This is a genomic window from Pseudomonas sp. NPDC090233 (assembly GCF_044772285.1).
Taxonomy (GTDB): Bacteria; Pseudomonadota; Gammaproteobacteria; order Pseudomonadales; family Pseudomonadaceae; genus Aquipseudomonas.
The window spans coordinates 619,116-674,731 of sequence record NZ_JBIVYQ010000004.1 but is presented as its reverse complement, the minus strand read 5'-3'; the positions used below and the strand labels follow the sequence as shown (position 1 = coordinate 674,731).

Below are 55,616 nucleotides of genomic sequence, written 5' to 3'. Positions count from 1 at the left end.
AGCAACGGTGATATCCGTGGCGCCCAGCTGGAGGCTGCCTTCGATACCCTGCGCGAACGCGTACCTGAAGCGCGCGGCGCCAGCGACCAGGTGCTGGCCGAAGCCATCCTGGCGCTGTGAAGCGCGTGCGTGCCTGGCTGCTCGGCTGCGCCCTGACGCTGCTCGGCACGCCCGCACTGGCTGACCTGCAGCTCGATCTGCAGGCATCAGGCCTTACCCCGCAACAAGTGCAAGCTTCGCAAGCGCTGCTGGATGAGGCTCTGGCGAAACTCCCGTCGCACTTCAAGCAACAGCTGGACCGGCGTGTGCTGGTCAGCTGGAGCGACAACATGCCGGCCGATGCCTATGGCCAGGCATCCTTGGTCTCGACCCTGGAACTCAACCGCAGCCTGCTGCCCAGCCTGGCTGACGGCAGCGCCGCTCAGCAAAAAACCGACCGGCCGCATGGCACCGTGCGCGAAGAGCTGCTGGCTACCGTCCTTCACGAACTCACCCACATTTACGACCGGGCTCGGCTCTGGCCTAGCGCCGAGCGCTCGATGATCGCCCGCTGCAAGCGCCAGCAGGGCACGCTAGGCAAAATTGGCCAGCTGGAGGAGTGCCGCGGCCAGGCAGAACGCCGCTTCACCTTGAGCGACGACCCGCGTTTTCTCGACCTGGCCGGCTGGCCGCAATACGTCGGCCGCCGTGGCGAGCGCGAACAGCACAACGGCCAGTTCGTCCGCAGCCCCGACAGCTACGAGTTGAGCAGCCCCAAGGAATACCTCGCGGTCAATATGGAGTACTTCCTCCTCGACCCGAGCTACGGCTGCCGCCGACCGGCGCTGAACCAGTACCTGCGTGACCACTTCGGCTGGGCGCCAGAGCAGCAAACCTGCGCCAAGGGCCTGCCATTCCTCAACGCCGGCAGCGACTTCGCCCGCCAGCCGTTGGGCGACATCGACCCCGAACGGGTCTATGAAGTGGATTTCCTGCTGGCCGAAGCCAACCAGAACCTGGTCAGCCGCTGGGGCCACAGCATGCTGCGCCTGGTTATCTGCAAGCCTGGCCGCCCACGCGGGCCAGACTGCCGCCTGGATCTCGACCAGCATCTGGTGCTGTCGTACCGTGCTTTCGTCAACGACGTGCAGTTGTCGAGCTGGGATGGGCTGGTCGGCGCCTACCCGTCCCGGCTGTTCGTGCTGCCGCTGGCCCAGGTGATCGACGAGTACACCAAGACCGAATTGCGCAGCCTGGCGTCGGTGCCGCTGAAACTCAATCGTGACGAAATCGAAAACCTGGTACGCCAGGCTGCCGAGATGCACTGGACGTATGACGGCAACTACTGGTTCTTGTCCAACAACTGTGCCGTTGAGTCGTTGAAACTGCTGCGCAGCGGCACCGCCAACCCACGCCTGAACGACCTCGACAGCATCATGCCCAACGGCTTGCTCGCCGTGCTGGCGGGGAGGGGGCTGGCCGACACCAGCGTACTCGATGACCCACGCGAAGCCTTGCGCCTGGGCTACCGCTTCGACTCCTACCGTGAGCGCTATCAAGCGATGTTCGATGTGCTCAGGAAGCAGCTGCCGGTCAAGCAGGACAAGGTCGAGGACTGGCTGGCCCTGGATGCCGAGCAGCGCCGCAGCTGGTTCGCCCGGGCCGACCTGCGCACCAGCGCCGCCTTGCTGCTGCTGGAACAGGCCAGCCTGCGTCGCCAGTTGCTGCTGGCTCAGGACGAAGTGAAGCAGCGCTACCTGAATGCGGCCGCGCTGAAGGATGGTAGTGTCAGCAAGGCTGACCAGACGCTGAAGCAGATGCTTGCCAACAGTGGCTTCCTCAGCCGCCCGGCGGAGCTGTTGGAGGCCAAGGGCTATGGCCTGCCGCAGCCCGAAGAGCGCAAACACCTGGAGAAGGTCAGCAGTGAGCGGCAGGCACAATTGCTCCGTTTGAGCACAGACTTGGATAAAGAGGTGAGGGCGCTGCTGGAGCCTTCACGGGCCAAAGAAATTGCCGCGGTGGAGGCGAATCTGAAGCAGATTGGTGAGCATTTGCGGGCGCTGCACAAGGCTGCGGGGGGCCTGCAGCTACCCTAGTGTATGCACTGGCCTCTTCGCGGCTGAAGCCGCTCCTACATTTCGTAGGAGCGGCTTCAGCCGCGAGAGGCCAGCAGAACCAGCACAGAACTCAAAGTTTCTCTTCCGCCTCCCCAGGCAAACCCTCATCCAAATGCAGCCAGGGCAACCGGCTGCTGGTCCAGATATGCCGCTGCGCCGGCACCCGCTCCGGATGATCCAGCGTCGCCACCGTCACATCGATGCTGTCCGGGCTGTGCTCGGTAACCAACGCCACATGCGCCCCACACTCCCCACAGAAGTATCGTTTGCAGCTGGCCGGCGCCACATAGCACTGCGGCCTGCCCGCCAGCCACTTGAAGCCCAGACGAGGCAGGGTAAGCCAGGTCACCACCAGCCCGCCACTGACCCGCCGACAGATCGAGCAATGACAATGGGCCACATCCGTCAATTCGCCCTTCAAGCGATAGCGCAAGGCCCCGCAATGGCAGCCTCCCTCGGTTACATCCTGCATCACCTACCTCCCGTCGCCCTTTTACCAGCGAAAGCTGGCTGAAAGCTTACCCCCCTAGGATAGCCGCCACTACCGGCACAAGACCGGTCAGCCAGGGCACCCGGATTTCCGCGCCCGGCCCAATCAACAACAACAATGGTGATTCTGATGTATTCCTGTGCCCGCCTTTTCGCAGTCCCCCTCCGCTTGCTCCCTGCGCAGCGCCCGACGCGCTGACCCGCCCGAATCGACGTTCCTTTCGCCGCGCCACGCCTGGAGTATTGCCATGCTGACCTTCCTCGGCTTTGCCATGGTCATCACCTTCATGTACCTGATCATGACCAAGCGCCTGTCGGCCTTGATCGCACTGATCCTGGTACCGATTCTGTTCGCCCTGTTCGGTGGTTTTTCCGCCGAGATCGGCCCAATGATGCTTCAAGGCATCAGCAAGCTCGCGCCCACCGGCGTGATGCTGATGTTCGCCATCCTCTACTTCGCCCTGATGATCGACTCCGGCTTGTTCGACCCGGCCGTGCGCAAGATCCTCAAGCTGGTGAAGGGCGACCCGCTGAAAGTCTCGGTCGGCACCGCCGTGCTGGCCCTGGTGGTATCGCTCGACGGCGACGGCGCCACCACTTACATGATCTGCTGCGCCGCCATGCTGCCGCTGTACAGCCGCCTGGGCATGAGCCCGCGAATCATGGCCGGCCTGATCATCCTCGCCGGCGGGGTGATGAACATGACTCCGTGGGGCGGGCCGACTGCCCGTGCCGCCAGTGCCCTGCATGTGGACCCGTCGGACATTTTCGTGCCGATGATCCCGGCCATGGTCTTCGGCGTGCTGGCGATCCTGGCCATTGCCTACATGTACGGCAAGCGTGAACGTGCCCGCCTGGGCGAGCTGCACCTGCCGACAGATGACATCGATCACAGCGAAATCAGTGTGTCGCAGTTCCCCGAAGCGCGCCGCCCAAAACTGCTGTGGTTCAACGGTGCGCTGACCGCCGTGCTGATGGTCGCGCTGATCGCCGGCGTGCTGCCACTGCCGGTGCTGTTCATGATCGCCTTCAGTATCGCCATGATCGTCAACTACCCGTGCCTGCAGCAGCAGAAAGACCGTATCGCCGCCCATGCCGGCAGCGTGCTGGCCGTGACCGGGTTGATCTTCGCCGCCGGTATTTTCACCGGCATCCTGTCGGGCACCGGCATGGTCGAAGCCATGTCCAAGAGCCTGCTGGCGGTCATCCCTGAAGCGCTGGGCCCTTACCTTGCGGTGATTACCGCGATCGTGAGCATGCCGTTCACCTTCTTCATGTCCAACGATGCCTTCTACTACGGCGTGCTGCCGGTACTGGCGGAGGCGGCTAGCCACTACGGTATCAGCCCGGTGGAGATGGCCCGCGCGTCGATCGTCGGGCAACCGGTACACCTGCTGAGCCCGCTGGTACCCTCGACCTACCTGCTGGTGGCATTGGCCGGCATCGAATTCGGCGACCACCAGCGCTTCACCCTCAAGTGGGCAGTACTGGTGTGCATGTGCATAATGGCCGCCGCATTGCTGATGGGCATTTTCCCGCTGTTCAGTAGTCTTTAATAAACACGCACCACCGCAAACGCGAAGCGCCCATACTTGGGCGCTTTGCCATTACCGTTCGAAGGAAGACACATGGAATGGCTGACCAGCCCGGAAATCTGGGTTGCCTTTTTCACCCTCACCGCGCTTGAGATCGTGCTCGGTATCGACAACATCATCATGATCTCGATTCTGGTCAGCCGCATGCCCAAGCACATGCAGCCGCGCACCCGGATCTTCGGCCTGGCCCTGGCCATGGTCACCCGCATCATGCTGCTGCTGTCGATCACCTGGGTCATGCGCCTGACCGCCGACCTATTCGTGGTGTTCGGCCAGGGCATCTCGGGGCGCGACCTGATCCTGTTCTTCGGCGGCCTGTTCCTGCTGTGGAAAAGCTCCCAAGAGATCTACCACGGCCTGGAAGGCGAGGACGAAAGCTCCGATGAGCCGAAGGGCGCGGGCGGCAAGTTCCTCTACACCATCATCCAGATCGCCATCATCGACATCGTGTTCTCGCTGGACTCGGTGATCACCGCGGTGGGCATGGTCTCGCACGTGCCTGTGATGATCGCCGCGATCGTCGTCGCTGTGCTGGTGATGATGCTCTGCGCCGGGGCCATCAGCAACTTCATAGACAAGCACCCTTCGCTGAAGATGCTTGCGCTTTCGTTCCTGATCGTCGTAGGTACCGTGCTGATCGCCGAATCCTTCGATGTGCATGTTCCGAAGGGCTACGTCTACTTCGCCATGGCGTTCTCGCTGGCGGTGGAGGCCATCAACATCCGCATGCGCACCGCCCTGGCACGCAAGGATGGCAAGGATCACGACCCGGTGAAACTGCGCAAGGACATTCCGGGTCAGTAAGTACTTGGAGCGCAGCGAGAGGGCCCTTCGGGGCCCTTTTTCATGACCAGGGTTTCATGACAGGCAGGTTTCAAACACCCGCCAGGCATGCCAAGCTGGCGTGAGCTGCGCAAAACAACTACAGCTTGAGTAAGCACTGGATTAAAAACACCCACCCCCAGGCCAGGCTTGCCGCGTCACCCATTGGCTTCGCCGCTGAAGCCCAGAATTAGAAAGGGGGGCTACACCATGTTGACCCTGCTCAACCTGCTCTCCGCCGTGGCTTTGCTGGTGTGGGGCACGCACATCGTCCGTACCGGCATCCTGCGGGTGTTCGGTTCCAACCTGCGCCGCGTCCTCAGCCAGAACATGAACCGCAGGCCGCTGGCGTTCATTGCCGGCATCGTGGTCACCGCCGTGGTGCAGAGCAGCAACGCCACTGCCATGCTTGTCACTTCATTCGTCGGCCAGGGCCTGATGGCCATGACCCCGGCGCTGGCGATCATGCTCGGCGCCGACGTGGGGACCGCGCTGATGGCCAGGGTGCTGACCCTCGACCTGTCGTGGCTGTCGCCGCTGCTGCTGTTTCTCGGGGTGATCTTCTTCCTGTCACGCAAGCAGACGCGCGCTGGTCAGCTGGGCCGCGTTGGCATTGGCCTGGGCCTGATCATCCTGGCGCTGGAGCTGATCGTGCAGGCCGCCACGCCGATCACCCACGCCCAGGGCGTGAAAGTGCTGTTCGCCTCACTGACTGGCGACATCCTGCTCGATGCCTTGGTTGGCGCGCTGTTCGCCATGGTTTCCTATTCCAGCCTGGCGGCGGTTTTGCTCACCGCCACCCTGGCCGGTGCCGAAGTGATCAGTCTGCCGGTGGCGATCGGCCTGGTGGTCGGCGCCAACATCGGCAGCGGGCTTTTGGCGTTCATCAGCACCAGCATGCAGAACGCCGCAGGCCGGCGCGTGGCACTGGGCAGCCTGCTGTACAAGCTGATCGGCCTGCTGCTGATCATTCCCGTGCTGCACCCGCTGGTGGATTGGATGGACTCGCTGAGCTTCAGCCCGCAGGAACTGGTGATCGGCTTCCACCTGCTCTACAACACCCTGCGCTGCCTGATCATGCTGCCCACGGTCAAACTCATGGGCCGGCTGTGCAACAGCCTGCTGCCCGAGCGCGAGAACGGCAACGGCCAGGTGCGCCCGCGCCACCTCGACCCCTCGGCACTCACCACGCCCAGCCTTGCCCTGGCCAACGCCGCCCGCGAAACCCTGCGCCTGGGCGACATCGTCGACAGCCTGCTCGAAGCCATGCTCAATGCCCTGCGCGGCACCCAGACCGCCTTGCCCCAGCAAGTCCGCGCCCTGGGCGAGGATGCCGAAGCGCTGTACAGCGCGATCAAGCTGTACCTGGCGCAGATGACGCGGGAAGACTTGAGCGACCAGGAGAACCGACGCTGGGCGGAAATCATCGAGCTGGCGATCAACCTCAAGCTGGCCGGCGACCTGATCGAACGCATGCTGCGCAAGGTGCAGCAGCAGAAGACCAGCCAGCGCCGGGAATTTTCCCAGGTCGGCCTGGAAGAACTCACCGGCCTGCAGGAGCAGTTGCTGTCCAACCTGCGCCTGGGCCTGTCGGTGTTCCTCAGCGCCGACCCTGAAAGCGCGCACTTGCTCCTACGCGAGAAACGCCGTTTCCGCGCGCAGGAACGCCGCCTGGCCCACGCCCACGTCAGCCGTTTGCAGCGTAAGGTAGTGCAAAGTATGGAGACGAGTTCGCTACACTTGGAGCTGATCGCCGACATGAAGCGGTTGAACTCTTTGTTCTGCAGCAGTGCCTATGTGGTACTGGGCGGCACGGACACCGGCGGGCTGATGCTCGATACGGTACCGGATGAAGCCCGCCAGCCCTGATCTCGCACACTTGGAGACCCAAGCTCGCCCATGCGTTGCCTGATATTCGTTTGCCTGCTGATCTGCAGCCTGACCTCCCACGCCCTGGATCGCTCGCGGGTCGAAGGCTACCTGTTGCCCAATGGCCTGCAGGTGATCCTCAAATCCGGCTATGAACGTGACCACGTGGCGATCCGCCTGGTCGTCGGCGTGGGCCTGGACGACTTCGACTGCCAGCAGAAAGAGCTGCCGCACTTGCTCGAACATTTGCTGTTCAGTGGCATCGACGAAACCGGCGAGGGCGGCCTGGAAGAACGTCTGCAGACCCTGGGCGGCGAATGGAATGCGTACACCAGCAGCGCCGACACCACATTCGTCATCGAAGCCCCGGCGCGCAATCAGCGCAAAGTCCTCGACCTGTTGCTGGCGGTGATCCGCGATACCCGTATCGACGCCAAGGCGCTGGCCACCGCCAAACGCATCATCGAACGCGAAGATGGCGGCCATTACGGCCACCTGCAACGCTGGCTCGACCGCCAGGACATCGGCCACCCGGCCAGCGATCAGCTGGCCACCGAGTTGGGCCTGAAATGCCCGGAGCGCTCCAACCTCGACGACATGACCCTGGAGCAGGTGCAGGCCCTGCGTGATCGCTGGTATGCCGCCAACAACATGACCCTGATCGTGGTCGGTGGCCTCGACCGCCTGCTGCCGGCCTACCTGGACCGCACCTTCGGCGAACTGCCCGCCACCGAGCCGGAGGAGCGGCGCAACCTCGAAAGCATCACCCAGCAAGCCGAGCAACGCCGCGACCTGACGCGCGGGGTACTGGGCGACAGCGTCAAACTGCACTGGCTGTTCATCGAACCGGTACTGGACAACGATCACCAGCCGACCCTCGACCTGCTTTCGCGCTACCTGGACTGGGCCTTGTACGACCAGTTGCGGTTGCGCAACGGCCTGTCCTACGGCCCCTCGGTGCAGCGTGAAAGCTTTGGCGACAGCGGCATGCTGAGCATGAACGCCGACCTTGAGCGCGACGACATCGACAAGGCGGTCAAGGTGATGCAGCACCTGTTCGACCACCTGCGCAAGGAAGGCCTCGATGCCGATACTTTCGCCCGCATCAAGGGCGCCGCCGTTGCCAAGGAGAGCTGGAGCACCCAGGGCAACAGCGCGCTGGCCGACTATTACTGGGGGGCGCTGAACGACTACAACAATGGGCGCTTTGCCAGCCCGACGCGGCAGCTGCGGCAGGTCAGCCTGGAGCAGGCCAACGATGCGTTGAAGGAACTGCTCAAGGATGAGGGGTATCTGCGGATCGAGAAGCCGTTGCTGGGGTATGACGAGTTGTATGGGTTGATTGCGCTGGTGGTGGGCGTGATTCTGGCGGCTGGGTTGCTGAAGTGGAGACGTCGTCCCCCAGAGCGACCCAGTGGTGCTACACGCCAGCGGTGAATCGGCGGTATCCTTGTAGGAGCGGCTTCAGCCGCGATAAGGCCGCCCTTTCACTTCCTGCCAAGCACCCAATGCCCCCAATCCCCCACATCGTCCAGCGCGTCATCGAGCTGCTCAAACGCTACCCCGGCGTCATTGCGCTCGGCGGTTTTCTCTCCGGTATCGGCAGCTTCATTCTGGTCGACCGCCAGGCCAGCCTGGCCAGCTGGGTCGCCATTCTCATGCTGGTCAGCTGGCTCTGGCTGATGTTCGAGAACACCCTCACCGGCCTGTTCGCCCGCACGTTCAAGCGTGAGATCCCACAACCGCTGCTGCGTTACGCGACGCAGATGATCCACCAGGAAAGCCTGTTCTTCGTCCTGCCGTTCTTTTTCATCACCACCACCTGGAACAGCGGCCAGCTGGTGTTCACTGGCCTGCTCGCGGGCGCCGGCCTGGTCTCGATCGTCGACCCTCTGTACTACAAGTGGCTGGCCCCTCGGCGTTGGCTGTTCCTGGCGCTGCACACCCTGACCCTGTTCGCCGCACTGCTGACCGCGCTGCCGATCATTCTCCACCTGACCACCGCGCAAAGCTTCAAGCTGGCGCTGATCGCCGCCATGGTGCTGTCATTCCCAAGCCTGGCCAGCAGCTTCCCGATCAACTCCTGGCGCCGTGGCGTGACGCTGGTGCTGGTGACCCTCGCCGTTGGCGGCGGCGGCTGGCTGCTGCGCTCGTGGGTGCCGCCCGCCACCCTGTGGATGACCGAAGTGGCGGTGAGCACCGAAGTCATCAACCGCCAGCCCGGCGACTCACTGGACGAGATCGCCGCCAGCCGCATCCGCAGTAGCGGTTTGTACGCCTATACCGCGATCAATGCACCGCGCGGCCTCAACGAACGCATCTACCACGTGTGGCAAAAGGACGGTAAGGAAGTTGATCGTATCGCCCTGGATATCCACGGCGGGCGCAAGGAAGGCTACCGCGCCTGGACCCACAAGCAGAATTTCCCGTCCAACCCGGTAGGCAAATGGCAGGTGCGGGTGTTGACCGAGGATGGCCAGGTGATCGGTGTGCTGCGCTTCAAGGTGGTCGACGACGCGGTCGCAAAATAAAGCGCTGCATGCCCTGTGGGAGCGGCTTTAGCCGCGAAGCAAGCGACGCGCTGGATGGCACCGGCTTCGCCGGTGTTCGCGGCTGAAGCCGCTCCCACAGCTGGTGTTTGTTCGATAAGGCACTGCAGGACAGCACATTTTCACCAAACCGCTCCATGCCCGCTGCGCTATGATCAGCCTCTACGCCAGTCAGATGCATGGAGCCTATGACCACGCCCAGCGCCACCCTGGACACCAGCAGCCAACCGGCCTGCCTGCGCATTGCCGGTGACTGGACGCTGCTGCACTACGCCAGCCTCAAGCGCGACAGCGAGCGCCTGCGCACGCAATACGGCGCCGACGCGGTGGCCGACCTCAGCCAATTGGGCCGCCTCGACACCGCCGGCGCCTCCTTGCTGGCAGAGCTGCTCGGCTCCGAACGCCTGTCGCGCTGCACAAACGACCTGCCCGACGCCAGCCGCGCCTTGCTCAAGAACGTCTACTGCTCGGTGCAGGACTACTGCATCCCGGTCAAGGAACCCGAGCGCCATGTGCTGCTCCTGCTGCTGGAGCGCATCGGCCGTGCCGTCAATACGCTTTGGCGAGACACCCTGCAGTTGCTCGGCTTCGTCGGCCTGATCCTCGAAACCCTGCTGCGCCGCGCCCTGCAACCGCACCGCTGGCGGGTTACGCCGGTGGTCTCGCACATCGAGCAGACCGGCCTGGATGCCGCACCGATCGTGGCGCTGCTGACGTTTCTGGTGGGCGCGGTGGTGGCCTTCCTCGGGGCCACGGTACTGGCCGACTTCGGCGCAACGGTGTTCACCGTCGACCTGGTGGCGTTCTCGTTCCTGCGTGAATTCGCGGTGCTGTTGACGGCCATCCTCATGGCTGGCCGCACAGCCAGTGCCTTTACCGCGCAGATCGGCTCGATGAAGGCCAACGAAGAAATCGACGCGATCCGCACCCTGGGGCTGAACCCGATCGAACTGCTGGTGGTACCGCGGGTGCTGGCCCTGCTGATCTCGCTGCCACTGCTAACGTTCGTCGCGATGATCTGCGGCATCGTTGGCGGCGCCGTGGTGTGCGCGCTGACCCTGGATATCTCGCCTGCCATGTTCCTCTCGCTGCTGCAAAGCGACATCGGCGTGCAGCACTTCATCGTCGGCCTGGCCAAGGCCCCGTTCTTCGCCTTCCTGATCGCCGCCATCGGCTGCCTGGAAGGCTTCAAGGTCAGCGGCAGTGCCGAATCGGTCGGCGCGCACACCACTTCAAGCGTGGTCCAGTCGATCTTCGTGGTTATCGTGCTGGATGCGGTGGCGGCGCTGTTCTGCATGGAGATGGGCTGGTGAGTGGCCGGGAAGCGGTGATCGAGGCGCGGGGTATCTGCAACCGCTTCGGCAGCCAGAGCGTGCACGAGAATCTCGACCTCGACCTGTACCGGGGCGAAATCCTCGCCGTGGTCGGTGGCTCCGGCAGCGGCAAGTCGGTACTGCTGCGCAGCATCATCGGCCTGCGACGGCCTAACGAAGGGCAGATCAAGGTGTTCGGCGAGGACCTGGCCGGCCTGCGCGAAGAACAGCGCTCGCTGGTCGAGCGGCGCTTCGGCGTGCTGTTCCAGAAGGGCGCGCTGTTCTCGTCGCTGACCGTTACCGAGAACGTCGCACTGCCATTGATCGAGCATGCAGGCTTGTCGCGCGCCGATGCCGAGCATTTGGCCGGGGTCAAGCTGGCCCTGGCCGGTTTGCCGATATCCGCCGCAGACAAATACCCCTCGTCGCTGTCCGGCGGCATGATCAAGCGCGCGGCGCTGGCCCGTGCGCTGGCCCTGGACCCGGACATCCTGTTCCTCGACGAACCCACCGCCGGCCTCGACCCGATCGGGGCCGCGGCCTTCGACCAATTGATCCTCACTCTGCGCGATGCCCTGGGCCTGAGCGTGTTTCTCATCACCCACGACCTGGACACTCTGTACACCATCACCGACCGCATTGCCGTACTGTCGCAGAAAAAAGTGTTGGTGGCCGGCCCCCTGGCCGAAGTCGAACAGACAGACGACCCGTGGATCCACGAATACTTTCACGGCCCACGCGGGCGCGCGGCCGAGCACGCCGCCACCCGTGCCGGGCAGGAGCGCTGAACAATGGAAACCCGAGCTCATCACGTTCTCATCGGCCTGGTCACCGTGCTGGTGGTGGTCGGCGCCATGCTGTTCGGCCTGTGGCTGACCAAGTCCAGCGTCGACGATGCCTTCAAGGATTACGAAGTGGTCTTCAACGAAGCCGTCTCGGGCCTGTCGCGCGGCAGCCCCGTGCAATACAACGGCATCAAAGTAGGTGACGTGTCCACCCTGCGCCTTGACCCCAAGGATCCACGCCGGGTGTTGGCCCGGGTACGCCTGAGCGGCGACACGCCGGTCAAGGAGGACACCCAGGCCAAGCTGACCCTGGCCGGCGTTACCGGTAACTCGTTCATCCAGCTCAGCGGTGGCACCCCGCAAAGCCCCGAGCTCAAGGGCAAGGACGGCAAACTGCCGGTGATCATCGCCTCGCCGTCGCCAATCTCGCAGCTGCTCAATGACAGCAGCGACCTGGTGACCAACATCAACCTGCTGCTGCACAACGCCAACCAGATGTTCTCGACCAGCAACATCGACCGGCTGAGCAACACCCTGGCTAACCTGGAGCAGACCACCGGCGCGTTCGCCAGCAAGAAGGGCGGTATCTCCGATGCCATCGAGCAGCTGGCCCAGGTCGGCAAGCAGGCCAACGCCACGTTGGCCGAAACCCAGGCACTGATGCGCAACGCCAACGGCCTGCTCGGCACCCAGGGCAAGCAGGCCATCGGCAGCGCCGAGCAGGCCATGCAGTCGCTGGCCGACAGCGCGGCGACCATCAACAGCCTGCTCAACGACAATCGCCAGTCCATCGACGACGGCGCGCAAGGCCTCAATCAGCTGACCCCGGCCATCCGCGAGCTGCGCGAAACGCTCAACTCGCTCAAGGGTATCTCCCGGCGCCTGGAGGCCGACCCGAGCGGCTACCTGCTCGGCCGCGACAACAACAAGGAGTTCCAGCCATGAAACCCTCGCTGCGCCTGCTGGCCCTGGCGGCCGCACTGAGCCTGACCGGCGCCTGCTCGATACTGCCGCAGAGCGAGCCTGTGGATATCTACCGCCTGCCGGTCAACCAGGCCAGCCACAGCGCCACGCCGGTGGACTGGTCGCTGCGTTTGAACAAACCCCTGGCCAGCGAGACCCTGGCCGGGCCGCGCATCGCCGTGATTCCTCAGGGAAATGTGCTCAGCAGCTACAAAGGCGCGCGCTGGAGCGACCCGGTGCCGCTGTTGGTGCGCAACCGCCTGCTCGATGGTTTCCAGCGTGACGGCCGCGTGCAGCGCCTGAGCGCCGACGACAGCAACCTGCAGGCCGACTATGAGCTGGCGGGCGAGCTACAGGCGTTCCAGAGTGAGTATCGGGCCGGCGGCGCAGTGGAAGTGCTGATCCGCTATGACGCGCGGCTAGTGCAGGGGCGCAGCCAGCGTATCCTCGCCAGCAAGCGCTTCGAGGTGCGCCAGCCGCTGGCCGATACGCAGGTATCCGCCGTGGTGGCCGGCTTTGGCGCGGCCAGCGATCAACTGGCCGGGCAGGTGGTGAACTGGACCGTGGCGCAGAGCGCTCAGACTCAGGCGAAGAACCAGTAGCAGACCAGGATCGCCGCGATCACGCCGGACAGCTCGGCCAACAGGGCGCAGCCAACGGCGTGACGCACACGCTGTATACCGACAGCGCCGAAGTAGACCGCCAGCACGTAGAAGGTGGTCTCGGTACTGCCCTGCACGGTGGCGGCGACCAGCGCCGGGAAGCTGTCCACGCCATGGGTCTGCATGGTTTCGATGAGCATGGCCCGCGCCGCACTGCCCGAGAACGGTTTGACCAGCGCGGTCGGCAGGCCCTCGACGAAGCGGGTATCCATGCCCAGCCAGTTCACCGCATGGCGAATGCCGTCCAACGCCAGCTCCAGAGCGCCGGAGGCACGCAGGACGCCCACGGCAACCAGCATCGCCACCAGGTAGGGCAACAGGCTCTTGGCCACGTCGAAACCTTCCTTGGCACCCTCGACAAAGGCCTCGTACACCTTCACCCGCTTCAATGCGCCGATCACCAGGAACAGCATGATCACGCCGAACAGTGTGAGGTTGCCGAGGATCGACGACAGGCTGGCCAGCGCGGCGGCCGACAGGGTACCGAGGAAAGCCATGAAGCCGCCCAGCAGCAGCGCGCCGGGGATCATGTAGGCGAGCACCACCGGGTCCCACAGCCGCAGGCGCTGCATCACCGCCACCGACAGCAGGCCGACCAGGGTCGAGGCGCTGGTGGCCAGCAGAATCGGCAGGAACACCAGGGTCGGGTCGGTCGCGCCTTGCTGGGCGCGGTACATGAAGATGGTCACTGGCAGCAGGGTCAGCGATGAGGCGTTGAGCACCAGAAACAGGATCTGCGCATTGCTCGCCGTGGTGCTGCTGGGGTTGAGCTCCTGCAGCGCGCGCATCGCCTTGAGGCCGATGGGCGTGGCGGCATTGTCCAAACCCAGGCCGTTGGCGGCGAAGTTCATGGTAATCAGCCCCAGCGCCGGGTGACCGGGCGGCACTTCAGGCATCAACCGAGCGAACAGCGGGCCGAGGACTTTGGCCAGCCATTCGACGATGCCGGCCTTTTCAGCGATCTTGAGAAAGCCCAGCCACAGCGTCAGGGTGCCGAACAGCAGGATCATGACCTCCACCGACAGCTTGGCCATGGCGAAGATGCTCTCGACCATCGCGGCGAAGATGCCGGCGTTGCCACCGATCAGCCATTGGGCCAGGGCGGAAACGGCCGCCACCAGGAAAAAGCCGAGCCAAAGGCCGTTGAGCATCCGCGTATACCCCCGTGAAAAATGCCCGAATGATAGCGTATCAGGGCGCCTGGCTGGAGATCCCTCAACTTGCCGATAACCCCGTGGGAGCGGCTTCAGCCGCGAACACCGGCAAAGCCGGTGCAATCCAGCGCGTCGCCTGCTTCGCGGCTAAAGCCGCTCCCACAGACAACAAAAAACCCCGACGAGTCGGGGTTTTTTGTTCAGCAGGTCAGGCTCAGCGCTTGGCGGTTTCGCCAACCACGGCCGCTTGCTTCTTGTCCGCCATCAGCGAGGCGTAGTACTTCTCGCCTTTGGCAGCGTCGTACATGCCTTCCCAACGGGCGATCACCAGGGCCGCCAGGGCGTTGCCGATCACGTTCAGGGCGGTACGCGCCATGTCCATGATGCGGTCGACACCGGCGATGAAGGCCAGGCCTTCCAGCGGGATGCCTACGCTGCCCAGGGTTGCCAGCAGCACCACGAACGATACGCCCGGTACACCGGCAATACCCTTGGAGGTGACCATCAGGGTCAGCACCAGCAGCAGCTGCTGGCTCCAGGACAGGTCGATGCCGTACAGCTGGGCGATGAAGATCGCCGCGATGCTCTGGTACAGGGTCGAGCCGTCGAGGTTGAACGAGTAACCGGTCGGCACCACGAACGAGCAGATCGACTTCGGCGCACCGTACTTTTCCATCTTCTCGATCACGCGCGGCAGCACGGTTTCGGAGCTGGAGGTGGAGTAGGCGAGGATCAGCTCATCTTTCATGATGCGCATGATCTTGATCACCGAGAAGCCGAACAGGCGCGCAACCAGGCCCAGCACCATGAAGGCGAAGAAGGCGATGGCGAAGTACACCAGCAAGACCAGCTTGGCCAGTGGCAGCAGCGAGCTGAAGCCGAAGTTGGCGACGGTCACGGCGATCAGGGCGAACACGCCGATCGGGGCGTAGTTCATGATCATGTGAGTGACCTTGAACATGGTTTCCGACACGCCCTGGAAGGTACGCACCAGCGGCTCGCGCAGGTCGGCCTGCAGGCTCGACAGGCCCAGGCCGAACAGCACCGAGAAGAAGATGATCGGCAGCATTTCACCGCGCATCAGCGCTGCGAAGATGTTCGATGGGATCAGGTTGAGCAGGGTCTCGATGAACGCGTGCTCATGCTGCACTTCCGCAGCGGTTGCCTGGTACTTGGAGATGTCGACGGTACCCAAGGTACTCATGTCGATGCCGGCACCCGGGTGGAACAGGTTGGCCAACACCAGGCCGACGACGATGGCGATGGTGGTCACCACCTCGAAGTAGATGATGGTCTTCAGGCCAATGCTGCCCAGTTTCTTCGCGTCGCCTACCCCGGCGATGCCCACGATCAGCGACGAAATCACGATCGGGACGACGATCATCTTGATCAGGCGAATGAAGATGTCACCGGCGGGTTGGAGGACGTTACTGATCCACCAGGCCTTCTCCGCACTGAAATGGTTCAGTAGCGCGCCGATTGCAACGCCCAGGACCAGACCGATGACGATCTGCCAGGCGAGGCTCAGTTTTGCCTTCTTCATGTCTTTACCCTTTGTTCTAGTGGTCACGGGCACCGACCGGAAAAGCGCGTAACAGAGCCGTTGGCAACGTCACGGGGAGCTTTGGGCTTCCGTCCGGAGACCTCATGTAAGGACACCGCGAGCGAGCGACAGGGCGCTCGGGCCAGCGAAAAGGCGGCAACTATTGCGATGGCAAAGGATGAAATCTAATGCCGGAAGCGTATACCCTATGCCGATCAGGCATACTGATCTGCGTCAAAATGAGGCACTCGCAAGTCATTGATTTATAACGTTCGGAATCCCGAACAAGACCAAAGCGCCAGTTTTAGGCAGATTTGGCCGTGTTCAAAAGGCTCTGGGGATGGCTTGTTCGACAATCCGAATGGCTGAAATGCCACTTGCGCCAGCGTTGGATTGGACGAAAAAAAGTTGATGTACGGTCGAGACAAAATGTGTCTCAAGGGACATTTCTTGAAAGGTGGGATGTTAAAGCGAAGATGGCACCTCGGAAGCCAGGCCAGGTTGCTGTGCGAAACACCCACCTGACCTGATACTTCCGATTCTGCCTTTCCTGACCCGGCCCAATCCTGGAGGCACTCCCTGTACCCCTAGGCCACTCCGATCCTGCAACAATCAGAACAGCCCGGCCCCTTGGTCATGTGCTGCCCCTCCTCGGGGCGGCGCATCATAGAAGCGAGAAATATAGAAAGGTTCCGCTTCTATTTCGTGACAGTGCGCGACCATCGGTCCGTAAGGCTCAGTACCACTTCGGGTCGCGCTTGAGTTGCTCTTGCAACATGGCCTTCATGCCGTCATCCGGCTCACCCAGCCAACGGTACTGCGCGTGGCGGGTTGGCGACTTGTCACTCGGCAGGCCTTCGGGGACCTCCACAAGCATCCCGTAAGCGTCATCCTTGTCCCAACTGAACGCCACGATAAGGCGCTTGTAGGTGCACTTGTCCTGAGACTCGCACAGCGGACCGACCAGGTATTTATCCCCATCTTCGGTCACCGCCGACATCTGTTCCTGAGCGCTGCCCGTCAGATTGATCACCCAGTCGGGCAGGCGTTCCTCGCCTTTGATCGCGTCCTGCCAGGTTTCCCGATACTCAGGGTCCGAGCCAAGCAGTTGGTCAACCCGGACCTGGCCGTCATTGGCCGCCATTGCCGCCGCGCTACCGGCCAACAGCAGGCCGGCGGCGATGGCTTTGCAAAGCTTCCTGCTCATGTTCAACCTCGACCGCGTCCGAAGAAGAAGGAGGCTACGAACAGGACCAGGAAGACAATGAACAGGATCTTCGCGATACCCGTAGCGGCGCCAGCGATACCACCGAAGCCCAATACAGCGGCAATGATGGCGATGATGAGGAAAGTGATAGCCCAACTCAGCATGATGCTTCTCCTTTCTTTTTTGAAATCGATCCGGTCGGTGTCGAACGGCAGCGTCCTAGAACACCCAGCGTTGCTGAGGTGCGACGTTTTCAACGGTGGCCGGCGAAGTGTTGGCCGAAGGCAGCGGTTCGGCTGCCCTCACCAATGTGTTGGCACGGCTCGCCTGAATCTGCGTCAGCAGCGCGGTCTGCGCTGCAACCTGCTCGGTCAGTCGTGCGGTCTGCCAGCTGTAATAAAAGAGGCCTGCGGCCAAAGTCAGCAGCAGCGCCATTCCAAGCAAGAGGAACTGGCGCAGGGGCAGTGCGGCGGCTTGTGAGCGGTTGACGGATGGGCGGTTCATGCCGGCTTCTCCTGCTGTAATTTTTCTATTCAAACCTGAACAGGTAATTGCAGCCTGCATGCCAGCTTTAACAATTCAATAAAATCGTTATAAATCAGCTACTTACGCAAAAATCGTTAACCCGCCATGGACGTATCCTGCACGATGCCCTCCTTGGCGTCGTGCGAAATGCACGACTCAACCTTCGACCTTGGTCGCCACCTTGAGTAAGTCGGCATCCACGCCCCGCACGCCGATGATTTGCCGGGCGATCTCCACGGCGATGGTTTTCTGCTCGCTGCTGACCACCTCACCTGACAGCCGGACCATCCCCTCGCTACTGGCGACCTTGATGTTCAAGCCATCGAGGTTGCGGCTGAAGCGGAAGCTGTTCTGGATCTTGTCGACCACCCAGCTGTCACTGGGCTGCGGCCCTGTGGGCGCACCGACCGGGTTTTCCCGGGCCTTGGCCATGGCGGCGGTGTCCAGGCTGACCAGGTTGTTGACCAGGTGCACGCCATCGGTGGTGCGCGCCACCACACCTGCGAGTTCCTTGGCCTCGGCGCTGTCCACCTTGCCGCGCAGGGTCACCACGCCGTCACTGCTCTGCACTTCGATAGGCGCTTTTTCCGTGGTGCGGCTCCAGAGCAGGCGCGCGCGGATGACCGCAGCCAGCGTGGCATCCTCAAGACGTTGGGCGTAGGCGCGCAGCTCGAGCGGGCGCTCGACCAGGCCAGCGTTGACGCGCAACTGATTGTCGACCTGTTCGATGCCTCGTGTGGCCTGGGCCACGTGCTCCGCCAATTGCCGCTCGACCTCGTTTTCCACTTCACCGCTCAGGCGTGCCCGCTGATCAACGACTTCGACCTCAATGCGAAACGGGTTGAGCATCCGATTAAGCGACAATGCCGTTTGCAAAGAACCTTCCAGGCGTGCGTCCGCAACTGGATCGGCCAATGCAGGTGCGCAAACGGACAGCAGGCTGATGGTCAACATGGCCGTTCGAATGGGGAATGGCATGACAGCACTCCTTTTGTAGGCAAAATCTGAAAATAGTCGCAACCAATGTGCCACCCCGGCGCTCTAAGAAAATCATCGAAAAATCACAGGGTCATGGCGATGTTTGGCCATTGGCTAGCATGCAAAGGACAGAATCCTTCAGAATTGACCATGCAACTTGCCCGATTTTTCCCACACTAAACGAAGACCCACCCCCTAAGGAGCGCAGCAAATGGAATCAGCCCAGGACAACCAAGGCCGCATTCTGCTGGTGGATGACGAGTCCGCGATCCTGCGCACCTTCCGCTACTGCCTCGAAGACGAAGGCTACAGTGTGGCCACGGCCAACAGTGCCGCGCAGGCGGAAGCCTTGCTGCAGCGCCAGGTATTCGACCTGTGCTTCCTCGACCTGCGCCTGGGCGAAGACAACGGCCTGGATGTGCTGGCCCAGATGCGGATCCAGGCACCGTGGATGCGCGTGGTGATTGTCACCGCGCATTCGGCGATCGATACGGCGGTCGATGCCATCCAGGCGGGTGCCGCCGATTACCTGGTCAAACCCTGCAGCCCCGACCAGCTGCGCCTGGCCACCGCCAAGCAGCTTGAGGTGCGCCAACTGTCGGCACGCCTGGAAGCCCTGGAAGGTGAAGTCCGCAAGCCCAAGGACGGCCTCGACTCGCACAGCCCGGCGATGATGGTGGTGCTGGAGACCGCCCGCCAGGTGGCCACCACCGACGCCAACATCCTCATCCTCGGTGAATCGGGTACGGGTAAGGGCGAACTGGCCCGCGCCATTCACAGCTGGAGCAAGCGCGCGCGCAAGGCGTGCGTGACCATCAACTGCCCGTCGCTGAACGCCGAATTGATGGAAAGCGAGCTGTTCGGCCACACCCGCGGCGCCTTTACCGGCGCCAGCGAGAGCACCTTGGGGCGCGTCAGCCAGGCCGATGGCGGTACGTTGTTCCTCGACGAAATCGGCGACTTCCCTCTGGCCTTGCAGCCCAAGCTGCTGCGCTTCATCCAGGATAAAGAGTACGAGCGGGTCGGCGACCCGGTGACCCGCCGCGCCGACGTACGCATCCTCGCAGCGACCAACCTCAACCTCGAAGAGATGGTGCGTGAAAGCCGCTTCCGTGAAGACCTGCTGTACCGCCTCAATGTCATCACCCTGCACCTGCCGCCGCTGCGCGAGCGCAGTGAAGACATCCTGACCCTGGCCGACCGTTTCCTCGCCCGCTTCGTCAAAGAGTACTCGCGGCCGGCCCGAGGCTTCAGCGAAGAGGCCCGGGCGGCGCTGCTCAATTACCGCTGGCCGGGCAACATCCGCGAGCTGCGCAACGTGATCGAGCGCGCCAGCATCATCTGCCCGCAGGAACGCGTGGAGATCACCCACCTGGGCATGGGCGAACAGCCTGCCGGCAACGCACCTCGGGTGGGCGCGGCGCTGAGCCTGGATGAACTGGAGCGCGCGCACATCGGCGCCGTGCTGGCGGCCAGCGACACCCTCGACCAGGCCGCCAAGACCCTGGGCATCGATGCCTCGACCCTGTATCGCAAGCGTAAGCAGTACAACCTATGAGATGGCAAATGAAGCTGCGCACGCGGCTTTTTCTCAGCATTTCGGCGCTGGTGACGGTCGCCTTGCTGGGCCTGATGTTAGGCCTGTTCAGCGTGCTGCAGATGGCCACCGTGCAGCAACAGTCGGTGCGCGAAACCACCCACGCCTTGGAAATTGGCCTCAAACTGCGGCAGAACCTCGGTGAGCAGCTGACCCTGATGCTCGACGAGGACACCGCGCCTGAAAACTTGAGAACGCTGCAGGACAATTTCCAGACTCAGCTCAATCAAGGCCTGGAGCGCGGCGGCGAGCGTACAGGCCTCAGCAAGGCCAGCAGCAACTACCAGACCTTCCTGCAGGCCTACCGCGACAGCCCTGCGCCGGCCCGCAGCATGGGCGTCGACCAGCCACTGGGCGCTGCCTTCAATCAAGTTCGCACCGACTTGATCGACTCGCACAAACAGGCCCTCGACCACATCACCCGTAGCGAAGAACACAGCCGCGACCGTGCTTTACTGGTCAGCGGGTTGCTGGGGCTGATGGGCCTGGTGGTATTGGTGCTCGGTTTCATCACCGCCCACAACATCGCCCGGCGTTTCGGCCACCCCATCGAGGCACTGGCCAAGGCCGCGGATCAACTCGGCCGAGGCGACTTCGATGTCACCTTGCCGGTGACCCAAGCCATCGAACTCAACCAGCTCACCCGCCGCTTCGGGCTGATGGCCGACGCCCTGCGCAAACACCAGGCCACCAATGTCGATGAACTGCTGGCAGGCCAGCAGCGCCTGCAAGCGGTACTCGACAGCATCGACGACGGCCTGCTGATCATCGACCGCCAAGGGCACCTCGAACACCTCAACCCGGTTGCCCAACGCCAGCTTGGCTGGAGTAACAGCCGGGTCGGTACCGGCCTTGCCGAAGCCTTGCAGCGCCCGGAGCTGGAGCAACAGCTGCGCCAGGTACTGCGGGGCGGCAACCTGGACCGTCCGCCCGACGACCTGAGCATCGAGGTCGATGAAGAGTCCCGCCTGCTGACTTACAGCCTGACCCCGGTCAGCCACCCGCAAGGGCCGATCCTGGGTGCGGTGATGGTGCTGCACGATGTCACCGAGCAGCGCGCGTTCGAACGCGTACGCAGCGAGTTCGTGCTGCGTGCCTCGCACGAGCTGCGTACACCGGTCACCGGCATGCACATGGCCTTCGGCTTGTTGCGCGAACGCGTGAAGTTCCCGGCCGAGACACGAGAGAACGACCTGCTGGATACCATTGGCGAAGAAATGCAGCGCCTCACCCAGTTGATCAATGACCTGCTCAACTTCTCGCGCTATCAGAGTGGCCTGCAGAAGCTCGAACTTGCGCCCTGCGCCATCGACGAATTGCTCGAACGCGCCCAGGTGCGATTCGGTGAGCAGGCAGCGAACAAACAGATCGAGCTGATCAAGGCGCTGGAACCTCCGTTGCCACGGATACAGGCCGATTTGGCCCAACTCGACCGCGTGCTCGATAACCTGCTGCACAACGCCATTCGCCATACGCCCAGCGGCGGGCGAATTCGCCTGCATGCTCGGCGCCATGCGGAGCGGGTGATCGTCAGTGTCGAGGACAACGGCGAAGGCATTGCCTATGGGCAGCAGGGGCGGATTTTCGAACCCTTCGTGCAGGTTGGGCGCAAGAAAGGCGGGGCTGGGCTCGGATTGGCACTGTGCAAGGAAATCGTTCAACTGCACGGTGGCCGTATGGGTGTCGTTTCCCGGCCAGGGGAGGGCACTCAGTTCTATATGGCATTGCCGGTTTGATTGATTACTTGAACTGCATGGGTCCCTGTGGGAGCGGCTTTAGCCGCGAAAACCGGCGAAGCCGGTGCCATCCACCGCGTCGCACGCTTCGCGGCTAAAGCCGCTCCCACAGGGGTATGCGCTGCCCTGAAAGTTGCTCAAGGCTCATCATCGATGCGCTGGCGCCGCACCTGCCGCCCGCGCGTTACCAACTCGACGAACTGCCGCGCATTGAGGGGATGGGCGAACAGCCAACCCTGGCCATAATTGACGCCCTCGCTGTTGAGCAGCACAGCCTGCGCCTCGCATTCGATGCCTTCGGCAATCACCCGCAGATGCAGGTCGTGGGCCATGCGGATGATGTGCGGAGCCACGCCGCTGCTGGCGGCATCGTGGCCCAGCGCGTCGATGAAGGCCTTGTCGATCTTCAGGCAGTCCACCGGCAGGGTCTGCAGATAAGCCAGGCTGCAATAGCCGGTGCCAAAATCGTCGATCAGCACCTGATGCCCCACTGAACGCAAAGCCTGCAGATTGTCGCGGGCCACCACCACATCGATCAGCCCGCGTTCGGTCACTTCGAAGGCGATCTGGCTGGCCGCCACCCGGTGCAACGCCAACAACCGCGCCGCCACCCGGCCTATGCGCGGGACCATCACGTCGCAGGCGGCCAGGTTCACCGAGATGTACAGGTTGCGGTGCGAGCGCAGAAGCTGACCCAGCTGCTCCAGCACGCGCTGCAGAACGAAGTCGGTGATCTGGCGAATCTGACCGGTATTTTCCGCCAGCGGGATGAACAGGTCCGGGCTGGTCAGCGTGCCATCCGGCCGCCGCCAGCGCACCAGTGCTTCGGCACCCACGCAGCGTCGGCTGTCGAGTTCGATGATCGGCTGATAGAGCACCTGCAGTTCGCCACGCCGCAGGGCGTTCTGCAGTTCCGAACTCATCGAGCGCCGCTGCAGGATCAACTGCAGCACCAGCCAACCAATACAACAGGCCGCCAGAACGCTCCCGGGGAACAGCAGCCAGAGCATGCCGTTCATGCGCAACGGCAAACTGGCACGCGGAGCGATCAGCACCAGCTGGTAATCCGGCGACTTGGTTGGCATGCGGTAGACAAGCCGGTCATGCAGTTCGTACAGGAAGGTGGTACTGGAGGGTGACCAGTTGTTGGCCGGTGGCCAGGTTTGCGGCGGCCCCAGCACAGGAATCGCCCGGGTACCGTTATCGAGCACGACCAACAGGCTGCCACCGGGTGGCAGGTCGACCACATCGGTCAGATGCCCGCGCGAGGTAGACACCAGAAAGTTGCCGCGGGCGAGCATCAGCGCGGCGAGGTTTTCGTTCGGTTCGGTGGTGGTGTTGAGCCAGTAACTGTAGGTCGGCCCTTGGATATCCGGAGCCCGCGTAGGCACGAAGGCCCTCGCTCCGCCTCGGTTGGAGCAGGCGACATTAGCGTCGACATACGCCGCTTCATAAATGAAGCGTGAACCCAGACCCACCTGCTGCAACAACGCCAACATTGCCGGGCTGCAACCCCGCAGCGGCTGCGCCTGCAGGTCATCCACCCCCTCGCGCAACTGGCCGAACACCTGCTCAAGGCGATCAAGGAAGCGCTCGCCCTGGGCATTCATCTGCGCACTCTCGCTCTGCTTCATTTGTTGCAGGGCGATGCCGATGCTGGCGGTCAGCAACACAGCGGCGCTGGCCAACGCTGCCAATGAGGCCAGCATCCAGGGACGGTATAAAAATTGGCGCAATGCGGTTATCAGGGCCGACATGGGCAGCATCCAGTTGATCTACAAGGTATAGCAACTGGAATGCGAATTAGCCTGCCCGTTTGGCGGAGCGAGTGAACCCGCCGAAAATCAGCGCATGCGGTTCAGTACCTGGAGCATGGCCGCCGTTTGCGCATCTGGCGTACCGTCGAAGCGTTGGGGTCGGAAGCGCATCTGGAACGCCGCGATCACATGACGGGTGGCAACATCGAGTTGGCCGGTTTGCTCGATGGCGTAGCCGAAACGTGCCAGCTCCTGCTGATACCAACCGATGGTGGGCGGGTTGACCTCGAAGTAGGCTTGCTGGCGCGCGACGGCATTGGCTTCTGGCCAGATTCCCAGCCCAGCGTCGGCCAGGCGCTTCCAGGGGAACAACGGGCCGGGGTCGAGTTTGCGCAGCGGCGCGATATCGCTGTGGCCAATGATGTGGCGCGGATCGATGTTGTTACGTTTGACGATGTCCTTGAGCAACGCGATCAACGACTGGACTTGCGCTTCGCTGTACGGATACCAGACTCGGCCATTGGGCGTGGTGTCGAAGCCCGGGTTGACGATTTCGATACCGATGGAGCTGGAGTTCAGCCAGGTACGCCCTTGCCATTGGCTGTCACCGGCATGCCAGGCACGCCGGCTTTCATCGACCAGTTGATAGACCGTGGCCGGGCCGTCGCCAATCAGGTAGTGGCTACTGACTTCGCCATGGGTAAGCAGCGCCAGGGAGCGCTCAAGTGAGGCATTGGTGTAATGCAGGACGACGAACTGGATGCGCTCGTCCTGGTTGGCCGAAGGGTGGCTGCGGTCGATGCGCAGGCCCGTGGAGCAACCGGTCAGGGTGAGCAGTAATAGCGCTGTGAATAAGGTTTTCATCGAAAGGGACACGTCGAAGTGAAGTAGCCGGGATGGCAACAGTATAACGAGCCCCTTTCAGACGATCCGGTTTTAACAACGACTCAGCGCGTGCACATCAAGAGAAATTCCATCGAATTGTTTCCGCTGGGCCCATCGACGTCGACCAGTTGCGTATTGACCGTGACGCCACGGTCAACGGTTGGCACGCCAATGATCCTGGCTTGCCCGTGCAGTAAGCGTTGCTCACTGCTGCCATCAATGGCCGAGGCCGAGCAGAAACCGGGGTTCTGATTGACGATGTCCTTGTTGAACAGCACTTTGTATTGGCTGAAGTAATTGTCTTGCCCCGTGTGCTTCACTTTTTCGATCCAGTTCGGCGAAGCTCGCAGAACCTCGCCGTCAGCACTGATATGCGCAGTCCACAGGACATCATTGGCCATGGCACTGGCCTGGAACGTCAGGCCGATCATCAATGGCAATACCCATTTATTCATTTTCAACTCCTGAATCAGTGGCTCGATGGCAAGGCTGATGAAAGGTCAACAGCCTGGTGCCAGTCTCGGCCTCCTGTCATTCAGGGGTGTGGTAGATAGTTATGCCAGTTCCACCCGGTTGCGGCCTTGGTCCTTGGCGCGATACAGCGCCGCATCTGCACGCTTGAGTACCTGATCGCCGCGTTCGCCCGAGCGGAAGGTGCTCAGGCCGATGGAGGCGGTAATGACCACGCGCTCACCCTTGAAGTGGAAGGGACAGGCTTCGATGGCCGCGCGCAGTACTTCGGCGACCTGGGCCGCCGCAGCGGGTGAGGTCTGCGGCAATAACAGGACAAACTCCTCGCCCCCAAACCGGGCAATGAAGTCACGCGCCCGCAGGCGCTTGCGCAACTGATCGGCAACGATCTTCAACACCTTGTCGCCCGCCAGATGGCCGTAGCTGTCGTTGATGCGCTTGAAATGATCCAGGTCGATTATGGCCATCGCCAGATGGCCGCCGTGCTCCTGCCAGTCGAGCATCTCGCGGTCAACCTGCTCGGTCCACGCCGCGCGATTGGGCAGGCCGGTGAGCGGGTCGATCAATGCTTTTTGCCGTTGCTCTTCCAGGTGTTCGCGATAACCCAAAGCCTCCTGCTCCATGCTCGCTACCCGTTCGGCCAGCCCTTGCAGGCGCCCGGCAAGCTCCTGCTCGCGGCGGTCTCGCGCATGCTGGTGCTCGTCCATCGTGCCCAGCAAGCCTTCCAGGCGGTTTTCCAGGATGTGCTTGAGGCTGTCGACATCGGCTGCACCCTGCACGCTGCTTTGCAGCCCGTCGACCTGTTCACGCAGCTGGTTGTCCAGCTCGCGGGCAGCCGTGCTGTTATCAGCATGGCCGGCGCTGGCTTCATGCAGGTGGCTCTGGAAGCTTTCCAGGCGTTCGTTGAGCTGTTGCAGGTAGGTCTCGAATTCGTGTTGACCGCTGTCGGTAATCGCCAGCATGAGCACGGCCAGGTCATCGAGGACCGGGATCAGCTCGTACCAGTTCAGCCCGCGTGCCACCCGCTCGCGCATCTCCAGGGCTTGGGCCTTGTGCCGCTCTGGCAGGCTGAGGTCGTCGAGCAGGCCGATCAGGGTCTGCTCGATGTGTGCGGCCACCTGGCTGTAAGGTGGTTCGACGGCGTCAGGGAGTGAATAGGGGCCGTCCTCGCCGAAGGTTTCTTCCAAGGGCGGCGGCTCGGCAGTTGTCGATGCCGTTTCGACTGCTTGGGCCTGCGCGGCCTCATGTGCTGGCGGCTCGGGTTCGACATCTGGCGCCTGGTCGACTGCGAGGCGCTCTGGCACCTCTTGCTCAGGCTGCGCAGCTACAGGCTCTGCCAGTGGGCGCAGCTCGTCGATATCCCGTGGCGGCAAATCCACCAGCACGGGACCTTCCTGCAAAGGTTGCGGCTCGGCTGGGGGAATAATGGGTAAGGGTGCAGGTGCCGAGTCAGTTTCAGCTTGAGGTTCGTTGTCACGATGACCGAACAACCGCTGCAGGATACCCGGCTTGGCGTGTTCATCCGGCTTGCTCAGCGATGACAGCGCACGGCCCTGCAGGCCGCTAAGCTCACCCAGCAGCGGCGGCAGCTCGCGTGACTGGCTGACCCCGCCGTCGAGTTTTTTCGCAAGCTTCTTCAAAGGCCGCGAAACCTCGCCGGGCAGCGGCAAACCTTGTAGCTGGGTAACCAGCGCCGTCAGCGCATCACTGACCTGATTCATGCGCGTTTCGCGGCGCTGCTCTGAATCGAGCACGGCTTTTTCCAGGCGTGGGATCAGCCCGGCAAGGCCGGCGTCCATGCTGTCGCTGCGGATGACGTCGCGCATTTCCTTCATGCACGCATCCACTGCCTTGTCGCTGCCTTCAGCGGCCAGGCTACTGCGGACCAGGCCTCGGCGCAGCAGGTCGAGGCGCGCTTCCCAGCGTCTTTCGAGCTTTTCCTGCTGTTCGATGCTTTTAAGGTATTTTTCTTTCCAGCGCTCGGCTTCTTCGGTCATGCCTGGATCCGCGACGGGTGATGCATCTGATTATTGGGCTGTAATGAAACGCTGTCGGCGAACGGCTCGAACACTTGAGAGCCACGTGCGCACTTACTGATCTATCTCAAGACCGGCAGCGTATCCACAGTCAATGCATCAGGCAATCGGATCTCGACTGCGACCGGAAGATGGTCGGATATCGGCTGTGCCAGCACTTCGACCCGTTCCAGGGTCAGGCTTGGGCTGAGCAGAATATGGTCCAGGCAGCGCTGCGGGCGCCAGCTGGGGAAGGTGGCTTCGACCTGGGGTGCGATCAGGCCGAGATCGCGGAGGGGAGAATGGTCGAGCAGGTCGTTGGCATGGGTGTTCATGTCGCCCATCAGCACCTGATGGCGGTAGCCGCCGATCAGCTCGCGAATATAGGCCAACTGGCGGGCGCGAGTCTTGGCACCCAGCGCCAGGTGCATCATGACCACGATCAGCGCATCCTCGCCCTCGCCGAAACGCACCAGAATCGCACCACGACCGGAAGGGCCGGGGAGCGGGTGATCTTCAAGGAGGTGCGGCTTTAGGCGGCTGAGCACGCCATTGCTGTGCTGGGCGAAACGCCCGAGGTTGCGGTTGAGCTGCTGGTACCAGTAGGGGAAGCCCCCCAGCTGGGCCAGGTGTTCCACTTGGTTGACGAACCCTGAGCGCAAGCTGCCGCCATCGGCTTCCTGCAGGGCCACCAGGTCGAAGTCGTTGAGCAGGTCGCCGATCTTCTGCAGATTACCGGCACGCCCGGTGTGTGGCAGCAGATGCTGCCAACTGCGGGTCAGGTAATGCCGGTAGCGCTCGGTACTGATGCCGACCTGAATATTGAAGCTGAGCAGCCGCAGGCGACCATCTTCCGGCAGGCCGTTGGCCTGCAGATGATGCTCGTTGACCTGCGGCTGGTGCAGGCCAATGCCACGCGCGGTTCTGAAGCGAGGCATGGGGTGCGCCGCTTACTTAGCGGCGCGCTCCTTCTCGATCAACTGGTCGGCGACGTTCAGCACGCCTTCCGGACCTTGGGCGGTGCCCAGGTCGAAGCGGTACTTGCCGTTGACGACCATGCTCGGTACGCCAGTGATTTCATACTTCTTGGCCAGCTCCTTGGCCTGGTTGACCTGGCCCTTGATGGCGAACGAGTTGAAGGTAGCGAGGAACTTGTCCTTGTCGACACCCTGGGTGGCGAGGAAGTCGGCCATGTCCTGAGGGTCGGTCAGGCGCTTGCGCTGGTTCTGGATGGCATCGAACACTGCCGCATGCACCTTGTGCTCGACGCCCATGGCTTCGAGGGTCAGGAACATCTGGCCGTGGGCATCCCACGGGCCGCCGAACATGGCAGGCACGCGTTTGAAATTGACGTCCTTCGGCAGTTTTTCAACCCATGGGTTGATCACTGGCTCGAAGTGATAGCAGTGAGGGCAGCCGTACCAGAACAGCTCGACCACTTCGATCTTGCCGGGTACGGATACCGGAACGGGGTTGCTCAGCTCGAGGTATTCCTTGCCAGCCGTGGCAGGCTCTGCGGCCTGAACGGCGGCCATACCGAATACGCTGGCGGCGACCAGCGCAGCGCTGAGAATCAGTTTACGCATGCTTTACTCCTGAGCAGTCATTGGTCGCCTCGACACGACCTGTATTGAGACAGGTCGGGAAGGGCCCGAGTTCTGTAGTGTAACGGCAGCGGACAGAAAAAAGGGCGGCCCGCGCCGCCCTTTCATCATTAGCGTTGCTGCATTAACCGAATGTTAATGCAGGCCCTGGATGTAACTGGCCAACGCTTCGATGTCGTGGTTGCTGAGCTTGCCGGCAATGGTGCGCATGGTCATGGCGTCGCCGTCGTTGGTGCGGTTGCCTTCGCGGAAGTCCGTGAGCTGCTTGGTCACGTACTGCGAGTGCTGACCACCCAGGTGCGGGAAGCCGGCCAGGGCGATGCCGCCGCCATTGGGCGAGTGGCAACCGGTGCAAGCGGGCAGGCCCTTTTCCAGGTCGCCGCCGTTGAACAATGCCCGGCCACGTTCGACGAGTTTGGGGTCAGCGGCGCCGACACTGCCTTTCTGGCTTGAGAAATAAGCAGCGATGTCGGCCAGGTCCTGATCGTTGAAGGCGGTCAGCATGCCGGTCATTTCCAGCACGACACGCTTGCCGTCCTTGATTTCGTGCAGTTGTTTCAACAGATAGCGCTGGCCCTGGCCGGCCAGTTTCGGGAAATTCGGTGCCAGGCTATTGCCGTCGGGGTTGTGGCAGGCACCACAGACGGCGGTCTTGGCTTGGCCGGCGGCGGCGTCGCCTTTGATGGGCTCCGCAGCAGTGGCCGCACCTGCGACACCCAAGGTCAACAGCAGACTCACGACTAGTTTGTTCATCAGCTAATCCAACACGGCTAAGGGTGAAATGTTATGTATCGGGACTGCCGCTCATCCAAAGGATGACCAAACGGTAGTCCTCGGCACTGCAGTCCATGCACAATCCACGCGGCGGCATAGCCTTGAAACCCTGAGTCACATGCGCCATGAGTACCTCCATGCCTTGCGCCAGCCTTGGCTCCCAAGCTGCCCGGTCACCCCGCTTGGGTGCCTGTGGCAACTGCCCGGCGTGACAGGCCGCACACGTGCGGTTGTACAACGCCTCGGGATCCTGTGTAGCCTGTGCGCTGAAAAACGGCAGGAACATACCGACAGCTAGCAGCCATTTCGCCATGCGGAACGACCTGACAGGGTTGGGGGACGCGCTGCGTTCTGATGCGCAAGCTATAGTTCGGCACCCCATGCCCGTTCTCCTTCGCTGGGAGAATGGGCACACAAAAACTGGGGCATTATATACTTCCGCCAACCAAACGGAAACGACACCGCCTGGCCTAGGCTTTGGCAACACCCACATCGGATATCCCATGCAAGTCAAGAACCCCATCCTCGGCCTCTGCCAGAAAGCCACATTCGCCCTCAGCGCTGCCAAGGTCGAACAATGCCCGGAAGACCAGGGTTACGAGGTGGCCTTCGCCGGCCGTTCCAACGCCGGCAAATCCAGCGCCCTCAACACCCTGACTCATGCCAGCCTGGCGCGTACCTCGAAAACTCCAGGGCGCACCCAGCTGTTGAATTTCTTCAGTCTGGACGATGAACGGCGTTTGGTCGACCTGCCGGGCTACGGATATGCAAAAGTCCCGATCCCGCTCAAGCAACACTGGCAGAAGCACCTGGAGGCCTACCTGGGCGGCCGTGAGTGCCTGCGCGGCGTGATCCTGATGATGGATGTGCGCCACCCGATGACCGATTTCGACAAGATGATGCTCGACTGGGCCAAGGCCAGCCGCATGCCCATGCACATCCTGCTGACCAAGGCCGACAAACTGACCCACGGCGCGGGCAAGAACACCTTGCTCAAGGTGCAGTCGGAAATCCGCAAAGGTTGGGGCGACGCTGCAACCATCCAGCTGTTCTCGGCGCCTAAACGCCAAGGGCTGGAAGAGGCCTACCGCGTGCTGGCGGGCTGGATGGAACTGGAAGACAAGCCTGCTGAGTAAAGGCTGACCCATACCCCTGGGCTTGCCTGCAGGCCCAGGGTCAAATTGCGGGCAAAAAAAACCCCGGACTTCGTATGGGGAGGGGGAAGTTCGGGGTCCAAGTCTGGACCGCTAGGGCGGGGTCCAGGTATCTGCCAACACTTAACACAACATAGGAGCATCGAAAGGCTTCACCAGCCATTCAGTTACTCTGAGTTCCGTTTCACCGGTTTAGTTCCGACGCCCTCAAAACTATTTGCGATAGTTTCATGAAACCTCGGAACTAATGGCATCGAGCCATGCCAGGATCCGCATCACTACAACCCGGATCCTACACAGGTTTCTCAGCTCAATTAGTGAGCTTCATCCCAATTCGAACCAACACCTACTTCGACCAGCAGCGGCACATCCAGTTGCGCGGCGCTGCTCATGTGCCCACGAATTTCATCTTTCACCTGCTCCAGCAAGTCTTCGCGCACTTCCAGCACCAGTTCATCGTGCACCTGCAGGATCACCCGAGCATCCAGCCCGCTCGCGCTCAGCCAGTTGTCGACGCTGACCATCGCCCGCTTGATGATGTCGGCGGCGGTGCCCTGCATCGGCGCGTTGATCGCCGTGCGTTCGGCGCCTTTGCGCAGGGCCGGGTTCTTGGCATTGATGTCCGGCAGGTACAGGCGGCGGCCGAACAGCGTTTCGACGAAGCCCTGCTCGGCGGCCTGGGCGCGGGTGCGTTCCATATAGGCCAGCACGCCTGGGTAGCGGGCGAAGTAACGGTCGATATAGTCCTGCGATTGCTTGCGGTCGACACCGATCTGCTTGGCCAGGCCGAACGCGCTCATGCCGTAGATCAAGCCGAAGTTGATGGCCTTGGCGCTGCGGCGCTGGTCGGTGGTGACCGCTTCAAGGGCCACGCCGAACACTTCCGCCGCCGTGGCGCGGTGCACGTCCAGGTCGTTGCGGAAGGCATGCAACAGGCCTTCATCCTTGGCCAGGTGGGCCATGATGCGCAGCTCGATCTGCGAATAGTCCGCCGCCAGCAATTTGTAGCCTGGGCTGGCGACGAAGGCCTGGCGAATCCGCCGGCCCTCGGCGGTACGAATCGGGATGTTCTGCAGGTTCGGGTCGCTCGACGACAAACGCCCGGTGGCCGCCACGGCCTGCTGATAAGAGGTGTGGATGCGCCCGGTGCGTGGGTTGATCTGCCCCGGCAACTTATCGGTGTAGGTGCTCTTGAGCTTGCTCAGGCTGCGGTATTGCATCAGCACTTCGGGCAGCGGGTAGCCTTGCAGGGCCAAGTCGTCGAGCACGGCTTCGGCGGTGGACGGCTGGCCCTTGGCGGTCTTGCTCAGTACCGGCATGCCCAGCTTGTCGTAGAGGATGGCGCCCAGTTGCTTGGGCGAGCCGAGGTTGAATTCTTCACCGGCCAGCTCGTAGGCGCGCTTTTCCAGTTCGGCCATCTTCACGCCCAGCTCACCGCTCTGCACCTGCAGCAAGGCGGCATCGACCAGCGCACCCTGGCGCTCGATCCTGGCCAGCACCGGCACCAGTGGCATCTCGATGTCCATCAGCACCGGCTGCACGCTCGGCGTCGTGGCCAGGCGCGCCTGCAACGCCTGGTGCAGGCGCAGGGTGATGTCGGCATCTTCGGCGGCGTAAGGGCCGGCCTTGTCCAGGTGAATCTGGTTGAAGGTCAGCTGCTTGGCGCCCTTGCCGGCGATGTCCTCGAACGAGATGGTGGCATGGTCGAGGTACTTCTGCGCCAGGCTGTCCATGTCGTGACGGGTGGCGGTGGAGTTGAGCACGTATGACTCAAGCATGGTGTCGAAAGCCACGCCCTGCATATTGATGGATGGCGAGCCATTGGCGAGGATGTTGATGTCGTACTTGGCGTTCTGCCCAACCTTGGCCTTGGCCGGGTCTTCCAGCAGCGGTTTCAATGCCAGCAGCACGGCATCGCGATCCAGCTGAACGGGTGCACCTTCATAATCGTGGGCCAGCGGCACGTAGGCCGCTTCATGCGGTTCAACCGCGAACGACAGGCCAACCAGCTGCGCCTTTTGCGCATCCAGGCTGGTGGTCTCGGTGTCGAAGGCGAACAGCGGCGCCTGGCGCAGCTTCTCCAGCCAAGCATCGAAGCGCGCCTGGTCGAAGATGGTCTCGTACTTCGGCTCGACCTTTTCCACAGGCTCGTCAACCGGCGCAACTTCAGCGCCGGCCCTGGCGGCGTCTCGTTGCACGTCGGCGATCCAGCTCTTGAACTCCATTTCGGTGTACAGCGCCATCAGCGCCTCGCGGTCCGGCTCGCCACACACCAGCGCGTCCACTTCGACATCCAGCGGCACATCGCATTTGATGGTCGCCAGCTCGTAGGACATGAACGCCGCATCGCGGTGCTCTTCGAGTTTGGCAGGCAACGTCTTGGCGCCACGAATGGCCAGCGTCGGTACCTTGTCGAGGTTGGCGTACAGGTCGCTTAGCCCACCGCCGATGCCGGTCAGCAGGCCGACTGCGGTTTTCTCGCCCACCCCCGGCACGCCTGGAATGTTGTCGACCTTGTCGCCCATCAGGGCAAGGAAGTCGATGATGTGTTCCGGGCCGACGCCGAATTTCTCGTGCACGCCCGCCACGTCCAGCACGCTGCCGGTCATGGTGTTGACCAGGGTGACGTGGCCGTCGACCAACTGCGCCATGTCCTTGTCACCGGTTGAGATGATCACCGGCCGGCCCTGGGCCGCGCTGCTGCGGGCCAGGGTGCCGATCACGTCATCGGCCTCGACGCCCTCGACGCACAGCAGCGGGTAGCCCAGCGCCTTGACGCTGGCATGCAGCGGCTCGACCTGCACCCGCAGGTCATCGGGCATGCTCGGGCGGTTGGCCTTGTACTCGGCGAACATCGCATCGCGGAAGGTGCCGCCCTTGGCGTCGAAAACCACCGCGAACAGGCTGTCGGGGTATTGCTTGCGCAGGCTCTTGAGCATGTTCAGCACACCCTTGACCGCGCCGGTGGGCATGCCCTTGGAAGTGGTCAGCGGCGGCAGCGCGTGGAAGGCGCGGTAGAGGTAGGAGGAACCGTCCACCAGGACGAGGGGCGCTTGGCTCATGAGCAGAATCAACCTTTTCGGCGGGTCCGGAGCTAGAATAGCCGGATCAATGACGACAAAGGGACAAGGTTATCATGCGTACACTCAATCGCCTGTTACTGCTCGGCCTGTTGGCAACCATGCCTGTCGTCACCCTGGCGGCGGAAGACGCCCCCTCGGCAGATCCCGAGGTGACCATTCGCACGGAAGGCGATAAAACCATCCAGGAATACCGGCAGAACGGCTTCCTGTATGCGATCAAGATCACGCCGAAAAACGGCAAGCCTTATTTTCTGGTACGCGCCGATGGCTCCGATGGCAATTTCATTCGTTCCGACCAACCGGACATGTTGATCCCGTCCTGGAAGATCTTCGAGTGGTAATCTGACGCGCACCGTTCACATCAACCCGGCACTTCCCGGCGGAAGTGCCCGTATGGGCATTTTTTCATCATGTCAGTCTTCACCCCCGTGACCCGGCCTGAGCTGGAAACCTTTCTGGCGCCCTATCAGCTGGGCCGTCTGCTCGACTTCCAGGGCATCGCCGCCGGCACCGAGAACAGCAACTTCTTCGTCAGCCTCGAACAGGGGGAGTTCGTGCTGACGCTGATCGAGCGCGGGCCCAGCGAGGACATGCCGTTCTTCATCGAGCTGCTCGACACCTTGCACGCCGCCGACATGCCGGTGCCGTACGCCATTCGCGACCGCGACGGCAATGGCCTGCGCGAGCTGTGCGGCAAGCCGGCGCTGCTGCAACCGCGGCTGTCGGGCAAGCACATCAAGGCGCCGAACAACCAGCACTGCGCCCAGGTCGGCGAGCTGCTGGCGCACATTCACCTGGCCACCCGCGACAAGGTCATCGAACGCAAGACCGACCGCGGCCTGGACTGGATGCTGGCGTCCGGCGCCGAGCTGATGCCGCGCCTGAGCGCCGAGCAGGCCGCGCTGCTGCAGCCGGCGCTGGCCGAGATCACCGCGCACAAGGCGCAGATCCTGGCCTTGCCACGGGCCAACCTGCACGCCGACCTGTTCCGTGACAACGTGATGTTCGAAGGCACTCACCTGACTGGCGTGATCGATTTCTACAACGCCTGCTCGGGGCCAATGTTGTATGACATCGCCATCACCGTGAACGACTGGTGCCTGGATGAACACGGCGCGATCGATGTGCCCCGCGCCCAGGCACTGCTGGCGGCCTACGCGGCGCTGCGGCCGTTCACCGCCGCCGAGGCCGAACTGTGGCCGGAAATGTTGCGGGTAGGGTGCGTGCGGTTCTGGCTGTCGCGCTTGATCGCGGCCGAATCGTTTGCCGGGATGGATGTGATGATCCATGACCCGAGCGAGTTCGAGGTGCGCCTGGCGCAGCGCCAGCAGGTGGCGCTGCACTTGCCGTTCGCCTTGTAACCGCGGCGGCATCTTCGCGGATGAATCCGCTCCTACGGGGTGAACCTGTAGGAGCGGATTCATCCGCGATGAGGCCGGCAAGTGTTTAGAGCTGCTCCAGACACCCCACCAGATCATTACCCAGCTTATCCAGCAACCGCTCATACCCCTTGGCATCCACAGGATCCGTGCCACCCAACGCATCCAGCTCCGCCAACCGCACCGGCAACCCCGCCGTCAGCGTTTCAGCCAAACGCGGCCTGATCGGCGGCTCACTGAACACACAGGTCTTGCCCACTTCCAGCAACCGCTTGCGCATCGCCGCGACATGCTGCGCCCCCGGCTGCACCTCGGCCGCCACGCTGAACACGCCGGTATGCTTCAACCCATAAGCCGACTCGAAGTAATCGAACGCTTCGTGGAACACGAAGTACGGCTTGTCGGCGATGGGCACGACTCGCGACTTGATCCGTGCATCCAGGCCATCAAGGCGTTCAGTGAAGGCCTTCAGGTTGCTCTGATAGCGCGCAGCATTGGCCGGGTCCGCCGCCGCCAGGTCCGCTGCCATCTTCGCTGCAATGACCCGGGCGTTTACCGACGACAACCACAAATGCGCGTCCAGGCTGCCAGGGCGATGGTCATGGTCGTGATCGTCGTGGTCTTCTCCTTCATGGGAATGGCTGTCCTCGCCGAAGTGACGCAGCTTCATCCCCTCCAGCGACTGCACGGCGACGGTCGGCTTGCTACGGCTACCCAGCACCCGTGGCAGGAAGTTCTCCATGTCCGGGCCAATCCAGTACAGCAGGTCGGCATCGCCGACCCGGCGCACATCGGACGGGCGCAGGGCATAATGGTGCGGCGAAGCGCCAGGCGGCAGCAGCACTTCAGGGCTGCCGACCCCGTCCTGCACGGCGGCGGCAATCTGCTGCAGCGGTTTGATACTGGTCAGCACACGCACGTCGGCGTGGGACGAGCAGGCGATGAAAGCGACAAAAAGCACAAGGAATCGGGACACGGTGAATACTCGGGTCGTCAGAAACAGGTAACATAATAACGTCTCCATCCAGAACCGTCGCTGCCCATGTCCATCACGCCGCTGGCTCACCGTCCCCACGATCATTCCCATTGCGTGCACAGCGCCCTTGCCGAGGCCGAGGTGCTGTGCACCCGCCAGGGCCTGCGCCTGACCGCGCTGCGCAAGCGCGTGCTGGAGCTGGTGTGGCAGAGCCACAAGCCGCTGGGCGCCTACGACATCCTGGCCGTGCTCAGCGAGCAGGATGGCCGTCGCGCCGCACCGCCGACCGTTTATCGGGCGCTGGATTTCCTCCTGGAAAACGGCCTGGTGCACCGCATCGCCTCGCTCAACGCCTTCATCGGCTGCAGCCACCCGGAGCATGTGCACCAGGGCCAGTTCCTGATCTGCCGTGAATGTCACGTGGCCATCGAGCTGGAGCAGGACAGCATCAGCGACGCGATCGTCGCCAGCGCCAAGGGCGTGGGCTTCAGCGTCGAAACGCAAACAGTGGAAATCGTCGGCCTGTGCGCCAACTGCCGGGGCGCGGCATGAGCGATGCATTGATCCGCCTGGAACAGGTCGGCGTCACCTTCGGCGGCGAGGCGGTGCTCGACAGCATCGACCTGTCGGTGGCCCCAGGCCAGATCGTCACCTTGATCGGCCCCAACGGCGCCGGTAAAACCACCCTGGTTCGCGCCGTGCTCGGGCTGCTCAAGCCGCACCGTGGCACGGTCTGGCGCAAGCCGAAGCTGCGCATCGGCTACATGCCGCAAAAGATCCAGGTGGATGCCACGCTGCCGCTTTCGGTGCTGCGTTTTCTGCGCCTGGTGCCCGGTGTAGACCGCCCGGCAGCCTTGTCGGCCTTGCAGGAAGTCGGCGCCGAGCAGGTCATCGACAGCCCGATCCAGACCATTTCCGGCGGCGAGATGCAGCGCGTGCTCCTGGCCCGAGCGCTGCTGCGCGAGCCGCAGCTGCTAGTGCTGGACGAGCCGGTGCAAGGCGTCGACGTGGTTGGCCAGACCGAGCTGTACAACCTCATCACCCGCCTGCGCGACCGCCACGGCTGCGGCGTGCTGATGGTCTCGCACGACCTGCACCTGGTGATGAGCGCCACCGACCAGGTGGTCTGCCTGAACCGCCACGTCTGCTGCTCCGGCCACCCCGAGCAGGTCAGCAACGACCCGGCCTTCGTCGAGCTGTTCGGCCAGAACGCACCGAGCCTGGCCGTCTACCACCACCATCACGACCACAGCCACGACCTGCACGGCTCGGTGGTCGCCCCTGGCACCCATGTTCACGGAGACCACTGCAAGCATGGCTGATTTTCTTCTCTACGCTCTGCTCGCGGGTCTTTCCCTGGCGCTGGTGGCGGGCCCACTCGGCTCCTTCGTGGTGTGGCGGCGCATGGCCTATTTTGGCGATACGCTGTCACACGCCGCTCTGCTGGGCGTGGCCATGGGCTTCGTGCTGGACGTCAGCCCGGCGCTGGCAGTCACCGTGGGCTGCCTGCTGCTGGCGATCCTGCTGGTGACCCTGCAACAGCGCCAGCCGCTCGCCTCGGACACGCTGCTCGGCATCCTCGCCCCCAGCACCCTGTCGCTGGGCCTGGTGGTGCTGAGTTTCATGCACGACGTGCGCATCGACCTGATGGCCTACCTGTTCGGCGACCTGCTGGCCATCAGCACCACCGACCTGGCCTGGATCCTCGGCGGCAGTGCGCTGGTCCTGCTGCTGCTTGCGGCCCTGTGGCGGCCGTTGCTGGCGGTGACCGTGCACGAGGAGCTGGCGATGGTCGAAGGCCTGCCGGTGGCCGGCCTGCGCCTGGCGCTGATGCTGCTGATTGCAGTGGTGATCGCCGTGGCCATGAAGATCGTCGGCGTGCTGCTGATCACCTCGTTGCTGATCATCCCGGCCGCTGCGGCACAACGTCACGCGCGCTCGCCCGAGCAGATGGCGCTGGGTGCCAGCCTGCTGGGGGTCACCGCCGTGTGCGGCGGCCTGGCCATGTCGTGGTTCAAGGACACCCCGGCCGGCCCATCGATCGTGGTCTGCGCGGCGGTGCTATTCTTGCTGAGCCTGGCCCTGCCAAAACGCTGAAAACCGGGGTGTGCCGAGCCACACCCTGCAACCTTTTCGCGGGTAAATGGTCTGTAAGACTTGTTTTCGAGCGTGCGCACCTGGGTGTAGACTTGCTCGCTTTTTGCGCAAATAGAGAGTCGCAGGAATGAAGCCGTTCGCATCCCGTTATCTGCTTGTTGCCGCGTTTTCCCTGTTCCTGGCCGCGTGTTCCAGCGCGCCGGTCGAGCAGGCCAGTGCACCTGCGCAAGCCGATGCCTGGCAGCAGCTGCAGCAAAGTATTACTACCAATGAACTGGCCACCGCCGAGGACCAGCTCACCGCCCTGCAGGCGCAAGCGCCTGGTGATGCGCGCGTGGAGCAATACCAGCGGCAGTTGGCCGAGGCGTACCTCAAGCGCAGCCAGATTGTCTTGCAGAAGGGCGATGTGAATGCTGCCGCGACCGCCCTGGCGCGCGCCCGTGCCCTGATGCCGAGGGCACCGGCAGTGACCGGCGGCGACGCCGTTTCGCAAGCACGCAAGGCTGAGCTGGAGAAGGCCGAGGCTGCATTGAAAGCCGCCGAAGCCAAGCCTGTGGCGCGGGTAATCGACCCGACAGCGCCGAGTACGGTGATCGCGCTGAAGACCACGGATATTGCGGCCATGCGCCGTCAGCTCGATGAGATTGCCAAGGACGTGGTGAATTATCAGTGCGAGGTGGTGTTCCAGGTGCCGCGCACTGAGGATGCGCCTTGGTTGAAGAATTTGCTGCAGAAGCGGGTTCACAAGCTCGACAGTGGCTTTGAGCTGAAGCAGAAGCATGAGATTCAGCGCAAGTTGCCGGCGCAGGTGGTATTGGTCCCGCATCAGCGGTGATGCCTTCGCGGGGCAAGCCCGCTCCCACAGGTATTTTGGGAGCGGGCTTGCCCCGCGAAAGGGCCCTATCAGGCTGGCACCGCTTCTGCAGCCGCCTCCCGCTCCCAAACCCGATGCCCTTCAACTGCTTTGACAAAGGCATCCATGGTTTTCTGGTCATCACCCAGCAGCAAGCCTTTATCTTCCTTCAGCCCCAGCCCGTCGACCAATGCCTTGCCTTCCTGCGCAAAACCAATGGCCTTGAGGTGCTTGTAGGCTTCCAGCAGGAAGTGCTTGGCCAGCCCGCTGGCGCCCAGGGCATCCAGTGCAGCCTTGCCCGCCGGCACCAACACCCCGTCGAACATGATAGAAGGCATGCCCTCCATCGACGCATCCACCGGCAGCTGCTTGCCATCTGCCGTTTTCACCGGAGCTGAGGTGGGACCAAGCAGCAGAATACGGGCGCTGTGTGCTTCAAGGGCCTTGACCAGCCGGTCGACGCTGCCCCCATCTACGCCGTCTGCCAGCAGTACGGCTATCTTGCGCCCCTTGATTCCGATTACGCCCGGATGATTCATTTGGCTAAGGGCCGGCGACTGCGCCAGCTGGCTACCCTTGACCTTGACCGTACCGGCCTTCGGCGCAGGTAGACCGAGATTGGCGGCCACCGCGGCGGCCAGCTTGAGGTCGATATTGGCCAGGATTTCGTTGACCTCACGCTCGCGAATGTACATCCGCTCCACTTTGCCCAGTTCAAAGCTGTAGGCCTTGATAATGTGCTGCTGCTCGTTCGGGCTCATGCTCTGGAAGAACAACCGCGCTTGCGAGAAGTGGTCACCGAACGATTCGCTGCGCTGACGAATCTTGTGCGCATCGATTCGCTCCTGATAACTCTCAAAGCCGCCATCCTGCGCGGCAGGCGGGGTTTCTTTCGGCCAGCCGCCATCGATGGAGTTCGGCTCGTAGGAAGCACGCCCCTTGTGCACCACGTGCTGGTGCAAGGCATCGCGCTGGTTGTTGTGGTTGGGCGCGACCGGGCGGTTGATTGGAATCTGGTGGAAGTTAGGCCCGCCCAGGCGGCTGAGCTGGGTGTCGGTGTAGGAGAACAGCCGGCCCTGCAGCAATGGATCATTGGTGAAGTCGATGCCCGGCACGATATGCCCGGGGCAGAAGGCGACCTGTTCGACCTCGGCAAAGAAGTTGTCGGGGTTGCGATTGAGCACCATCTTGCCCAGCGGGGTGACCGGCACCAGTTCCTCGGGGATGATCTTGGTAGGGTCAAGCAGGTCGAAGTCGAATTTGTGCTCATCGGCTTCGGCGACGATCTGCACGCCCAGTTCCCATTCAGGATAATCACCGGTCTCGATGGCTTCCCACAGGTCCCGGCGCTGGAAGTCGGTGTCCTTGCCCGCCAGCTTTTGCGCCTCGTCCCAAAGCAGCGAGTGAACGCCCTGCTTCGGCTTCCAGTGGAACTTGACGAAGCTCGCCACGCCTTCAGCATTGATCAGGCGGAAGGTGTGCACGCCGAAACCTTCCATCATGCGCAGGCTGCGGGGGATGGCGCGGTCGGACATCGCCCACATGACCATGTGCGCCGATTCCGGCACCAGCGAAACGAAGTCCCAGAAAGTGTCATGGGCTGAGCCACCCGTAGGTATCTCGTTGTGAGGCTCTGGCTTCACCGCGTGGACGAAGTCGGGAAACTTGATCGCGTCCTGAATGAAAAACACGGGCATGTTATTGCCAACCAGGTCGAAATTGCCTTCATCGGTATAGAACTTGACGGCAAAACCGCGCACATCACGAACGGTGTCACCCGACCCCCGTGGCCCCTGTACCGTGGAAAAGCGTACGAATACTGGGGTTATCTTCTCCGGATCCTGCAGGAAACCGGCCTTGGTCAACTCGGCATGGTTGCCATAACTCTGGAAGAAACCGTGGGCCCCGGTGCCGCGGGCATGGACGATACGTTCAGGGATGCGTTCATGGTCGAAGTGGGTGATCTTCTCGCGCATGATGAAATCTTCGAGCAACGAAGGCCCGCGATCACCTGCCTTGAGGGTGTTCTGGTTGTCAGCAATGCGCACGCCCTGATTGGTTCGAAGCGCCTGGCCGGTGGCATCGCTACGCACATTCTCGAGGCTCTGCAACTTGGTGTTGGTGTTGGCACGATCAGGGGTTGCGGTACCGGCGAGTTCGCTCTGCTTCGGCGCATCCGTCTTTTTACTGGGCATCTCGGCTCTCCTCATCAGTCTTCAGGCGTGCCCATTCGGGCTTGTTCTTGTAGTGACTGGAGGGCTTCGATGAGCGTTCAATCAGGATTACCAGTTGTCGCGTTATGCCGGATGGATTGGTCCATTACGAAATAAATGCTAAGAACAACTATGGGAAAAGGCTAAAATGCGCCACCCCAGCCTACCGCTGACCCCAATTTCCATGCGCCCCACAAGGTTCGCTACGTGATCGAGTTCCAACATGTCCACAAGACCTACCGCGTCGCCGGTAGGGAAATCCCCGCCCTGAACCCGACCAGCCTGACCATCGAAGCCGGCCAGGTGTTCGGCCTGATCGGCCATTCCGGCGCCGGCAAAAGCACCATGCTGCGCCTGATCAACCGCCTGGAAGAGCCTTCCGGTGGCACGATCATCGTCGACGGCGAAGATGTCACCGCTTTCAACGCCACCCAGCTGCGCGGATTCCGCCAGCAGGTCGGGATGATCTTCCAGCACTTCAACCTGCTGGCCTCCAAGACCGTCGCCGACAACGTCGCCCTGCCGCTGACCCTGGCCGGCGAGCTGTCGCGCAGCCAGATCGACAAGCGCGTCACCGAGCTGCTGGCCCGCGTCGGCCTGCAAGACCACGCCAAGAAGTACCCGGCGCAGTTGTCCGGCGGCCAGAAGCAGCGCGTCGGCATCGCCCGCGCCCTGTCCACCAACCCGAAGATCCTGCTGTGCGACGAGGCCACCAGCGCCCTCGACCCGCAGACCACGGCGTCGGTCCTGCAATTGCTGGCAGAGATCAACCGTGAGCTGAAGCTGACCATCGTGTTGATCACCCACGAGATGGACGTGATCCGCCGGGTCTGCGACCGCGTGGCAGTGATGGATGCCGGCCTGATCGTCGAGCAAGGCTCGGTGGCCGAGGTGTTCCTGCACCCGCAGCACCCGACCACCAAGCGCTTCGTCCAGGAAGACGAGCAGGTCGACGAAGGCGAGCAACGCGACGACTTCGCCCACGTACCGGGCCGCATCGTGCGCCTGACCTTCCAGGGCGACGCCACCTACGCGCCGCTGCTGGGCACCGTGGCCCGCGAAACCGGCGTGGACTACAGCATCCTCGCCGGGCGCATCGACCGCATCAAGGATGTCCCCTATGGCCAGCTCACCCTCGCCCTGATCGGCGGTGACATGGAAGCGGCGTTCGCCCGCTTCAAGGCAGCTGACGTACATATGGAGGTACTGCGTTGATGGACGCCCTGAATTTCTTCGCCAACGTCGACTGGGCCGAAATCTGGCTGGCCACCATCGACACCATGATCATGCTGTTCGGCTCGCTGTTCTTTACCGTGCTGCTGGGCCTGCCGCTGGGCGTGCTGCTGTTCCTCTGCGGCCCCCGGCAGATGTTCGAGCAGAAGGGCGTGTATGCGCTGCTGTCGCTGATCGTCAACATTCTGCGCTCGCTGCCGTTCATCATCCTGCTGATCGTGATGATCCCGATCACCGTGCTGATCACCGGCACCTCGCTGGGCGTCGCTGGCGCCATCCCGCCGCTGGTAGTGGGCGCCACGCCGTTCTTCGCGCGCCTGGTTGAAACCGCCCTGCGTGAAGTGGACCGCGGCATCATCGAAGCCACCCAGTCGATGGGCGCCACGACTCGCCAGATCATTACCAACGCGCTGCTGCCGGAAGCCCGTCCGGGCATCTTCGCCGCCATTACCGTTACCGCGATCACCCTGGTGTCGTACACCGCCATGGCCGGTGTGGTCGGCGCGGGCGGCCTGGGCGACCTGGCCATTCGCTTCGGTTATCAGCGTTTCCAGACCGATGTAATGGTGGTCACCGTGGTGCTGTTGCTGGTGCTGGTTCAAGTCCTGCAAAGCGTGGGCGACAAACTGGTCGTGCATTTTTCCCGTAAGTAACCCCAATGGGGTCGGCCTGGCCGACCCGTTCGGGGGCCGTCGCGGCCCTCACAAGGAGTGATCAATGAAGAAGCTGCTTGCTGTTGCTGCCGCCGTCGCGGCCTTTTCGGCCCACGCCGGTGACCTGACCGTCGCCGCCACCCCGGTGCCGCACGCCGAGATTCTCAACTTCGTCAAACCGCAGTTGGAGAAAGAGGGCGTGACGCTCAAGGTGAAAGAGTTCACCGACTACATCCAGCCGAACGTGCAGGTTGCCGAGAAGCGTCTGGACGCCAACTTCTTCCAGCACCAGCCGTACCTGGATGAGTTCAACAAGGCCAAGGGCACCAATCTGGTCAGCGTTGCCGGCGTGCACATCGAGCCGCTGGGCGTGTACTCCACCAAGCACAAGAAGCTCGACGAGCTGCCGTCCGGCGCCACCGTGGTCATCCCCAACGACGCCACCAACGGCGGCCGTGCCCTGTTGCTGCTGGACAAGGCCGGCGTGATCAAGCTCAAGGACAACAAGAACATCCTGTCGACCGTGAAGGATGTTGTCGAGAACCCGAAGAACGTGAAGTTCCGTGAGCTGGAAGCAGCCACCATCCCGCGCGTGCTGACCCAGGTCGATGCGGCCCTGATCAACACCAACTACGCGCTGGAAGCCAAGCTGAATCCTGAAAAGGACGCACTGGCAATTGAAGGCAGCGACTCGCCGTATGTGAACATCCTGGTTGCCCGCCCGGACAACAAGGACTCGGAAGATATGAAGAAGCTGGCCGCGGCGTTGCACTCGCCTGAGGTGAAGCAGTTCATTACCGAGAAGTACAAGGGTGCTGTAGTACCGGCGTTCTGAGCCGTTAGACCCTACTGAATTCTTCGCGGGCGGTCCGACGTCTCGGCAAGCCCGCGAAGCTTTTAGGCCTGCATCAGTCCCGCTTGACCAGCCCCGGCAACTGCGCCACCAGCTTCTGATTGTTGAACGGCGCCCGAATGAACCCGCGCTGACGCCCATCCGGCCCGACGATGGCCAGGTTGCCGCTGTGATCCACGGTATACCCCGGCTTGCTGGTATCCGCCGGAATGAACGGAATGCTCAAGGCATTCGCCAGTTTCTGGGTATCCTCGATCGACCCCGCCACACCGACGAAATCCTTGTCGAAATAGCCCAGGTACTGCTTGAGCTGATTCGGCGTGTCGCGATTCGGGTCCACACTCACCAACACCACCTGCAGCCGGTCCACGGCGTCCTTGGGCAGCTCGCTCTTCACCTGGCGCAACTGGGCCAGGGTGGTCGGGCAGATGTCCGGGCAGTAGGTGTAGCCGAAGAACAGCAGCGACCATTTGCCTTTCAGGTCATCCAGCTGCACCGGCTGGCCGTCCTGGTTGGTCATGGTCACGTCCGCGACCGTACGGCTCTGCGGCAGCAGGATGATGCCGGCGTCGATCAGCTCGGTCGGGTTGAGCTGGTCACGGCCGTTAAGCACTTTGTTGACGGTCAGGCCCATGATCAACGCGACCAGGGCAACGAGGATGAAGACGGTTTTCTGGGTTCGGGTCATAGGTTCAGCAACAGGTAGTGGTCAACAAGCAACGCGATGAACAGCGCGAACAGGTAGCCGATAGAGTACTTGAACGTGCCGATCGCCGCGTGCGGCCGGCTGCCACGGTACAACACCCAGGCCCATTGCAGGAAGCGCAGGCCCAGGGCGAGGGCACAGGCCAGGTACAACGGGCCGCTCATGTGGATGGCATAGGGCAGCAAGGTGACCGCCAGCAAAATCAGGGTGTAGAGCAGGATGTGCAGCTTGGTGTAGCGCTCGCCGTGGGTCACCGGCAGCATCGGGATGTCGGCCTTGGCGTACTCCTCTTTGCGGTGGATGGCCAAAGCCCAGAAGTGCGGCGGGGTCCAGGCGAAGATGATCAGCACCAGCAGCAGGGGCTCGGCGCTGATGTGGCCGCTTACCGCCACCCAGCCAAGCAGCGGCGGGGCCGCTCCAGCCAAGCCGCCGATGACGATGTTCTGCGGTGTCGCACGCTTGAGATAGCCGGTGTAGAGCACCGCATAGCCGAGCAAGGACGCCAGTGTCAGCCAGGCGGTTAGCGCGTTGGTGAACACCAGCAGCAGAGCCATACCCAGCAGTGCCAGCGCGAAGGCAAACAACAGGGCCGGCAGCGGCTCGACCCGCCCCTCGGCAATGGGCCGCTTGTGGGTGCGTGCCATCAATGCATCGATACGCCGGTCAACGACATGGTTGACCACCGCGGCGCCACCCGCGCACAGGGCGATGCCCAGGTTGCCGAACAGCAGCACGCTCCAGGGCACCCCGGCACGGGTCGCCAGGAACATACCCACCAGCGAGGTGATCAGCATCAGCACCACGACCTTGGGCTTGGTCAGCTCCAGGTAATCGCGCCAGCCGGCACGCTGGGCAGTCAGAAGCGTCGCCACGAATCGTTCCTCATGTGATGGGATACGCCGACGCCGGTAACCGGGGTCAGGCGCCAGCCGTGGCCGACGCGCACCTTGTCGACCACGCGGATGCGGTAGTTCACCAGCACCATGCTCAGCAGCAACAGCGCGCCGCCAGCGTTATGCGCCACAGCCACGGCCAGCGGCAGATGGAACAGCACGTTGCTGATGCCCAGGCCGATCTGCAGCGCCAGGGCCAGCAACACCAACCTTGCAAGGCCCGACAAGCCACAACGGTGCAGCTTCCAACTGAGCATCAGCAGCACACAGGTGACCAGCAAGGCGCCCAGCCGGTGGCTGATATGGATGGCGGTGCGGGCATCGCTGTCCAGCTGCCCGCCGAGGTAGTTGGGGCCAACGTGTTGGGTGAGGTGGAAACCGTTGCTGAAATCCGCTGCCGGCCACCACTGGCCATGGCAGGTAGGCAAGTCGATGCAGGCAACCGCCGCGTAGTTGGCGCTGACCCAACCGCCCAACGCGATCTGGCCGACCACCACCAACAGCGCCAGCGCAGCGATCCGGCGCAGGCTCAGCGGCAACTTCGGCAATGGCGCAAAGGCCCGCGATAGACGCAGGGATAGCAGGAGCAGCAAGCTCAAGGTGGTGAAGCCCCCGAGCAGGTGGGCGGTGACCACCTGTGGCCACAGCTTCAGCGTCACTGTCCACATGCCGAACGCCGCCTGCGCCAGCACCACGCCCAGCAGCAATACCGGCAAGCGGTACGGCTGGCCATCGCGGGCATGACGCTTGACCGCCTGGAACGCGAGCAGGGCAATCACCAGCGCCAGCGTCCCGGCAAAGTAGCGGTGGACCATTTCAGCCCAGCCTTTGGCTTCCTCCACCGGATGCTCGGGGAAGTGCAGTTCGGCATGGGCCAGTTGCGCGTCGGTCTTCGGCACGCTGATAAAGCCATAGCAGCCTGGCCAGTCGGGGCAGCCCAGGCCGGCATGGGTCAGGCGGGTATAAGCACCGAGCAGGACGACCACCAGCGCCAGCAGGGTGGCGAACACAGCGAGGCGAAATCCGGGTCTGGCCATGGCAGGCTCCTAGCCGATGTTGGACAGCTTGAGCAGGTGGCGCAGATCATCCAGCACCTGCTTGCCGTTGACCTTGCCGTCGTAGCGCAGCACTAGGTTGCCGTGCGGGTCGACGATCCACAGGTGCGGGGCGAGCTCGCCGACCTTCTGGATATAGCGTTGAGCATCCAGCGGGTAGCGTTGCAACTGCGGGTACTCACGCCCCAGCAAGCTTTGATAGTCCGCGCTCAACGGCTGGGCAGCGGCCAGGGCATGGCTGGCGCGGCTGGCGTCGCGGCCCAGGCCAACCTGGATCTGCCGCGCCAGGTACACCAGCCGCTGGCAGTCCTCGGCGCAAGCTTCAGGCGCACTGACCAGCAACTGCCAGCGCGCATCCTCGCCAGTGATGCCGATATCGCTGCGGCTTTCTCCGTTGCCGATCATCGTGCCGTGGTAGCTGCGGCCTTCCGGCACCCAGAATTTAAGCTTGTACATGCTGGTGGCCAGGATCATCGGGCCGAGCACCACCAGCAGAATCAAAATCAGCTGCAAACGCCCGCGGGCTCTAGGTTTGCGACGTTCAGGCACGTTCAGTGGAGTGGTGGCGGCGGCCATGGTGTTTCTCCTTCTTGTTGTGCCAACCGAAATAGAGGTAGAGCAGCACCAGCGCGGCGGCCAGGGCGAACCACTGCACCGCGTAGCCGAGGTGCTTTTCCGGGCCCATGGCGACTACCGGCCAGTCCAGGCGGTAGGTCGCAGGGCCAGGCTGCAGGCGAAGCTCATGGGCAAATCCTTCGCGCCCGAGCTGTTGCCAGAGCTGTGCCGGGTTCACGGCCGTGAGCAGATGCGGCCACTGGCCGCCGACCGGGTCGGGGTGCAGCTGGAAGGTGCTGCCCGGGGCCACGTAGACCGAAGCATCCAGGGCCAACGCCTGCGCCGGGGTGTCGAAGGTTACCGGCACCCTGCGATCCGGCCAGGGCAACCAACCGCGGTTGACCAGCAGCCACAGGCCGCTGGGCTGGTCATGGAAGGGCTGCAGCAGCTCGACGCCGGCCTGGCCGTCGCGCATGCGGTTGTCCAGCAGCAGGCTGTGCTCGGCATCGAAACGGCCGTAGAGGTGCACACGGCGGAAGGCGCTGTCGTCGTTTTGCTGCAGCTGGGTGGTGGTAAGCGGGGCGTCAACGCTGCGCTCGGCATAGGTCGCCAGTAGCGCACGCTTTTCGTCGGCACGGCCCAGTTGCCAGCAGCCGAGCGCGATCAACCCCGGCAGCAGCGCAAGCACCACCAGGGTCGGTATCCAGCCTGGGCGAAACGGCCTCACGGGCGCCTCGCTATACTTATCCACATCACCGCTTCCCCCCGGAGTTACCGCCATGCTCAAGGCCGCGATTGTCCTGATGCTGTTGGCCACGGTTGCCAGCCTGTTCAGTGGCCTGGTGTTTCTGGTCAAGGACGATGAAAACTCGACCCGCCTGCTCAAGGCGCTGACCGTGCGCGTGACCCTCGCCACACTGACCATCGGCCTGGTGGCGTATGGCTTCATCAGTGGCCAACTGGTGTCTCATGCTCCGTTCTGATCACAGCACATACACAAAGATGAACAGCCCCACCCACACCACATCGACGAAGTGCCAGTACCAGCTGGCCGCCTCGAAACCGAAGTGCTTGTCGGGGTTGAAGTGCCCGCGCAGGATGCGCACGAACATGACGATGAGGATGATGGTGCCCAACGTCACGTGGGCGCCGTGGAAGCCGGTGAGCATGAAGAAGGTCGCGCCATAGATCCCCGACCCCAGCGTCAGCCCCAGCTTGTTGTAAGCCTCGTGATACTCGTAGGCCTGCAACGCGATGAAGCTCAGGCCCAGGATGATGGTCAGCGCCATCCACAGCTTCAGCGGGCCGCGATGGTCACGACGCAACGCATGGTGAGCGATGGTGATGGTCACGCTGGAGCTCACCAGCAGGATCGTGTTGATCAGCGGCAGATGCCACGGGTCGATGACTTCCTTGGGCGGCGGGAACAGCTTGGGGTCGGGCGTGTGCAGCAATGGCCAGGTGAATTCGAAACTGGGCCAGAGCATATGCGCCACGCCTTTGGCGCCCTCACCCCCGAGCCACGGCCCGGCCAACACCCGGACGTAGAACAGCGCGCCAAAGAAGGCCATGAAGAACATCACTTCAGAGAAGATGAACCAGCTCATGCCCCAGCGGAACGAGCGGTCCAGTTGCGGGCTGTACAGCCCGGCGCGGCTTTCCTTGACCACCGCGCCAAACCAGCCGAACAGCATGTAAGCCAGGAACAACGCCCCGACGAAGAAGATCAGTGGCCCGTGGGAATCCGGGTGGCCGGCCTTCATGTCGTTGAACCAGGTACCCAGGCCGTACACGGTGATGAACATGCCGATGGTGGCGATGATCGGCCACTTGCTCTGCGCCGGTACGTAGTAGTGCTCATGACTTGCCATTGCTGTTCTCCTTCCCTTAACGGGCGCCTTGAACGCCCTGGGCCGCGACATGCGCGACCGGCGGGTGGCGAGCGGTGATGTCGAACAAGGTGTAGGCCAGTGTCAGGTGCTTCACGCCGGCCGGCAGGTCGCGGTCGACGATGAAGCGCACCGGCATCTCGATGCGTTCGCCGGGCTGCAGCACCTGCTGGGTAAAGCAGAAGCACTCGGTCTTGTGGAAATACGCCGCAGCTTCCGCCGGGGTAATGCTCGGGATGGCCTGGGCGCTCATCGGCCTGTCAGTCGGGTTGTGGGCGATGAAGATCATCTGGTTGACCGCACCCGGGTTGACCTCAAGCTGGTCGGCGGTGGAGTAGAAGTCCCAGACCATGTCGCTGGCATTGGTCGACATGAACTGCACGCGCACCGAACGCGTCGGGTCACTGACCTGGCTGCCCTCGTACTGCCCGCCAGTCTTGCCGTTGATGCCGAAGGCCCTGCACATCACGTCGTAGATCGGCACCAGGGCGAAGCCGAAGGCGAACATCACCACCGTCAGCATCAGCAGGCGCAGCACCAGGCGTTTGAGCGGTTGGCCGGTCATGGGCGTTGTCCTATTTCACTTCCGGTGGGGTCTGGAAGGTGTGGTAGGGCGCCGGTGACGGGATCGACCACTCCAGCCCTTCAGCGCCATCCCAAGGTTTGGCCGGAGCCGGCGCGCCGCCACGGATGCACTTGATGACGATGAACAGGAAGAAGATCTGCGTGGCGCCGAACATGAAGGCGCCGATCGACGAGACCATGTTGAAGTCGGCGAACTGCAGGTTGTAGTCGGGAATGCGTCGCGGCATGCCGGCCAGGCCGACGAAGTGCATGGGGAAGAAGGCCATGTTCATGCCGATGAACGACAGCCAGAAGTGCAGCTTGCCAAGGGTTTCGTCGTACATGTGGCCGGTCCACTTCGGCAGCCAGTAATAGGCCGAGGCGAAGATGCCGAAGATCGCCCCCGGCACCAGCACGTAGTGGAAGTGCGCCACCACGAAGTAGGTGTCGTGGTACTGGAAGTCGGCCGGGGCGATGGCCAGCATCAGGCCGGAGAAGCCGCCGATGGTGAACAGGATGACGAAGGCGATGGCGAACAGCATCGGTGTCTCGAAGGTCAGCGAGCCTTCCCACATGGTGCTGACCCAGTTGAACACCTTCACCCCGGTGGGCACGGCGATCAGCATGGTCGCGTACATGAAGAACAGCTCGCCCACCACCGGGATGCCGACCACGAACATGTGGTGAGCCCAGACGATGAACGACAGGAAGGCAATCGCGCCGGTGGCGTAGACCATCGAGGTGTAGCCGAACAGCGGCTTGCGCGAGAACGCCGGGATGATCGAGCTGACCGCACCGAAGGCCGGCAGGATCATGATGTACACCTCGGGGTGGCCGAAGAACCAGAACACGTGCTGGAACAGCACCGGGTCACCGCCACCGGCGGCGCTGAAGAAGCTGGTGCCGAAGTGGATGTCCATCAGCATCATGGTCACCACCCCGGCCAGCACCGGCATCACCGCGATCAGCAGGAACGCGGTGATCAGCCAGGTCCAGACGAACAGCGGCATTTTCATCAGGGTCATGCCGGGTGCGCGCAGGTTGAGGATGGTGGCGATGACGTTGATCGCGCCCATGATCGAGCTGACGCCCATCAGGTGGATGGCAAAGATGAAGAAGGTCACGCTGGCCGGCGCGTAGGTGGTCGACAGCGGCGCGTAAAAGGTCCAGCCGAAGTTCGGCCCGCCGCCTGGGCTGAAGAGGGTCGAGACCAGCAGCAGGAACGCCGCCGGCAACAGCCAGAAGCTGAAGTTGTTCATCCGCGGCAGAGCCATGTCCGGCGCGCCGATCATCAGCGGGATCATCCAGTTGGCCAGGCCGACGAAGGCCGGCATCACCGCACCGAACACCATGATCAAGCCGTGCATGGTGGTCATCTGGTTGAAGAACGCAGGCTCCACGATCTGCAGGCCCGGTTGGAACAGCTCGGCGCGGATCACCATGGCGAACGAGCCGCCGAGCAGGAACATGATGAAGCTGAACCACAGGTACATCGTGCCGATGTCCTTGTGGTTGGTGGTCAGCACCCAGCGCATCAGGCCCTTGGCGGGGCCATGCGCGTGGTCATGGCCGTGGGCGTGGTCGTCGATGACTGCACTCATGTCCTGTCTCCTGCGAGGTTCATTGCGCTTCGGCCTGTTTGAGCGCCAGCACGTCCTTCGGTGTGACCATGTCGCCCTTGTTGTTGCCCCAGGCGTTGCGCTCGTAGGTGACCACGGCAGCGATATCGACTTCCGAGAGCTGCTTGCCGAACGCGGCCATGGCGGTGCCGGGCTTGCCGTGGAAGACGATGCCCAGGTGAGCTTCCTTCGGCCCCGTGGCGATCTTCGAGCCCTTGAGTGCCGGGAACATCGGCGGCAGGCCCTGGCCTTCGGCCTGGTGACAGGCCACGCAGGTGGTGTGGTAAACCTTGTCGCCGCGCTCGACCAGCTCTTCGAGGGTCCATTCCTTGCTGGTCAGCTCCTTGAGCTTGGCCGCTTCGGCCTTGCGCTCGCCAAGCCAGGTTTCGTAGTCGGCCTTGGATTTGACCTCGACCACCACCGGCATGAAACCGTGGTCCTTGCCGCACAGCTCGGTGCACTGGCCACGGTAGATGCCGGGTTTCTCGATGCGCGTCCAGGCTTCGTTGACGAAGCCTGGGATGGCGTCGCGCTTGACCGCAAAAGCCGGTACCCACCAGGAATGGATGACGTCGGCGGCGGTGACCAGGAAGCGCACTTTCGCGCCCACCGGCAGCACCAGCGGCTGGTCGACTTCAAGCAGGTAGTGCTCGTCCTTGGGCGCCTTGTTGTGGATCTGGTCGGCGGGGGTGGCCAGGTTGCTGAAGAACTCCACGTCCTGGCCCAGGTATTTGTAGTGCCACTTCCACTGGTAGCCCGTGACCTGGATGTCGATGTCCGACTCGCTGGCGTCGTAGATGTCGATCAGGGTCTTGGTGGCCGGGATGGCCATGACCACCAGGATCAGGAAAGGAACCACGGTCCACATGATTTCCACCCAGGTATGCTCGTGGAAATGCGCGGCCTGTTGGCCGGTGGAGCGGCGGTGGATGACCATGGACCAGAACATCGCGCCGAACACCACGATGCCGATGATCACGCAGATCCAGAAGATGGTCATGTGCAGGTCGAACACGGCGTTGGAGACTTCCGTCGCCCCCGGCGCCATGTTCACGGTCCAGGCGGCGTTGGCCTGACCGAAAACCGTCCACAACAGGAGGCCCATCCAGACATGTGGATGTCGCATCATTGCGGGTTCCCCTTCTAGTTCTTGTAGTCCCGGAGGCGTGGCCTGCGGCAAGAGGGAACGGCGGTCAAGACTGCCTGGCTTCGACGACCGAGCCCCTGCGAAAGCAGTCGGGCCTCATCAACGAATCACGTTCAAGCGGAGTATAGACAGCGACCAATGGCACGCAACGGCGCGGGTGAAATGAACTTCACGAATTCATCCAATGCCGCGAAAAGCCCAGTCTAGAGAGGGTGTGGCACAATAATGGCGCCAATATATAGCCAAGAGCGCACACGTTTGCGGGGCTTATAACAAATGCGTCTTAGGTATTCTGTATACCGAGCTAATTTAGTGTCTTCCGTTTGAAACGTATTGTCCCTGGAGTTGTCATGAACATCGCAGCTGTACGCGAGCAAATTAGCCAAGCCCACGTTCACGAGAGCCGTACTGGCCAACTGAAAGCGCGTCTCGAGGCCCAACTGCCACACCTACACCCCTCGATCCAACTGCCTGAGCAGGACGCCCAGGGTACTTTGGCGCGCTTCGTCAGCGCTTACATCGAACAGGTTCCGGAATTGCTGGAGGCTGCCCATGAAGTGGCGGTCGAAGCCGGGATCGAGTCGCAGATCAAACCGGTGTTGAAGATTGCCGAAGCCTATTTCCTGCAGCCGCCCGAGGTCATGGCGGGGCATGTGGGCGTGGATTGCCTGCTGGATGAGGCCTACCTGGCGCATCGGTTGGTGGAGGAGGTGAACGATCTGTATATCCGGCATTTCCAACAGCCGCTGATACCGTTCGATACCACGATGGCGAACCTGATTGCCCATCAGCTGATTGGCGAGGAGTTCGCCAATCAGCTGGATGAGGTGGTGCACCATTCGGTGGATGAGATGCTCGATGACGCGAGCTTTGCCAAAGAATCGGTTGAAGCCTATCGCGAGACCTTGAGCAGCCCCGCGACTGGTGCGGCGTGGAAACGCTGGCCGTGCCTGTCGCGTCAACTGGGTGTGGAGTTGGGTCAGCCGGCCTGAGGTTGCCTGTTCCGGCCTCTCGCGGCTGAAGCCGCTCCTACAGGGATTGCACGGTCCCTGTAGGAGCGGCTTCAGCCGCGAAGAAGTCAAGCACCCACGCCCGCCGTCGTACGCATCCGCCCCTCGATCCGCCGCTTCAATCGCCGCTGCTCGATCAGCAGCCGCGAGCCATGCGCCGCATTGCTCCGCCCCCAGTCCTCCAGCAGCTCCAGGCATGAATGGTCGATGTAACTCAGGTTGCCCAGCGGCACATGCAGCTTGGTCCCCGCCGGCACAGTCTCAAGCACCTGGGTCAGCGCCGGCACCTTGAGGAAGGTCGCCGCGCCGCTCAGGCGCAGCTCCATGTGCCCCTTTTTTTCCAGATCCACCAGGTTGATCTTCAGCCGCGCCGCCTTGAACGCCAGCTTCAGCAGGGTCAGGGCGAAGCCCAGCAGCACACCGGTCAGCAGATCGGTGAAGATGATCGCCAGGGCAGTCGCCGCATAGGTGAACATCGGCATGCGGCCATAGCGGCCCAACCCACGAAACGCCTTGAAGTCCACCAGCTTGATACCGGTGTACACCAGCACACCCGCCAGGCTCGCCACCGGAATCTGCTGCAACACGCTGCTCAACACCACGACGAACGCCAGCAGCCACAGGCCATGCAGGATGGCCGAAGCGCGAGTCTGCGCACCGGCCTGCACGTTGGCCGAGCTGCGCACGATGACGCCGGTCATTGGCAAAGCGCCCAGCACACCGCACAGCATGTTGCCGATGCCCTGGGCCGACAGTTCGCGGTCGAAGTCCGAGCGCTGGCCGCTGTGCATGCGGTCTACGGCAGCGGCTGACAGCAAGGTTTCGGCGCTGGCGATGAAGGCCAGGGCGAAGGCGGCCACCAGCAGGGTAGGGTCGGCCAGCTTCATCAGGTCGTCCGGGCGGATCCAGTCGATCGCCTGGGAAAGGTCAGCTGGCACCTGTACACGGTTCACCGGCAGTACCAACCACATGCTGATGAGCGTCATCGCCCCCACACCCAACAAAGCCCCCGGCACGAAGCGCAGCTTTTGTGGTTTCAGGCGCTCCCAGGCCCACATGATGAAAATGGTACCCAAGCCGAGCGCACCGGCTTGCCAGCCCGAGCCTGCGCTTTCCAGCGGCAAGGCTCCGGCCACGGTCGCGGGGAACTCCAGCAGGTTCTGCAGGCCGGACGGTTGCGGTGCGCTGTCGAACATCACGTGCACCTGTGACAGCACGATCAGCACGCCAATGCCGGCCAACATGCCGTACACCACGGCCGGCGCCGTCACCCGGAACCAGCAGCCCAGGCGCAGGCGCCCAGCCAGCAATTGCAGCAGCCCCGCCAGCAGCAGGATCGGCCCGAGCATGGCCACGCCATGCTGGCGCACCAGTTCGAACACCAGCACCGCCAAGCCGGCGGCCGGGCCGCTGACCTGCAGCGGCGAGCCCGCCAGAAAGCCCACCACGATGCCGCCGATGATGCCGGTGATCAGCCCCTTGGCCGGCGGCATGCCCGAGGCGATCGCGATGCCCATGCACAACGGCAGGGCTACCAGGAACACCACCACTGACGCCAACAACTCACGCGGCAGGGCCGCTTTCAACTGTGTCATGTTCACCGTGTTTCTCCTTTCAAAAGTCACACGGCCATTCCTCTGGCCGTGGGCACGTGGCCCCTGACGAACGCGCAGGCGCGGGCCGCCAGCGCGCACGCCGGCAGGGCAATCAGGGAATTCAAGGCAGCAGAAGGCCGCGCCACACCCCTAACGGGTGCAGCCGGCTATCAAGGTTCTAGCGCTGGACGGGTCGCTTAGTAGCGGCCTCTCGGGGTGGCGCAGGGGATCGGCTCACCTGCTGCCAAAGGCATGAAGCTGTCGCTGGCGGCGTCGTAGGCTTCGATCTTGCTGGTCTCGATGTCGTAGACCCAACCATGGATGTACAGCTCGCCAGCCGCCAGGCGCGATGCCACCGACGGGTGGGTGCGCAGGTGGTGCAGCTGGGCGATGACGTTCTCGCGGGTCAGCACCTGCATGGTTTCATGCTCACTGCCACAGTTGCAGTTGTTCTCGACCACGGTGCGGGCCACTTCGGCGTGACGCAACCAGGCGGAAACGGTCGGCATCTTGGTCAGCGATTGCGGGTTGAGCACCGCACGCATGGCGCCACAGTCGGAGTGGCCGCAGATGATGATGTGGTGCACGCCCAACGCGGAAACAGCGTACTCGATGGCGCTGGATACGCCGCCGTTCATCTGGCCGTAGGGCGGGACCACGTTACCGACGTTGCGGGTCACGAACAGGTCGCCTGGCGAGC

53 protein-coding genes and 1 pseudogene (2 of these 54 cut by a window edge) are annotated in these 55,616 nt (G+C 62.8%); 25 read left to right on the top strand and 29 right to left on the bottom strand.

Annotated features, from left to right (window positions below; all coding sequences use genetic code 11):
• Together ACIQUF_RS14480 and ACIQUF_RS14475 are read left to right on the top strand one after the other, a co-directional pair.
• Positions 1 to 120, top strand: the final stretch of a protein-coding gene (locus ACIQUF_RS14480; protein ID WP_403132471.1) for a DUF2388 domain-containing protein. 201 nt of this gene lie to the left of the window's left edge; the window shows 120 of its 321 coding nt (coding positions 202-321); its start codon lies beyond the left edge, outside the window; it ends in the stop codon at positions 118 to 120.
• Positions 117 to 2,075 carry a DUF4105 domain-containing protein gene (locus ACIQUF_RS14475; protein ID WP_403132470.1) on the top strand — a complete coding sequence of 653 codons (1,959 nt, stop codon included), beginning with the start codon at positions 117 to 119 and terminating at the stop codon, positions 2,073 to 2,075. The genes ACIQUF_RS14480 and ACIQUF_RS14475 overlap by 4 nt, the downstream gene beginning before the upstream one ends.
• Before the next feature lie 91 nt (positions 2,076 to 2,166).
• On the opposite strand, the gene ACIQUF_RS14470 is transcribed toward ACIQUF_RS14475, so the two are convergent.
• Positions 2,167 to 2,568 carry a GFA family protein gene (locus tag ACIQUF_RS14470; protein WP_403132467.1) on the bottom strand — a complete coding sequence of 134 codons (402 nt, stop codon included), beginning with the start codon at positions 2,566 to 2,568 and terminating at the stop codon, positions 2,167 to 2,169.
• A 265-nt stretch (positions 2,569 to 2,833) separates the two neighbouring features.
• Between ACIQUF_RS14470 and ACIQUF_RS14465 the strand changes: the two genes are divergently transcribed.
• The 9 genes from ACIQUF_RS14465 to ACIQUF_RS14425 all read left to right on the top strand — a co-directional run bounded on the left by ACIQUF_RS14465 (position 2,834) and on the right by ACIQUF_RS14425 (position 13,083).
• Complete coding sequence (locus ACIQUF_RS14465; RefSeq protein ID WP_403132465.1) at positions 2,834 to 4,141, top strand: CitMHS family transporter; 1,308 nt, start codon at positions 2,834 to 2,836, stop codon at positions 4,139 to 4,141.
• 72 nt (positions 4,142 to 4,213) lie between these two features.
• Complete coding sequence (locus tag ACIQUF_RS14460) at positions 4,214 to 4,984, top strand: TerC family protein (RefSeq protein WP_403132462.1); 771 nt, start codon at positions 4,214 to 4,216, stop codon at positions 4,982 to 4,984.
• Positions 4,985 to 5,212: 228 nt separating this feature from the next.
• Positions 5,213 to 6,871: a Na/Pi cotransporter family protein gene (locus ACIQUF_RS14455; RefSeq protein ID WP_403132459.1), complete on the top strand. Its 1,659-nt coding sequence runs from the start codon at positions 5,213 to 5,215 to the stop codon at positions 6,869 to 6,871.
• A gap of 30 nt (positions 6,872 to 6,901) precedes the next feature.
• Positions 6,902 to 8,308, top strand: coding sequence for a M16 family metallopeptidase (locus ACIQUF_RS14450; RefSeq protein ID WP_403132456.1), 1,407 nt, complete (start codon positions 6,902 to 6,904; stop codon positions 8,306 to 8,308).
• A 71-nt stretch (positions 8,309 to 8,379) separates the two neighbouring features.
• Positions 8,380 to 9,402, top strand: coding sequence for a DUF5924 family protein (locus tag ACIQUF_RS14445; protein WP_403132453.1), 1,023 nt, complete (start codon positions 8,380 to 8,382; stop codon positions 9,400 to 9,402).
• A gap of 197 nt (positions 9,403 to 9,599) precedes the next feature.
• Positions 9,600 to 10,733: an ABC transporter permease gene (locus ACIQUF_RS14440; protein ID WP_403132451.1), complete on the top strand. Its 1,134-nt coding sequence runs from the start codon at positions 9,600 to 9,602 to the stop codon at positions 10,731 to 10,733.
• Complete coding sequence (locus ACIQUF_RS14435; protein ID WP_403132449.1) at positions 10,730 to 11,521, top strand: ABC transporter ATP-binding protein; 792 nt, start codon at positions 10,730 to 10,732, stop codon at positions 11,519 to 11,521. Before ACIQUF_RS14440 ends, ACIQUF_RS14435 begins: the two co-directional genes overlap by 4 nt.
• A 3-nt stretch (positions 11,522 to 11,524) precedes the next feature.
• Positions 11,525 to 12,463: an MlaD family protein gene (locus tag ACIQUF_RS14430; protein WP_400802537.1), complete on the top strand. Its 939-nt coding sequence runs from the start codon at positions 11,525 to 11,527 to the stop codon at positions 12,461 to 12,463.
• Positions 12,460 to 13,083 (top strand): ABC-type transport auxiliary lipoprotein family protein, encoded by a 624-nt coding sequence (locus ACIQUF_RS14425; RefSeq protein WP_403132446.1) that lies wholly within the window; start codon positions 12,460 to 12,462, stop codon positions 13,081 to 13,083. Before ACIQUF_RS14430 ends, ACIQUF_RS14425 begins: the two co-directional genes overlap by 4 nt.
• Here the strand turns inward: ACIQUF_RS14425 and ACIQUF_RS14420 are convergent.
• The 6 genes from ACIQUF_RS14420 to ACIQUF_RS14395 all read right to left on the bottom strand — a co-directional run bounded on the left by ACIQUF_RS14420 (position 13,065) and on the right by ACIQUF_RS14395 (position 18,550).
• On the bottom strand, positions 13,065 to 14,294 hold the full coding sequence (locus ACIQUF_RS14420; protein ID WP_400802540.1) for a nucleoside recognition domain-containing protein: 1,230 nt from the start codon (positions 14,292 to 14,294) through the stop codon (positions 13,065 to 13,067). The genes ACIQUF_RS14425 and ACIQUF_RS14420 overlap by 19 nt on opposite strands.
• A 217-nt stretch (positions 14,295 to 14,511) precedes the next feature.
• Complete coding sequence (gene gltP, locus ACIQUF_RS14415; protein WP_400802542.1) at positions 14,512 to 15,840, bottom strand: glutamate/aspartate:proton symporter GltP; 1,329 nt, start codon at positions 15,838 to 15,840, stop codon at positions 14,512 to 14,514.
• Positions 15,841 to 16,576: 736 nt separating this feature from the next.
• Positions 16,577 to 17,047, bottom strand: coding sequence for an inhibitor of vertebrate lysozyme family protein (locus ACIQUF_RS14410; protein WP_403132443.1), 471 nt, complete (start codon positions 17,045 to 17,047; stop codon positions 16,577 to 16,579).
• Positions 17,048 to 17,049: 2 nt separating this feature from the next.
• Complete coding sequence (locus tag ACIQUF_RS14405) at positions 17,050 to 17,211, bottom strand: DUF1328 domain-containing protein (RefSeq protein WP_008092060.1); 162 nt, start codon at positions 17,209 to 17,211, stop codon at positions 17,050 to 17,052.
• 55 nt (positions 17,212 to 17,266) lie between these two features.
• On the bottom strand, positions 17,267 to 17,551 hold the full coding sequence (locus ACIQUF_RS14400; RefSeq protein WP_403132440.1) for a hypothetical protein: 285 nt from the start codon (positions 17,549 to 17,551) through the stop codon (positions 17,267 to 17,269).
• Between the two features lie 177 nt (positions 17,552 to 17,728).
• The gene (locus ACIQUF_RS14395) at positions 17,729 to 18,550 is read right to left on the bottom strand and encodes a BON domain-containing protein (protein WP_403132439.1); all 822 of its coding nucleotides are present in this window, start codon (positions 18,548 to 18,550) and stop codon (positions 17,729 to 17,731) included.
• Between the two features lie 211 nt (positions 18,551 to 18,761).
• Between ACIQUF_RS14395 and algB the strand changes: the two genes are divergently transcribed.
• Positions 18,762 to 20,108: a sigma-54-dependent response regulator transcription factor AlgB gene (gene algB / locus ACIQUF_RS14390; protein ID WP_403132437.1), complete on the top strand. Its 1,347-nt coding sequence runs from the start codon at positions 18,762 to 18,764 to the stop codon at positions 20,106 to 20,108.
• Positions 20,105 to 21,883 carry a KinB sensor domain-containing domain gene (locus ACIQUF_RS14385; protein ID WP_403132435.1) on the top strand — a complete coding sequence of 593 codons (1,779 nt, stop codon included), beginning with the start codon at positions 20,105 to 20,107 and terminating at the stop codon, positions 21,881 to 21,883. Before algB ends, ACIQUF_RS14385 begins: the two co-directional genes overlap by 4 nt.
• Positions 21,884 to 22,020: 137 nt before the next feature.
• Here ACIQUF_RS14385 and ACIQUF_RS14380 read toward each other — a convergent pair whose 3' ends face one another.
• From ACIQUF_RS14380 to ACIQUF_RS14345, 8 genes and pseudogenes are all read right to left on the bottom strand, one after another.
• Positions 22,021 to 23,640, bottom strand: coding sequence for an EAL domain-containing protein (locus ACIQUF_RS14380; protein ID WP_403132433.1), 1,620 nt, complete (start codon positions 23,638 to 23,640; stop codon positions 22,021 to 22,023).
• A gap of 87 nt (positions 23,641 to 23,727) precedes the next feature.
• A complete protein-coding gene (locus ACIQUF_RS14375; RefSeq protein ID WP_403132432.1) occupies positions 23,728 to 24,504 on the bottom strand; it encodes an N-acetylmuramoyl-L-alanine amidase in 777 nt (258 codons plus the stop codon).
• An 83-nt stretch (positions 24,505 to 24,587) separates the two neighbouring features.
• The gene (locus tag ACIQUF_RS14370) at positions 24,588 to 24,980 is read right to left on the bottom strand and encodes a hypothetical protein (RefSeq protein WP_403132430.1); all 393 of its coding nucleotides are present in this window, start codon (positions 24,978 to 24,980) and stop codon (positions 24,588 to 24,590) included.
• A gap of 99 nt (positions 24,981 to 25,079) precedes the next feature.
• Positions 25,080 to 26,993 (bottom strand): GGDEF domain-containing protein, encoded by a 1,914-nt coding sequence (locus tag ACIQUF_RS14365; protein ID WP_403132427.1) that lies wholly within the window; start codon positions 26,991 to 26,993, stop codon positions 25,080 to 25,082.
• Between the two features lie 101 nt (positions 26,994 to 27,094).
• A pseudogene (locus tag ACIQUF_RS14360) lies at positions 27,095 to 27,927 on the bottom strand (endonuclease/exonuclease/phosphatase family protein).
• A gap of 34 nt (positions 27,928 to 27,961) precedes the next feature.
• Positions 27,962 to 28,597: a thiol:disulfide interchange protein DsbA gene (gene dsbA / locus ACIQUF_RS14355; protein WP_400802560.1), complete on the bottom strand. Its 636-nt coding sequence runs from the start codon at positions 28,595 to 28,597 to the stop codon at positions 27,962 to 27,964.
• Between the two features lie 153 nt (positions 28,598 to 28,750).
• Positions 28,751 to 29,368 carry a c-type cytochrome gene (locus ACIQUF_RS14350; protein WP_403132425.1) on the bottom strand — a complete coding sequence of 206 codons (618 nt, stop codon included), beginning with the start codon at positions 29,366 to 29,368 and terminating at the stop codon, positions 28,751 to 28,753.
• 31 nt (positions 29,369 to 29,399) lie between these two features.
• Positions 29,400 to 29,702 (bottom strand): c-type cytochrome, encoded by a 303-nt coding sequence (locus tag ACIQUF_RS14345; RefSeq protein ID WP_400802562.1) that lies wholly within the window; start codon positions 29,700 to 29,702, stop codon positions 29,400 to 29,402.
• A 190-nt stretch (positions 29,703 to 29,892) separates the two neighbouring features.
• On the opposite strand from ACIQUF_RS14345, the gene yihA reads away from it, so the two are divergent.
• Positions 29,893 to 30,525: a ribosome biogenesis GTP-binding protein YihA/YsxC gene (gene yihA, locus ACIQUF_RS14340; RefSeq protein ID WP_403132423.1), complete on the top strand. Its 633-nt coding sequence runs from the start codon at positions 29,893 to 29,895 to the stop codon at positions 30,523 to 30,525.
• A gap of 332 nt (positions 30,526 to 30,857) precedes the next feature.
• Here the strand turns inward: yihA and polA are convergent, their stop codons facing one another.
• On the bottom strand, positions 30,858 to 33,605 hold the full coding sequence (polA, locus tag ACIQUF_RS14335; RefSeq protein ID WP_403132420.1) for a DNA polymerase I: 2,748 nt from the start codon (positions 33,603 to 33,605) through the stop codon (positions 30,858 to 30,860).
• A gap of 74 nt (positions 33,606 to 33,679) precedes the next feature.
• Between polA and ACIQUF_RS14330 the strand changes: the two genes are divergently transcribed.
• Positions 33,680 to 33,967, top strand: a complete 288-nt coding sequence (locus ACIQUF_RS14330) for a DUF2782 domain-containing protein (RefSeq protein WP_015268476.1) — start codon at positions 33,680 to 33,682, stop codon at positions 33,965 to 33,967.
• Positions 33,968 to 34,036: 69 nt separating this feature from the next.
• Entirely contained in the window at positions 34,037 to 34,987 is a 951-nt protein-coding gene (locus ACIQUF_RS14325; protein WP_403132417.1) for a homoserine kinase, read from the top strand.
• 85 nt (positions 34,988 to 35,072) lie between these two features.
• Here the strand turns inward: ACIQUF_RS14325 and ACIQUF_RS14320 are convergent, their stop codons facing one another.
• Entirely contained in the window at positions 35,073 to 36,029 is a 957-nt protein-coding gene (locus ACIQUF_RS14320) for a zinc ABC transporter substrate-binding protein (protein WP_403132415.1), read from the bottom strand.
• Positions 36,030 to 36,047: 18 nt separating this feature from the next.
• On the opposite strand from ACIQUF_RS14320, the gene zur reads away from it, so the two are divergent.
• From zur to ACIQUF_RS14300, 4 genes are all read left to right on the top strand, one after another.
• Positions 36,048 to 36,533 (top strand): zinc uptake transcriptional repressor Zur, encoded by a 486-nt coding sequence (zur, locus tag ACIQUF_RS14315; RefSeq protein ID WP_403132413.1) that lies wholly within the window; start codon positions 36,048 to 36,050, stop codon positions 36,531 to 36,533.
• Positions 36,530 to 37,303, top strand: coding sequence for a zinc ABC transporter ATP-binding protein ZnuC (gene znuC, locus ACIQUF_RS14310; protein ID WP_403132410.1), 774 nt, complete (start codon positions 36,530 to 36,532; stop codon positions 37,301 to 37,303). Before zur ends, znuC begins: the two co-directional genes overlap by 4 nt.
• Positions 37,296 to 38,078, top strand: coding sequence for a zinc ABC transporter permease subunit ZnuB (gene znuB, locus ACIQUF_RS14305; RefSeq protein WP_400802573.1), 783 nt, complete (start codon positions 37,296 to 37,298; stop codon positions 38,076 to 38,078). The genes znuC and znuB overlap by 8 nt, the downstream gene beginning before the upstream one ends.
• A 127-nt stretch (positions 38,079 to 38,205) precedes the next feature.
• Positions 38,206 to 38,913 carry a PA5502 family lipoprotein gene (locus ACIQUF_RS14300; protein ID WP_403132407.1) on the top strand — a complete coding sequence of 236 codons (708 nt, stop codon included), beginning with the start codon at positions 38,206 to 38,208 and terminating at the stop codon, positions 38,911 to 38,913.
• 68 nt (positions 38,914 to 38,981) lie between these two features.
• On the opposite strand, the gene katE is transcribed toward ACIQUF_RS14300, so the two are convergent.
• On the bottom strand, positions 38,982 to 41,126 hold the full coding sequence (gene katE, locus ACIQUF_RS14295) for a catalase HPII (RefSeq protein WP_403132404.1): 2,145 nt from the start codon (positions 41,124 to 41,126) through the stop codon (positions 38,982 to 38,984).
• A gap of 225 nt (positions 41,127 to 41,351) precedes the next feature.
• Between katE and ACIQUF_RS14290 the strand changes: the two genes are divergently transcribed.
• From ACIQUF_RS14290 to ACIQUF_RS14280, 3 genes are all read left to right on the top strand, one after another.
• On the top strand, positions 41,352 to 42,359 hold the full coding sequence (locus ACIQUF_RS14290) for a methionine ABC transporter ATP-binding protein (RefSeq protein ID WP_400802578.1): 1,008 nt from the start codon (positions 41,352 to 41,354) through the stop codon (positions 42,357 to 42,359).
• Complete coding sequence (locus ACIQUF_RS14285) at positions 42,359 to 43,030, top strand: methionine ABC transporter permease (RefSeq protein ID WP_054902207.1); 672 nt, start codon at positions 42,359 to 42,361, stop codon at positions 43,028 to 43,030. Before ACIQUF_RS14290 ends, ACIQUF_RS14285 begins: the two co-directional genes overlap by 1 nt.
• Positions 43,031 to 43,094: 64 nt before the next feature.
• Entirely contained in the window at positions 43,095 to 43,865 is a 771-nt protein-coding gene (locus ACIQUF_RS14280; protein WP_400802580.1) for a MetQ/NlpA family ABC transporter substrate-binding protein, read from the top strand.
• A gap of 73 nt (positions 43,866 to 43,938) precedes the next feature.
• Here the strand turns inward: ACIQUF_RS14280 and ACIQUF_RS14275 are convergent, their stop codons facing one another.
• Genes ACIQUF_RS14275 through ACIQUF_RS14255 form a run of 5 tightly spaced genes read right to left on the bottom strand, consistent with a single transcriptional unit; the run spans position 43,939 to position 47,819 of the window.
• The gene (locus ACIQUF_RS14275; RefSeq protein ID WP_400802581.1) at positions 43,939 to 44,571 is read right to left on the bottom strand and encodes an SCO family protein; all 633 of its coding nucleotides are present in this window, start codon (positions 44,569 to 44,571) and stop codon (positions 43,939 to 43,941) included.
• Complete coding sequence (cyoE, locus tag ACIQUF_RS14270) at positions 44,568 to 45,461, bottom strand: heme o synthase (RefSeq protein ID WP_403132400.1); 894 nt, start codon at positions 45,459 to 45,461, stop codon at positions 44,568 to 44,570. The genes ACIQUF_RS14275 and cyoE overlap by 4 nt, the downstream gene beginning before the upstream one ends.
• Entirely contained in the window at positions 45,446 to 46,519 is a 1,074-nt protein-coding gene (locus ACIQUF_RS14265; protein ID WP_403132398.1) for a heme A synthase, read from the bottom strand. The genes cyoE and ACIQUF_RS14265 overlap by 16 nt, the downstream gene beginning before the upstream one ends.
• A 9-nt stretch (positions 46,520 to 46,528) precedes the next feature.
• Positions 46,529 to 47,113 (bottom strand): hypothetical protein, encoded by a 585-nt coding sequence (locus tag ACIQUF_RS14260; RefSeq protein WP_403132397.1) that lies wholly within the window; start codon positions 47,111 to 47,113, stop codon positions 46,529 to 46,531.
• Positions 47,079 to 47,819: an SURF1 family protein gene (locus ACIQUF_RS14255; protein WP_403132395.1), complete on the bottom strand. Its 741-nt coding sequence runs from the start codon at positions 47,817 to 47,819 to the stop codon at positions 47,079 to 47,081. The genes ACIQUF_RS14260 and ACIQUF_RS14255 overlap by 35 nt, the downstream gene beginning before the upstream one ends.
• 52 nt (positions 47,820 to 47,871) lie before the next feature.
• On the opposite strand from ACIQUF_RS14255, the gene ACIQUF_RS14250 reads away from it, so the two are divergent.
• Positions 47,872 to 48,075, top strand: a complete 204-nt coding sequence (locus ACIQUF_RS14250; RefSeq protein WP_403132394.1) for a twin transmembrane helix small protein — start codon at positions 47,872 to 47,874, stop codon at positions 48,073 to 48,075.
• Here ACIQUF_RS14250 and ACIQUF_RS14245 read toward each other — a convergent pair whose 3' ends face one another.
• The 4 genes from ACIQUF_RS14245 to coxB are packed head-to-tail and all read right to left on the bottom strand — an operon-like array spanning position 48,076 to position 52,293.
• Positions 48,076 to 48,963 carry a cytochrome c oxidase subunit 3 gene (locus tag ACIQUF_RS14245; RefSeq protein ID WP_403132391.1) on the bottom strand — a complete coding sequence of 296 codons (888 nt, stop codon included), beginning with the start codon at positions 48,961 to 48,963 and terminating at the stop codon, positions 48,076 to 48,078.
• 16 nt (positions 48,964 to 48,979) lie between these two features.
• The gene (locus ACIQUF_RS14240; RefSeq protein ID WP_400802593.1) at positions 48,980 to 49,546 is read right to left on the bottom strand and encodes a cytochrome c oxidase assembly protein; all 567 of its coding nucleotides are present in this window, start codon (positions 49,544 to 49,546) and stop codon (positions 48,980 to 48,982) included.
• Positions 49,547 to 49,556: 10 nt separating this feature from the next.
• Positions 49,557 to 51,146 (bottom strand): cytochrome c oxidase subunit I, encoded by a 1,590-nt coding sequence (gene ctaD, locus ACIQUF_RS14235; RefSeq protein ID WP_400802595.1) that lies wholly within the window; start codon positions 51,144 to 51,146, stop codon positions 49,557 to 49,559.
• A 19-nt stretch (positions 51,147 to 51,165) separates the two neighbouring features.
• The gene (coxB, locus tag ACIQUF_RS14230) at positions 51,166 to 52,293 is read right to left on the bottom strand and encodes a cytochrome c oxidase subunit II (RefSeq protein ID WP_403132388.1); all 1,128 of its coding nucleotides are present in this window, start codon (positions 52,291 to 52,293) and stop codon (positions 51,166 to 51,168) included.
• 368 nt (positions 52,294 to 52,661) lie between these two features.
• Between coxB and ACIQUF_RS14225 the strand changes: the two genes are divergently transcribed.
• Positions 52,662 to 53,303, top strand: a complete 642-nt coding sequence (locus ACIQUF_RS14225; RefSeq protein WP_403132387.1) for a hypothetical protein — start codon at positions 52,662 to 52,664, stop codon at positions 53,301 to 53,303.
• An 86-nt stretch (positions 53,304 to 53,389) separates the two neighbouring features.
• Here ACIQUF_RS14225 and ACIQUF_RS14220 read toward each other — a convergent pair whose 3' ends face one another.
• Together ACIQUF_RS14220 and ACIQUF_RS14215 are read right to left on the bottom strand one after the other, a co-directional pair.
• A complete protein-coding gene (locus ACIQUF_RS14220; protein ID WP_403132384.1) occupies positions 53,390 to 54,922 on the bottom strand; it encodes a SulP family inorganic anion transporter in 1,533 nt (510 codons plus the stop codon).
• A gap of 191 nt (positions 54,923 to 55,113) precedes the next feature.
• Positions 55,114 to 55,616 carry the 3' portion of a carbonic anhydrase gene (locus ACIQUF_RS14215; RefSeq protein ID WP_400802602.1) on the bottom strand. 217 nt of this gene lie beyond the right edge of the window, so 503 of the gene's 720 nt are visible here — the last part of the coding sequence; the start codon falls outside the window, past its right edge; it ends in the stop codon at positions 55,114 to 55,116.

Bases quoted from the DNA above. Each gene is read 5' to 3' on its own strand.
- ACIQUF_RS14470 (WP_403132467.1), bottom strand. From the start codon at position 2,568: ATGCAGGATGTAACCGAGGGAGGCTGCCATTGCGGGGCCTTGCGCTAT.
- ACIQUF_RS14465 (WP_403132465.1), top strand. From the start codon at position 2,834: ATGCTGACCTTCCTCGGCTTTGCCATGGTCATCACCTTCATGTACCTG.
- ACIQUF_RS14460 (WP_403132462.1), top strand. From the start codon at position 4,214: ATGGAATGGCTGACCAGCCCGGAAATCTGGGTTGCCTTTTTCACCCTC.
- ACIQUF_RS14455 (WP_403132459.1), top strand. From the start codon at position 5,213: ATGTTGACCCTGCTCAACCTGCTCTCCGCCGTGGCTTTGCTGGTGTGG.
- ACIQUF_RS14450 (WP_403132456.1), top strand. From the start codon at position 6,902: ATGCGTTGCCTGATATTCGTTTGCCTGCTGATCTGCAGCCTGACCTCC.
- ACIQUF_RS14445 (WP_403132453.1), top strand. From the start codon at position 8,380: ATGCCCCCAATCCCCCACATCGTCCAGCGCGTCATCGAGCTGCTCAAA.
- ACIQUF_RS14440 (WP_403132451.1), top strand. From the start codon at position 9,600: ATGGAGCCTATGACCACGCCCAGCGCCACCCTGGACACCAGCAGCCAA.
- ACIQUF_RS14430 (WP_400802537.1), top strand. From the start codon at position 11,525: ATGGAAACCCGAGCTCATCACGTTCTCATCGGCCTGGTCACCGTGCTG.
- ACIQUF_RS14425 (WP_403132446.1), top strand. From the start codon at position 12,460: ATGAAACCCTCGCTGCGCCTGCTGGCCCTGGCGGCCGCACTGAGCCTG.
- ACIQUF_RS14420 (WP_400802540.1), bottom strand. From the start codon at position 14,294: ATGCTCAACGGCCTTTGGCTCGGCTTTTTCCTGGTGGCGGCCGTTTCC.
- gltP (WP_400802542.1), bottom strand. From the start codon at position 15,840: ATGAAGAAGGCAAAACTGAGCCTCGCCTGGCAGATCGTCATCGGTCTG.
- ACIQUF_RS14410 (WP_403132443.1), bottom strand. From the start codon at position 17,047: ATGAGCAGGAAGCTTTGCAAAGCCATCGCCGCCGGCCTGCTGTTGGCC.
- ACIQUF_RS14405 (WP_008092060.1), bottom strand. From the start codon at position 17,211: ATGCTGAGTTGGGCTATCACTTTCCTCATCATCGCCATCATTGCCGCT.
- ACIQUF_RS14400 (WP_403132440.1), bottom strand. From the start codon at position 17,551: ATGAACCGCCCATCCGTCAACCGCTCACAAGCCGCCGCACTGCCCCTG.
- ACIQUF_RS14395 (WP_403132439.1), bottom strand. From the start codon at position 18,550: ATGCCATTCCCCATTCGAACGGCCATGTTGACCATCAGCCTGCTGTCC.
- algB (WP_403132437.1), top strand. From the start codon at position 18,762: ATGGAATCAGCCCAGGACAACCAAGGCCGCATTCTGCTGGTGGATGAC.
- ACIQUF_RS14385 (WP_403132435.1), top strand. From the start codon at position 20,105: ATGAGATGGCAAATGAAGCTGCGCACGCGGCTTTTTCTCAGCATTTCG.
- ACIQUF_RS14380 (WP_403132433.1), bottom strand. From the start codon at position 23,640: ATGTCGGCCCTGATAACCGCATTGCGCCAATTTTTATACCGTCCCTGG.
- ACIQUF_RS14375 (WP_403132432.1), bottom strand. From the start codon at position 24,504: ATGAAAACCTTATTCACAGCGCTATTACTGCTCACCCTGACCGGTTGC.
- ACIQUF_RS14370 (WP_403132430.1), bottom strand. From the start codon at position 24,980: ATGAATAAATGGGTATTGCCATTGATGATCGGCCTGACGTTCCAGGCC.
- ACIQUF_RS14365 (WP_403132427.1), bottom strand. From the start codon at position 26,993: ATGACCGAAGAAGCCGAGCGCTGGAAAGAAAAATACCTTAAAAGCATC.
- dsbA (WP_400802560.1), bottom strand. From the start codon at position 28,597: ATGCGTAAACTGATTCTCAGCGCTGCGCTGGTCGCCGCCAGCGTATTC.
- ACIQUF_RS14350 (WP_403132425.1), bottom strand. From the start codon at position 29,368: ATGAACAAACTAGTCGTGAGTCTGCTGTTGACCTTGGGTGTCGCAGGT.
- ACIQUF_RS14345 (WP_400802562.1), bottom strand. From the start codon at position 29,702: ATGGCGAAATGGCTGCTAGCTGTCGGTATGTTCCTGCCGTTTTTCAGC.
- yihA (WP_403132423.1), top strand. From the start codon at position 29,893: ATGCAAGTCAAGAACCCCATCCTCGGCCTCTGCCAGAAAGCCACATTC.
- polA (WP_403132420.1), bottom strand. From the start codon at position 33,605: ATGAGCCAAGCGCCCCTCGTCCTGGTGGACGGTTCCTCCTACCTCTAC.
- ACIQUF_RS14330 (WP_015268476.1), top strand. From the start codon at position 33,680: ATGCGTACACTCAATCGCCTGTTACTGCTCGGCCTGTTGGCAACCATG.
- ACIQUF_RS14325 (WP_403132417.1), top strand. From the start codon at position 34,037: ATGTCAGTCTTCACCCCCGTGACCCGGCCTGAGCTGGAAACCTTTCTG.
- ACIQUF_RS14320 (WP_403132415.1), bottom strand. From the start codon at position 36,029: ATGGAGACGTTATTATGTTACCTGTTTCTGACGACCCGAGTATTCACC.
- zur (WP_403132413.1), top strand. From the start codon at position 36,048: ATGTCCATCACGCCGCTGGCTCACCGTCCCCACGATCATTCCCATTGC.
- znuC (WP_403132410.1), top strand. From the start codon at position 36,530: ATGAGCGATGCATTGATCCGCCTGGAACAGGTCGGCGTCACCTTCGGC.
- znuB (WP_400802573.1), top strand. From the start codon at position 37,296: ATGGCTGATTTTCTTCTCTACGCTCTGCTCGCGGGTCTTTCCCTGGCG.
- ACIQUF_RS14300 (WP_403132407.1), top strand. From the start codon at position 38,206: ATGAAGCCGTTCGCATCCCGTTATCTGCTTGTTGCCGCGTTTTCCCTG.
- katE (WP_403132404.1), bottom strand. From the start codon at position 41,126: ATGCCCAGTAAAAAGACGGATGCGCCGAAGCAGAGCGAACTCGCCGGT.
- ACIQUF_RS14285 (WP_054902207.1), top strand. From the start codon at position 42,359: ATGGACGCCCTGAATTTCTTCGCCAACGTCGACTGGGCCGAAATCTGG.
- ACIQUF_RS14280 (WP_400802580.1), top strand. From the start codon at position 43,095: ATGAAGAAGCTGCTTGCTGTTGCTGCCGCCGTCGCGGCCTTTTCGGCC.
- ACIQUF_RS14275 (WP_400802581.1), bottom strand. From the start codon at position 44,571: ATGACCCGAACCCAGAAAACCGTCTTCATCCTCGTTGCCCTGGTCGCG.
- ACIQUF_RS14265 (WP_403132398.1), bottom strand. From the start codon at position 46,519: ATGGCCAGACCCGGATTTCGCCTCGCTGTGTTCGCCACCCTGCTGGCG.
- ACIQUF_RS14260 (WP_403132397.1), bottom strand. From the start codon at position 47,113: ATGGCCGCCGCCACCACTCCACTGAACGTGCCTGAACGTCGCAAACCT.
- ACIQUF_RS14250 (WP_403132394.1), top strand. From the start codon at position 47,872: ATGCTCAAGGCCGCGATTGTCCTGATGCTGTTGGCCACGGTTGCCAGC.
- ACIQUF_RS14245 (WP_403132391.1), bottom strand. From the start codon at position 48,963: ATGGCAAGTCATGAGCACTACTACGTACCGGCGCAGAGCAAGTGGCCG.
- ACIQUF_RS14240 (WP_400802593.1), bottom strand. From the start codon at position 49,546: ATGACCGGCCAACCGCTCAAACGCCTGGTGCTGCGCCTGCTGATGCTG.
- ctaD (WP_400802595.1), bottom strand. From the start codon at position 51,146: ATGAGTGCAGTCATCGACGACCACGCCCACGGCCATGACCACGCGCAT.
- coxB (WP_403132388.1), bottom strand. From the start codon at position 52,293: ATGATGCGACATCCACATGTCTGGATGGGCCTCCTGTTGTGGACGGTT.
- ACIQUF_RS14225 (WP_403132387.1), top strand. From the start codon at position 52,662: ATGAACATCGCAGCTGTACGCGAGCAAATTAGCCAAGCCCACGTTCAC.